95 protein-coding genes (1 of these 95 cut by a window edge) are annotated in these 51,426 nt (G+C 29.8%); 17 read left to right on the top strand and 78 right to left on the bottom strand.

What is annotated here, in order from left to right; all coding sequences use genetic code 11:
- Positions 1-196 precede the first annotated feature (196 nt).
- Positions 197-337, top strand: coding sequence for a hypothetical protein (locus FVE74_RS11565; RefSeq protein ID WP_172617459.1), 141 nt, complete (start codon positions 197-199; stop codon positions 335-337).
- A gap of 126 nt (positions 338-463) precedes the next feature.
- Here the strand turns inward: FVE74_RS11565 and FVE74_RS06905 are convergent, their stop codons facing one another.
- The 68 genes from FVE74_RS06905 to FVE74_RS06620 form a co-directional block, all read right to left on the bottom strand.
- Positions 464-1,234, bottom strand: coding sequence for a P-loop ATPase, Sll1717 family (locus FVE74_RS06905; RefSeq protein ID WP_420028889.1), 771 nt, complete (start codon positions 1,232-1,234; stop codon positions 464-466).
- 10 nt (positions 1,235-1,244) lie between these two features.
- Complete coding sequence (locus tag FVE74_RS06900) at positions 1,245-1,505, bottom strand: hypothetical protein (RefSeq protein WP_147003833.1); 261 nt, start codon at positions 1,503-1,505, stop codon at positions 1,245-1,247.
- A gap of 887 nt (positions 1,506-2,392) precedes the next feature.
- On the bottom strand, positions 2,393-2,605 hold the full coding sequence (locus FVE74_RS11950) for a hypothetical protein (protein WP_232053899.1): 213 nt from the start codon (positions 2,603-2,605) through the stop codon (positions 2,393-2,395).
- On the bottom strand, positions 2,580-2,873 hold the full coding sequence (locus FVE74_RS06890; RefSeq protein ID WP_232053898.1) for a hypothetical protein: 294 nt from the start codon (positions 2,871-2,873) through the stop codon (positions 2,580-2,582). The genes FVE74_RS11950 and FVE74_RS06890 overlap by 26 nt, the downstream gene beginning before the upstream one ends.
- 554 nt (positions 2,874-3,427) lie before the next feature.
- A complete protein-coding gene (locus FVE74_RS06885) occupies positions 3,428-3,802 on the bottom strand; it encodes a M15 family metallopeptidase (RefSeq protein WP_147003832.1) in 375 nt (124 codons plus the stop codon).
- 38 nt (positions 3,803-3,840) lie between these two features.
- Positions 3,841-4,347, bottom strand: a complete 507-nt coding sequence (locus tag FVE74_RS06880; protein WP_232054107.1) for a glycoside hydrolase family 108 protein — start codon at positions 4,345-4,347, stop codon at positions 3,841-3,843.
- A gap of 17 nt (positions 4,348-4,364) precedes the next feature.
- Positions 4,365-4,490 carry a hypothetical protein gene (locus FVE74_RS12140; protein WP_269447643.1) on the bottom strand — a complete coding sequence of 42 codons (126 nt, stop codon included), beginning with the start codon at positions 4,488-4,490 and terminating at the stop codon, positions 4,365-4,367.
- On the bottom strand, positions 4,444-5,241 hold the full coding sequence (locus FVE74_RS06875) for a hypothetical protein (RefSeq protein ID WP_232053897.1): 798 nt from the start codon (positions 5,239-5,241) through the stop codon (positions 4,444-4,446). Before FVE74_RS06875 ends, FVE74_RS12140 begins: the two co-directional genes overlap by 47 nt.
- Positions 5,242-5,292: 51 nt before the next feature.
- A complete protein-coding gene (locus tag FVE74_RS11945) occupies positions 5,293-6,267 on the bottom strand; it encodes a hypothetical protein (protein ID WP_232053896.1) in 975 nt (324 codons plus the stop codon).
- Positions 6,268-6,793: 526 nt separating this feature from the next.
- Positions 6,794-7,003, bottom strand: coding sequence for a hypothetical protein (locus FVE74_RS06865; protein WP_147003831.1), 210 nt, complete (start codon positions 7,001-7,003; stop codon positions 6,794-6,796).
- An 81-nt stretch (positions 7,004-7,084) separates the two neighbouring features.
- Positions 7,085-7,483, bottom strand: coding sequence for a hypothetical protein (locus tag FVE74_RS06860; protein WP_147003830.1), 399 nt, complete (start codon positions 7,481-7,483; stop codon positions 7,085-7,087).
- A 114-nt stretch (positions 7,484-7,597) separates the two neighbouring features.
- Positions 7,598-7,876: a baseplate J/gp47 family protein gene (locus FVE74_RS06855; RefSeq protein WP_147003829.1), complete on the bottom strand. Its 279-nt coding sequence runs from the start codon at positions 7,874-7,876 to the stop codon at positions 7,598-7,600.
- Between the two features lie 82 nt (positions 7,877-7,958).
- Positions 7,959-8,261: a hypothetical protein gene (locus tag FVE74_RS06850; RefSeq protein WP_147003828.1), complete on the bottom strand. Its 303-nt coding sequence runs from the start codon at positions 8,259-8,261 to the stop codon at positions 7,959-7,961.
- Positions 8,262-8,273: 12 nt separating this feature from the next.
- A complete protein-coding gene (locus tag FVE74_RS06845) occupies positions 8,274-8,651 on the bottom strand; it encodes a hypothetical protein (RefSeq protein WP_147003827.1) in 378 nt (125 codons plus the stop codon).
- Positions 8,652-8,660: 9 nt separating this feature from the next.
- Positions 8,661-9,209, bottom strand: a complete 549-nt coding sequence (locus FVE74_RS06840) for a hypothetical protein (RefSeq protein ID WP_147003826.1) — start codon at positions 9,207-9,209, stop codon at positions 8,661-8,663.
- Positions 9,210-9,455: 246 nt separating this feature from the next.
- Positions 9,456-9,689 carry a hypothetical protein gene (locus FVE74_RS06835; protein ID WP_147003825.1) on the bottom strand — a complete coding sequence of 78 codons (234 nt, stop codon included), beginning with the start codon at positions 9,687-9,689 and terminating at the stop codon, positions 9,456-9,458.
- A 107-nt stretch (positions 9,690-9,796) separates the two neighbouring features.
- Positions 9,797-10,072, bottom strand: a complete 276-nt coding sequence (locus FVE74_RS06830; protein ID WP_147003824.1) for a hypothetical protein — start codon at positions 10,070-10,072, stop codon at positions 9,797-9,799.
- Between the two features lie 157 nt (positions 10,073-10,229).
- Positions 10,230-10,403, bottom strand: coding sequence for a hypothetical protein (locus FVE74_RS11560; protein ID WP_172617458.1), 174 nt, complete (start codon positions 10,401-10,403; stop codon positions 10,230-10,232).
- A gap of 198 nt (positions 10,404-10,601) precedes the next feature.
- Positions 10,602-10,736, bottom strand: coding sequence for a hypothetical protein (locus FVE74_RS12135; protein WP_269473146.1), 135 nt, complete (start codon positions 10,734-10,736; stop codon positions 10,602-10,604).
- Complete coding sequence (locus tag FVE74_RS11555; protein WP_172617457.1) at positions 10,733-10,888, bottom strand: hypothetical protein; 156 nt, start codon at positions 10,886-10,888, stop codon at positions 10,733-10,735. Before FVE74_RS11555 ends, FVE74_RS12135 begins: the two co-directional genes overlap by 4 nt.
- A gap of 29 nt (positions 10,889-10,917) precedes the next feature.
- Entirely contained in the window at positions 10,918-11,256 is a 339-nt protein-coding gene (locus FVE74_RS06825) for a hypothetical protein (RefSeq protein WP_147003823.1), read from the bottom strand.
- 75 nt (positions 11,257-11,331) lie between these two features.
- Complete coding sequence (locus FVE74_RS06820) at positions 11,332-11,577, bottom strand: hypothetical protein (RefSeq protein ID WP_147003822.1); 246 nt, start codon at positions 11,575-11,577, stop codon at positions 11,332-11,334.
- Between the two features lie 105 nt (positions 11,578-11,682).
- Positions 11,683-11,829, bottom strand: a complete 147-nt coding sequence (locus FVE74_RS11550; protein WP_172617456.1) for a hypothetical protein — start codon at positions 11,827-11,829, stop codon at positions 11,683-11,685.
- Positions 11,830-11,988: 159 nt separating this feature from the next.
- The gene (locus FVE74_RS06815; protein ID WP_147003821.1) at positions 11,989-12,759 is read right to left on the bottom strand and encodes a hypothetical protein; all 771 of its coding nucleotides are present in this window, start codon (positions 12,757-12,759) and stop codon (positions 11,989-11,991) included.
- Positions 12,760-12,791: 32 nt separating this feature from the next.
- Entirely contained in the window at positions 12,792-12,965 is a 174-nt protein-coding gene (locus FVE74_RS11545) for a hypothetical protein (RefSeq protein WP_172617455.1), read from the bottom strand.
- A gap of 170 nt (positions 12,966-13,135) precedes the next feature.
- The gene (locus tag FVE74_RS11540) at positions 13,136-13,300 is read right to left on the bottom strand and encodes a hypothetical protein (protein ID WP_172617454.1); all 165 of its coding nucleotides are present in this window, start codon (positions 13,298-13,300) and stop codon (positions 13,136-13,138) included.
- Entirely contained in the window at positions 13,297-14,229 is a 933-nt protein-coding gene (locus FVE74_RS06810; protein WP_147003820.1) for a phage tail tape measure protein, read from the bottom strand. The genes FVE74_RS11540 and FVE74_RS06810 overlap by 4 nt, the downstream gene beginning before the upstream one ends.
- 263 nt (positions 14,230-14,492) lie before the next feature.
- A complete protein-coding gene (locus FVE74_RS06805) occupies positions 14,493-14,714 on the bottom strand; it encodes a hypothetical protein (RefSeq protein ID WP_172617453.1) in 222 nt (73 codons plus the stop codon).
- Positions 14,715-14,788: 74 nt separating this feature from the next.
- The gene (locus tag FVE74_RS06800; protein ID WP_147003818.1) at positions 14,789-15,007 is read right to left on the bottom strand and encodes a hypothetical protein; all 219 of its coding nucleotides are present in this window, start codon (positions 15,005-15,007) and stop codon (positions 14,789-14,791) included.
- An 85-nt stretch (positions 15,008-15,092) separates the two neighbouring features.
- Entirely contained in the window at positions 15,093-15,641 is a 549-nt protein-coding gene (locus FVE74_RS06795; RefSeq protein WP_232053895.1) for a Rha family transcriptional regulator, read from the bottom strand.
- A gap of 102 nt (positions 15,642-15,743) precedes the next feature.
- The gene (locus tag FVE74_RS11535) at positions 15,744-15,887 is read right to left on the bottom strand and encodes a hypothetical protein (RefSeq protein WP_172617452.1); all 144 of its coding nucleotides are present in this window, start codon (positions 15,885-15,887) and stop codon (positions 15,744-15,746) included.
- A gap of 68 nt (positions 15,888-15,955) precedes the next feature.
- Complete coding sequence (locus FVE74_RS06790) at positions 15,956-16,642, bottom strand: hypothetical protein (protein ID WP_147003817.1); 687 nt, start codon at positions 16,640-16,642, stop codon at positions 15,956-15,958.
- A gap of 179 nt (positions 16,643-16,821) precedes the next feature.
- Entirely contained in the window at positions 16,822-17,253 is a 432-nt protein-coding gene (locus FVE74_RS06785; RefSeq protein ID WP_147003816.1) for a phage protein, read from the bottom strand.
- A 15-nt stretch (positions 17,254-17,268) separates the two neighbouring features.
- The gene (locus FVE74_RS06780) at positions 17,269-18,417 is read right to left on the bottom strand and encodes a hypothetical protein (RefSeq protein WP_147003815.1); all 1,149 of its coding nucleotides are present in this window, start codon (positions 18,415-18,417) and stop codon (positions 17,269-17,271) included.
- Positions 18,417-18,881: a hypothetical protein gene (locus FVE74_RS06775; protein ID WP_147003814.1), complete on the bottom strand. Its 465-nt coding sequence runs from the start codon at positions 18,879-18,881 to the stop codon at positions 18,417-18,419. The genes FVE74_RS06780 and FVE74_RS06775 overlap by 1 nt, the downstream gene beginning before the upstream one ends.
- Positions 18,865-19,245, bottom strand: coding sequence for a hypothetical protein (locus tag FVE74_RS06770; RefSeq protein WP_147003813.1), 381 nt, complete (start codon positions 19,243-19,245; stop codon positions 18,865-18,867). Before FVE74_RS06770 ends, FVE74_RS06775 begins: the two co-directional genes overlap by 17 nt.
- Complete coding sequence (locus FVE74_RS06765) at positions 19,245-19,667, bottom strand: hypothetical protein (RefSeq protein ID WP_147003812.1); 423 nt, start codon at positions 19,665-19,667, stop codon at positions 19,245-19,247. Before FVE74_RS06765 ends, FVE74_RS06770 begins: the two co-directional genes overlap by 1 nt.
- On the bottom strand, positions 19,618-19,899 hold the full coding sequence (locus FVE74_RS06760) for a hypothetical protein (RefSeq protein ID WP_068157229.1): 282 nt from the start codon (positions 19,897-19,899) through the stop codon (positions 19,618-19,620). Before FVE74_RS06760 ends, FVE74_RS06765 begins: the two co-directional genes overlap by 50 nt.
- Before the next feature lie 10 nt (positions 19,900-19,909).
- Complete coding sequence (locus FVE74_RS06755) at positions 19,910-20,221, bottom strand: hypothetical protein (protein WP_147003811.1); 312 nt, start codon at positions 20,219-20,221, stop codon at positions 19,910-19,912.
- The gene (locus tag FVE74_RS11530; protein WP_172617451.1) at positions 20,221-20,394 is read right to left on the bottom strand and encodes a hypothetical protein; all 174 of its coding nucleotides are present in this window, start codon (positions 20,392-20,394) and stop codon (positions 20,221-20,223) included. Before FVE74_RS11530 ends, FVE74_RS06755 begins: the two co-directional genes overlap by 1 nt.
- Positions 20,395-20,403: 9 nt before the next feature.
- A complete protein-coding gene (locus FVE74_RS06750) occupies positions 20,404-21,459 on the bottom strand; it encodes a major capsid protein (RefSeq protein WP_147003810.1) in 1,056 nt (351 codons plus the stop codon).
- 9 nt (positions 21,460-21,468) lie between these two features.
- A complete protein-coding gene (locus FVE74_RS06745) occupies positions 21,469-21,861 on the bottom strand; it encodes a hypothetical protein (RefSeq protein ID WP_147003809.1) in 393 nt (130 codons plus the stop codon).
- Positions 21,862-21,870: 9 nt separating this feature from the next.
- Positions 21,871-22,491, bottom strand: a complete 621-nt coding sequence (locus FVE74_RS06740; RefSeq protein ID WP_147003808.1) for a hypothetical protein — start codon at positions 22,489-22,491, stop codon at positions 21,871-21,873.
- A gap of 118 nt (positions 22,492-22,609) precedes the next feature.
- Positions 22,610-23,185, bottom strand: a complete 576-nt coding sequence (locus FVE74_RS06735; RefSeq protein WP_147003807.1) for a minor capsid protein — start codon at positions 23,183-23,185, stop codon at positions 22,610-22,612.
- Positions 23,178-24,410: a hypothetical protein gene (locus tag FVE74_RS06730; RefSeq protein ID WP_147003806.1), complete on the bottom strand. Its 1,233-nt coding sequence runs from the start codon at positions 24,408-24,410 to the stop codon at positions 23,178-23,180. Before FVE74_RS06730 ends, FVE74_RS06735 begins: the two co-directional genes overlap by 8 nt.
- A 12-nt stretch (positions 24,411-24,422) precedes the next feature.
- A complete protein-coding gene (locus FVE74_RS06725; protein WP_147003805.1) occupies positions 24,423-25,625 on the bottom strand; it encodes a PBSX family phage terminase large subunit in 1,203 nt (400 codons plus the stop codon).
- Positions 25,618-26,340 carry a hypothetical protein gene (locus FVE74_RS06720; protein WP_147003804.1) on the bottom strand — a complete coding sequence of 241 codons (723 nt, stop codon included), beginning with the start codon at positions 26,338-26,340 and terminating at the stop codon, positions 25,618-25,620. Before FVE74_RS06720 ends, FVE74_RS06725 begins: the two co-directional genes overlap by 8 nt.
- A gap of 2 nt (positions 26,341-26,342) precedes the next feature.
- Positions 26,343-27,143, bottom strand: coding sequence for a hypothetical protein (locus tag FVE74_RS06715; RefSeq protein ID WP_147003803.1), 801 nt, complete (start codon positions 27,141-27,143; stop codon positions 26,343-26,345).
- Entirely contained in the window at positions 27,127-27,660 is a 534-nt protein-coding gene (locus tag FVE74_RS06710) for a ParB/Srx family N-terminal domain-containing protein (RefSeq protein ID WP_147003802.1), read from the bottom strand. Before FVE74_RS06710 ends, FVE74_RS06715 begins: the two co-directional genes overlap by 17 nt.
- Before the next feature lie 117 nt (positions 27,661-27,777).
- Complete coding sequence (locus FVE74_RS11525) at positions 27,778-27,945, bottom strand: hypothetical protein (protein WP_172617450.1); 168 nt, start codon at positions 27,943-27,945, stop codon at positions 27,778-27,780.
- A 44-nt stretch (positions 27,946-27,989) separates the two neighbouring features.
- Positions 27,990-28,310, bottom strand: coding sequence for a hypothetical protein (locus FVE74_RS06705; protein ID WP_147003801.1), 321 nt, complete (start codon positions 28,308-28,310; stop codon positions 27,990-27,992).
- Positions 28,311-28,349: 39 nt separating this feature from the next.
- On the bottom strand, positions 28,350-28,592 hold the full coding sequence (locus tag FVE74_RS06700) for a hypothetical protein (RefSeq protein ID WP_147003800.1): 243 nt from the start codon (positions 28,590-28,592) through the stop codon (positions 28,350-28,352).
- Positions 28,593-28,639: 47 nt separating this feature from the next.
- Entirely contained in the window at positions 28,640-28,861 is a 222-nt protein-coding gene (locus tag FVE74_RS06695; protein WP_147003799.1) for a hypothetical protein, read from the bottom strand.
- Positions 28,862-29,134 (bottom strand): DUF5052 domain-containing protein, encoded by a 273-nt coding sequence (locus tag FVE74_RS06690; RefSeq protein WP_147003798.1) that lies wholly within the window; start codon positions 29,132-29,134, stop codon positions 28,862-28,864.
- Positions 29,135-29,153: 19 nt separating this feature from the next.
- Positions 29,154-29,468 (bottom strand): hypothetical protein, encoded by a 315-nt coding sequence (locus FVE74_RS06685; RefSeq protein ID WP_147003797.1) that lies wholly within the window; start codon positions 29,466-29,468, stop codon positions 29,154-29,156.
- A 15-nt stretch (positions 29,469-29,483) separates the two neighbouring features.
- Complete coding sequence (locus FVE74_RS06680; RefSeq protein ID WP_147003796.1) at positions 29,484-29,864, bottom strand: hypothetical protein; 381 nt, start codon at positions 29,862-29,864, stop codon at positions 29,484-29,486.
- A 191-nt stretch (positions 29,865-30,055) separates the two neighbouring features.
- Entirely contained in the window at positions 30,056-30,274 is a 219-nt protein-coding gene (locus FVE74_RS06675; RefSeq protein WP_147003795.1) for a hypothetical protein, read from the bottom strand.
- Entirely contained in the window at positions 30,274-31,050 is a 777-nt protein-coding gene (locus tag FVE74_RS06670; protein WP_147003794.1) for a putative HNHc nuclease, read from the bottom strand. The genes FVE74_RS06675 and FVE74_RS06670 overlap by 1 nt, the downstream gene beginning before the upstream one ends.
- Complete coding sequence (locus FVE74_RS06665) at positions 31,011-31,199, bottom strand: hypothetical protein (protein ID WP_147003793.1); 189 nt, start codon at positions 31,197-31,199, stop codon at positions 31,011-31,013. The genes FVE74_RS06670 and FVE74_RS06665 overlap by 40 nt, the downstream gene beginning before the upstream one ends.
- 1 nt (position 31,200) lies before the next feature.
- Entirely contained in the window at positions 31,201-31,668 is a 468-nt protein-coding gene (locus tag FVE74_RS06660; RefSeq protein WP_147003792.1) for an ORF6C domain-containing protein, read from the bottom strand.
- Positions 31,614-31,814, bottom strand: a complete 201-nt coding sequence (locus FVE74_RS06655) for a Rha family transcriptional regulator (RefSeq protein WP_147003791.1) — start codon at positions 31,812-31,814, stop codon at positions 31,614-31,616. Before FVE74_RS06655 ends, FVE74_RS06660 begins: the two co-directional genes overlap by 55 nt.
- A gap of 18 nt (positions 31,815-31,832) precedes the next feature.
- Positions 31,833-32,312: a nucleoside triphosphate pyrophosphohydrolase family protein gene (locus FVE74_RS06650; protein WP_197735149.1), complete on the bottom strand. Its 480-nt coding sequence runs from the start codon at positions 32,310-32,312 to the stop codon at positions 31,833-31,835.
- Positions 32,309-32,701 (bottom strand): hypothetical protein, encoded by a 393-nt coding sequence (locus FVE74_RS06645; RefSeq protein WP_147003790.1) that lies wholly within the window; start codon positions 32,699-32,701, stop codon positions 32,309-32,311. The genes FVE74_RS06650 and FVE74_RS06645 overlap by 4 nt, the downstream gene beginning before the upstream one ends.
- Positions 32,691-32,942 (bottom strand): hypothetical protein, encoded by a 252-nt coding sequence (locus FVE74_RS06640; RefSeq protein WP_147003789.1) that lies wholly within the window; start codon positions 32,940-32,942, stop codon positions 32,691-32,693. The genes FVE74_RS06645 and FVE74_RS06640 overlap by 11 nt, the downstream gene beginning before the upstream one ends.
- Positions 32,943-33,406: 464 nt before the next feature.
- On the bottom strand, positions 33,407-33,700 hold the full coding sequence (locus FVE74_RS06635; protein ID WP_147003788.1) for a hypothetical protein: 294 nt from the start codon (positions 33,698-33,700) through the stop codon (positions 33,407-33,409).
- An 8-nt stretch (positions 33,701-33,708) separates the two neighbouring features.
- Positions 33,709-34,473: an ATP-binding protein gene (locus FVE74_RS06630; protein ID WP_232053894.1), complete on the bottom strand. Its 765-nt coding sequence runs from the start codon at positions 34,471-34,473 to the stop codon at positions 33,709-33,711.
- Positions 34,361-35,206 carry a conserved phage C-terminal domain-containing protein gene (locus FVE74_RS06625; RefSeq protein WP_197735148.1) on the bottom strand — a complete coding sequence of 282 codons (846 nt, stop codon included), beginning with the start codon at positions 35,204-35,206 and terminating at the stop codon, positions 34,361-34,363. Before FVE74_RS06625 ends, FVE74_RS06630 begins: the two co-directional genes overlap by 113 nt.
- A gap of 124 nt (positions 35,207-35,330) precedes the next feature.
- Positions 35,331-35,552 carry a hypothetical protein gene (locus FVE74_RS06620; RefSeq protein ID WP_147003787.1) on the bottom strand — a complete coding sequence of 74 codons (222 nt, stop codon included), beginning with the start codon at positions 35,550-35,552 and terminating at the stop codon, positions 35,331-35,333.
- 161 nt (positions 35,553-35,713) lie between these two features.
- Between FVE74_RS06620 and FVE74_RS06615 the strand changes: the two genes are divergently transcribed.
- The gene (locus tag FVE74_RS06615; RefSeq protein ID WP_147003786.1) at positions 35,714-36,286 is read left to right on the top strand and encodes a hypothetical protein; all 573 of its coding nucleotides are present in this window, start codon (positions 35,714-35,716) and stop codon (positions 36,284-36,286) included.
- Positions 36,287-36,754: 468 nt separating this feature from the next.
- On the opposite strand, the gene FVE74_RS11520 is transcribed toward FVE74_RS06615, so the two are convergent.
- From FVE74_RS11520 to FVE74_RS06595, 5 genes are all read right to left on the bottom strand, one after another.
- Positions 36,755-36,910, bottom strand: coding sequence for a hypothetical protein (locus FVE74_RS11520; RefSeq protein WP_172617448.1), 156 nt, complete (start codon positions 36,908-36,910; stop codon positions 36,755-36,757).
- Between the two features lie 197 nt (positions 36,911-37,107).
- Positions 37,108-37,695 carry a hypothetical protein gene (locus FVE74_RS06610; protein ID WP_147003785.1) on the bottom strand — a complete coding sequence of 196 codons (588 nt, stop codon included), beginning with the start codon at positions 37,693-37,695 and terminating at the stop codon, positions 37,108-37,110.
- 27 nt (positions 37,696-37,722) lie between these two features.
- Positions 37,723-37,908 (bottom strand): excalibur calcium-binding domain-containing protein, encoded by a 186-nt coding sequence (locus tag FVE74_RS06605; RefSeq protein ID WP_147003784.1) that lies wholly within the window; start codon positions 37,906-37,908, stop codon positions 37,723-37,725.
- Positions 37,909-37,961: 53 nt separating this feature from the next.
- Positions 37,962-38,384 carry an ImmA/IrrE family metallo-endopeptidase gene (locus tag FVE74_RS06600; protein ID WP_147003783.1) on the bottom strand — a complete coding sequence of 141 codons (423 nt, stop codon included), beginning with the start codon at positions 38,382-38,384 and terminating at the stop codon, positions 37,962-37,964.
- A 9-nt stretch (positions 38,385-38,393) separates the two neighbouring features.
- Positions 38,394-38,813 (bottom strand): hypothetical protein, encoded by a 420-nt coding sequence (locus tag FVE74_RS06595; RefSeq protein WP_147003782.1) that lies wholly within the window; start codon positions 38,811-38,813, stop codon positions 38,394-38,396.
- Between the two features lie 205 nt (positions 38,814-39,018).
- Here FVE74_RS06595 and FVE74_RS06590 point away from each other — a divergent pair, with 205 nt between their 5' ends.
- From FVE74_RS06590 to FVE74_RS11935, 14 genes are all read left to right on the top strand, one after another.
- Complete coding sequence (locus tag FVE74_RS06590) at positions 39,019-39,366, top strand: hypothetical protein (protein ID WP_147003781.1); 348 nt, start codon at positions 39,019-39,021, stop codon at positions 39,364-39,366.
- On the top strand, positions 39,366-39,569 hold the full coding sequence (locus FVE74_RS06585; protein ID WP_147003780.1) for a hypothetical protein: 204 nt from the start codon (positions 39,366-39,368) through the stop codon (positions 39,567-39,569). The genes FVE74_RS06590 and FVE74_RS06585 overlap by 1 nt, the downstream gene beginning before the upstream one ends.
- Before the next feature lie 163 nt (positions 39,570-39,732).
- Entirely contained in the window at positions 39,733-39,879 is a 147-nt protein-coding gene (locus FVE74_RS11515) for a hypothetical protein (RefSeq protein ID WP_172617447.1), read from the top strand.
- Between the two features lie 41 nt (positions 39,880-39,920).
- Complete coding sequence (locus FVE74_RS06580) at positions 39,921-40,229, top strand: hypothetical protein (RefSeq protein WP_147003779.1); 309 nt, start codon at positions 39,921-39,923, stop codon at positions 40,227-40,229.
- A gap of 318 nt (positions 40,230-40,547) precedes the next feature.
- A complete protein-coding gene (locus tag FVE74_RS06575; protein ID WP_147003778.1) occupies positions 40,548-40,745 on the top strand; it encodes a hypothetical protein in 198 nt (65 codons plus the stop codon).
- Between the two features lie 9 nt (positions 40,746-40,754).
- Positions 40,755-40,943: a hypothetical protein gene (locus tag FVE74_RS06570; protein WP_147003777.1), complete on the top strand. Its 189-nt coding sequence runs from the start codon at positions 40,755-40,757 to the stop codon at positions 40,941-40,943.
- A gap of 30 nt (positions 40,944-40,973) precedes the next feature.
- A complete protein-coding gene (locus FVE74_RS06565) occupies positions 40,974-41,720 on the top strand; it encodes a hypothetical protein (protein ID WP_147003776.1) in 747 nt (248 codons plus the stop codon).
- A gap of 21 nt (positions 41,721-41,741) precedes the next feature.
- Entirely contained in the window at positions 41,742-42,410 is a 669-nt protein-coding gene (locus FVE74_RS06560; protein WP_172617446.1) for a YqaJ viral recombinase family protein, read from the top strand.
- Positions 42,411-42,412: 2 nt separating this feature from the next.
- On the top strand, positions 42,413-43,153 hold the full coding sequence (locus FVE74_RS06555; protein WP_147003774.1) for a hypothetical protein: 741 nt from the start codon (positions 42,413-42,415) through the stop codon (positions 43,151-43,153).
- A 179-nt stretch (positions 43,154-43,332) separates the two neighbouring features.
- Positions 43,333-44,214: a recombinase RecT gene (locus tag FVE74_RS06550; RefSeq protein WP_147003773.1), complete on the top strand. Its 882-nt coding sequence runs from the start codon at positions 43,333-43,335 to the stop codon at positions 44,212-44,214.
- Between the two features lie 156 nt (positions 44,215-44,370).
- Entirely contained in the window at positions 44,371-44,565 is a 195-nt protein-coding gene (locus FVE74_RS06545; protein WP_147003772.1) for a hypothetical protein, read from the top strand.
- Between the two features lie 7 nt (positions 44,566-44,572).
- The gene (locus FVE74_RS06540) at positions 44,573-44,788 is read left to right on the top strand and encodes a hypothetical protein (protein ID WP_147003771.1); all 216 of its coding nucleotides are present in this window, start codon (positions 44,573-44,575) and stop codon (positions 44,786-44,788) included.
- A gap of 4 nt (positions 44,789-44,792) precedes the next feature.
- Positions 44,793-45,209: a hypothetical protein gene (locus FVE74_RS11940; protein ID WP_232053893.1), complete on the top strand. Its 417-nt coding sequence runs from the start codon at positions 44,793-44,795 to the stop codon at positions 45,207-45,209.
- A gap of 19 nt (positions 45,210-45,228) precedes the next feature.
- A complete protein-coding gene (locus tag FVE74_RS11935; RefSeq protein ID WP_232053892.1) occupies positions 45,229-45,819 on the top strand; it encodes a tyrosine-type recombinase/integrase in 591 nt (196 codons plus the stop codon).
- 125 nt (positions 45,820-45,944) lie between these two features.
- Here the strand turns inward: FVE74_RS11935 and rpsI are convergent, their stop codons facing one another.
- Together rpsI and rplM are read right to left on the bottom strand one after the other, a co-directional pair.
- Complete coding sequence (gene rpsI, locus FVE74_RS06530; RefSeq protein WP_060917545.1) at positions 45,945-46,343, bottom strand: 30S ribosomal protein S9; 399 nt, start codon at positions 46,341-46,343, stop codon at positions 45,945-45,947.
- Positions 46,344-46,356: 13 nt separating this feature from the next.
- Entirely contained in the window at positions 46,357-46,791 is a 435-nt protein-coding gene (rplM, locus tag FVE74_RS06525; RefSeq protein WP_021746802.1) for a 50S ribosomal protein L13, read from the bottom strand.
- A gap of 417 nt (positions 46,792-47,208) precedes the next feature.
- On the opposite strand from rplM, the gene FVE74_RS06520 reads away from it, so the two are divergent.
- Positions 47,209-48,984, top strand: coding sequence for a 1-deoxy-D-xylulose-5-phosphate synthase (locus FVE74_RS06520; RefSeq protein ID WP_147003770.1), 1,776 nt, complete (start codon positions 47,209-47,211; stop codon positions 48,982-48,984).
- A gap of 76 nt (positions 48,985-49,060) precedes the next feature.
- Here the strand turns inward: FVE74_RS06520 and FVE74_RS06515 are convergent, their stop codons facing one another.
- From FVE74_RS06515 to FVE74_RS06505, 3 genes are all read right to left on the bottom strand, one after another.
- Complete coding sequence (locus FVE74_RS06515) at positions 49,061-49,387, bottom strand: DUF7677 family protein (RefSeq protein ID WP_147003769.1); 327 nt, start codon at positions 49,385-49,387, stop codon at positions 49,061-49,063.
- 24 nt (positions 49,388-49,411) lie between these two features.
- On the bottom strand, positions 49,412-50,611 hold the full coding sequence (locus tag FVE74_RS06510; protein ID WP_060917548.1) for a homoserine dehydrogenase: 1,200 nt from the start codon (positions 50,609-50,611) through the stop codon (positions 49,412-49,414).
- Between the two features lie 255 nt (positions 50,612-50,866).
- Positions 50,867-51,426 carry the final stretch of an aspartate kinase gene (locus FVE74_RS06505; protein WP_147003768.1) on the bottom strand. Its footprint extends 703 nt past the window's final position, so 560 of the gene's 1,263 nt are visible here — the last part of the coding sequence; its start codon lies off the right edge, out of view; the stop codon is at positions 50,867-50,869.

Below are 51,426 nucleotides of genomic sequence, written 5' to 3'. Positions count from 1 at the left end.
ATTATCTTTTTGAGAATTTTTAACAGTATTCAAATACCTATAAAATCAATATTTCTTGTTTAATTTGTATATTGTGCGTATATTGTAATTTTGCACTAAAAAACTCTAACAATATTCGCAGTATTGCTAGAGTTATAAACATATTTACTACACTTTCATTTTATCACAGATAAATTGAAAAGGCAATGGAGTTAAAATGAAAAAAATCAAAGAAAAAGAAATTAAAAATTTAAATGAACTTAAAATAAAAGTTCTAAAAGAAATGGATCTTAAAGAGTTAAAAGAATTAAAAATTGAAATTGAAAATATAATAAAAGAAATTGAAGAAGAGCCTTAATTGGCTCTTGTTTTTTGGTTGACATTTTAAGAAAATATGCTATAATTAAAACATAAATAAAACTGATAAATACTTTTAGTATATCGCCTTGTGATTCAGCAGCCGCTTAGAATTGCAAGGCATTTTTTAATTATTGCTATCTGGATTATATAATTTTAGATGATTTCTTAATCCGTAGTTTATTGCTACAAAACATTTTTCATCTAATAAATATGAACCATCAATATTATAATTTAAAATATTTTCCTTATGTCCATTTTGTATTTGCACAATATTTATAATACCTAAATCGTATAATTTCTTAAAAAAATTCAAATAAAACTCTTTTTGCTTCTTATCTATTCTATTTTCTTTTAAAAAATCTTTAATGATAAAAGCACTCTTATTGAATTTTTTTATTTTATTGAATATATCCTCTATTTTTCTATTATCATAAAATCCGGATAATTCATTTTTGATTTCTTGATACAAATAATTGGAATAACCATATTCTTTATCCAACGTTTCATTAATTATAGGGATTTCTGGATTATTTTCAAAAACATATTTAAAGAATGCAACTACATCTCTTGGTCTGTATCTCGTTTTGTTTAATATATATTTAAAAATTTCTATTTTCTTTTTATTGTTTTTTAAATTTATTCTTTTTTTGTTACTTTCAAAATATTTTTTTATAAACTCAGAGTCAGATTCATTGTCTTCTCCAAGTCTCTTTTTTATTACTTTTAATAAGGTCCGTCTATCCCATTTAAAGGTAATTGATTTATCTTCTTTTATTTTGTTTAAATCAGGAGAATTTAACAATTCAAATATTTCTGTTCTCAAACATACAAAAATATCGAGATTTTCATATTCATAATTTAATCTTTTGGTTTCTTCTAATAACGAAAGTAATATTCTTTCATTTTCAGTACCTTTTCAAACTTAGAATCCAATTCATCAAAAAAATTCCTATTCCAAATGTACATTCACTCAAAATTGATGATGTTTTTTCTTCAAAATCTTCCAAAAAATCATAGTATTCTGCTTTTACAGAACTTTTCTGTTCTTTTAAATTAAATCTATTTTTTATAGTAGAAAATAATTTTTCAAGTAAATTGGTTTCAATTTGTGTTTCGATTTCTCTTTCTATAATTTTACTTATTATCTTATCAGAAGATAGGTTCAAAAGAAAACTATTTTTTTGCAAAAATTTATTTATTAACTTAAGATTTTTCTATTTTCTCCATTCATTTTTCATCTTTTATTCTCTTAAAGATTTCAATAAAAATCATAAATTTCCAAATCATATCTAATTCTTTTCTTATATTTTCTATCTTAGTTTTATCTAATTTATTCAAAATAAGATAAAACTTTTCCATATTGCAATTAATAATTTTAAAATTATTTTCTTCTTTAATTTCTCTTACTTTTTTTTAAAAATATGTTTTTCCTGTGCCTTTATATCCTAAAATTAAAATTTTTCTTGTTTAATAAAATCATTCACATTGAAAACGTCCTCATAATATTTTAAATCTTCATTTTTCCCATCTATTTTAAAATCTTTTACAATATCCTCACTTATCTTATTGATACAAATTTTGACCAACTCCTTTATTTCATTTTCTTTATTATTTTACATCATTCTTTTACTTTTACAACTACAAAAAGACAGTCAATCAACTGTCTAATATATATTAAAATTCTTATTTACTGGTGAGGGATTAATGGTGCTGTCAACTTTTCTACCTGAAACTCCCTCATACCGCACCATTCCCTAAATTAAAAATCATCTTCATAAAAGTACTTCCTTTTTCATATGCATCGATAAAAATGCAGAGTATACTACTACATTTATGATTATTTTCAATAGAGATCCTCCAGATAGGTTGATAACTAATTATATCACTACTTTCTTAGTTAGTCAATAAAAGACAGGGCAATCTTTACGACTGCCCTATATAAATATTCCTATTCTTTTTTTTTATTTTTTTCTTATTAGCTTTTACAGTCTCATCTGTTTCTTCAAAAACTCCGAAACGATCAAATCCCACTATCATGATTAAGACTATTGCATTAGTCCCAATCAAAAGATACAAATCCTCTCTTTTGATTTTCTTCTATGTAACTAAAAAGCTGCTCAGGATATTTATTCCTTAATTCTGTTTTTATCATTGTCAAATTTTCTTTTCTTTGATATCCTCTTAATTTTAATGTCAGAACTGAGTTTAAAAAAACTAACCCTAACATTACTATAAGAAATTTACGACTTCTGTGATATGTTTTCATTTTTATCACTCCGTTTCTTCACAAATCCAAACTTTTCCAGTAAAAGTTCCAAAAATCCAGTGCTTATACCATATCTTTTCTGATTTACTGTTTCTAGCAGAGCTTCTCCGAAAAATCCCAAGACAGGACTCCACGGATACAGAAACCCAGCGTTGAAATGACCCACCACTTTATTAAGGGATAGAGCAATCGCCATTGTCATTCCAGCGACGGCTATACGCTTAACATATGGTTTTACTGGCTGATTGTCTACCATCTTCTGTGCCACTACTCCAAACAGCACTCCTGAAAAGAAAAGTATAAGAAAAGTCCGTGATTGTCTATTATTACTTTTAAGTCCTCTATCATTAATTATGCTCCTTATATTCCTATTGCTGTTTTTTCTTCTCCAAGTATTTTGTGTATTATTTCATCCACATTTACAGTTTTTTCAAGTGCTTCAGCACCTTTCAGTAATAAATCTTCAGTAAAGCTCTCAATATCATCAGGAATGTATGGGTTGTTTATCTCCTGTGCCTTTTTTACAAATTCCTTAAACTTTCCAAAAGTTATTTTTAACAGCTTCTAGTTTTCTATTCCTTTTTTAGCCCCAAAGATTATCTCCTTTTCTAGTATTTCTTTTCTAGTGAAATCCACTAACATCCCTATTAAAATTACTTGTAACTGTTTATCCATTTTTATCTCTCCCTTTTCTTATTTTAATTAACATCAATTTTAAGCTATCCAGCAAGCTATACAACAAACTTTATCTTGCTAGCCAACCTATTTATCCAAAATTATTTTTAACGTTCAAATTCAGCTTGTATTCAAGCCATTTGCACATTATTTTAGTTCAAAATGTGGCGTATCTTTCTTTTTCCAGTTTCCACCCCATCCGATGTTAATGTTTTTGGATTTTGCAACTGCCAAGATATGATCTGCAACATCTTTCAATCTTTTAACATCGTAACCTTCCTGTTCTGAAAATTTTCGATAACTTCCGTTTTCATAAACTCCTGTTAAAAATATATCAACTGCATGTCCAAATCCATCACTTTTAATTTGATGATTAGATTTTGAAGTAACACCATTGGCATATGTTACAATTTTCCCTGGTTTAGTTCTTCCTAACGCAAATAATGCTTTTTGTTCTTCTGTTGTTCTTGCTCCACTCGTAATTCTAAAATCATACGGACTGTTTTCAATTGCAGCTTTCATTACTTCAATATTTCTTATTTTCAGTCCCTACATTTTCCTTATCCCAATCTTTCAAATACTCCTCCTTTCTCTGAACTCTGTTTAACCAACCTGTCAAAAAATCTTTCTTGTGTTCTGTCAGCTTCAACTTTTCCTTTGTAATAAATTCTTTGTAAATTATGATAAACTTCCAAAAATTTTTCAGGATCTGCCGAATTTAATGCTTCCAATGTTTTGTTTCCGATTATTCCGTCCACATCAAGATTTGCATTTGTCAATTGGTTTATAGCAATCTGTGCGTTTTTTGTTCCATTTCTGCCGCTGTTTACAGCCCAGTCGCATATAGATAAAGCCACTTTGTCATTTACAACTTTATCTAGCATGTTTCCTAAGTAATATTTTTTTAGATATATATTTTTTGCAAAATCTATTGTTAAATCTTGCATATCTCCCTTATATCCAAAGTCTCTTGCATCTTCTTCAGTTATTCCGTATTTTGTTTTTCCTCCAGCATCATATTTATCATTTGAGTATCCACCTTCAACTTTTAGTAAATAATCAAATATTTTTCAAATCTATTCATCTACATCACTTCCTTTATTTCTTCAACATTCAATATTATGTTGTCTTCTTCAAATTTTACTCCAACAACTTTATATTTTTTACCATCCAATTCTATTTCTGTGCATATCAATTTTTCTATATTCATTCAAATCACTCCTCTTAATTTTGAAAAAATCTTTTACGTTTAAATCCAACATTTGTTCAATAGTGTATCTGCTGATTCCAACTACTGCCATTTGCTCTGCCATGTCAGCAATTTCTAAAATATCCTGAATTTTTTTAGCCAAAACTTTTAATTCGGGGGCTGTCCAATTCAATAAACTCAACCATTTTTTATCATTTTGCACTTTTACTTTCTCGATTTTATCTTGTTCCAAAGTCCACATTAGCGACATTTTTAACGATAAGCTGTTTCTATTTCTTTCGTTATTTTCAAATGTGTATTTTTTACCATCTTTTTCGATTTCGAGAGATTGATTTAAAAAATTTAATTTAGCTTCTGCTAAGTCTTTTAATGCTTTTTCCCTTAACTCTTTTAATTTTTTATTCAGTAAATCATTATCGACTTTCCAAGTATTGCCATTTTTATCCCAGATACTCCAGTCATTTGGTTTTGCGATTGTAACTATTGTTTCACTAACCTCATCCAAATAATTTCCATCGCTTAAAACTGTTTTACCAGCTTTTATTTTCTCCACTTCTGTCATTTCTCTCAACTCTCCAGTTTTTTTGTCCAAAGTTGGATTTGAAAGTAAAGATGTTGAGAATTTCATAGTTTCTTCATTCCAGTCAGGATAAAACAAGTTCGGATTTTTTTTAAATTCCTCTGCTGTTGTAACTGTCGGTCGTGCTATACACTCCATTGTTGCGATTAAATAAATGTAAATTACTGCCATTTTATCACTCCTATTTTATTATTTTTTTTTTTGATTTTATTCTGTGCTAACTTATGAATTTATACAGAATTTTGAAAAATATTTATTGATTTTATTGACTTTATTAAACAATATAGCTAACCGAAAAATAATACTAGCAGAATTAACCGTTGCGCCTTTCCATTTACCAATCCCATTAGGTTCAATGTAAACCGCTCCGTTGGAGACGTTGTACTGTGATGCATTAACCGAAAGAAATGTCTTGGGCTTAAATCCGTCTGGAACTTGGAAAATGACAGTACCATCATTAATCCCACTTAATGCATTACCACTGTCAAAGATGATGGTTACAATATTCCCAACTTTTTCTACAATATTACATGTAGTTCTTCCAGCACCAATTGCTTCTGCATGAACGTAAAGTCTCGCTTGCTGAACTTTGGATAAATTTTCCACTTTATCGGAAATTGGTTTATTACTTATCGCCCTGAATTTCCCTGAATCGTTGTATGTCAGACTGTTGTCTTCAATACATTCGTAATAGAATTTCATAACATTATCATAATAAAACTTACCTTTCGTTTTATTGCCAATGTCCTGTATGTTTCCGCCGAATTGTAATCCTAGAATTTCAGCTAACCGATTTCCTTCCAATGCCGTTCCTTTTTGTGATCCGTACAAAGTGCTATCTGATAAAACAAAAGAATTGTTTTTGAAGTTGAGCAAATATTCCTTTTTGTCTTTCAAAATCCCTTTGTCAATCTTATCTAACATATTATTTTTTAATTGATAGATCTGATATTCTGCACCACCTAATTTTAAAAATACATCCTCAAACTGATTTTCTCCATCAATTCTAATTAACAATTTTAATCCGTCAAATACACCAAATTCTTCGATTCCAGTCAATGCAACTTCGTAGATATCTTTGTTAGTTCCAACAGTTCTAATTGTATCTAGAGTATGCACCAACCCTTTTTGTAAATCATTCATGACTTGTGCTGACAATGTTGTCCCAACTTGAGTTGCTGTTTCTTCACCTTTCAAATATGCCTAACCAATCCAGCACCAACATCGTTTGCACTTTCAACTTTGTAAACATCTAAATTCGTTCCTATCCAATCCTTTATTTTTTTTAACATCTATCTTACTCCTTCTTGTGTAATTACATTTATTCTTGCTAAATTACTCTCATAACTTTTTTGTTGCAAAATCTCATCATAAAAGCTATCCTCTATTTTAAAATTCTTTTCGCTCCAACAAAGGCCCCATTTGAAATATAATTAGCTGTTTGCACCTTATATTTAAAATCAACAGTTATTTCCACCTTTCGCTCTTATTTCGAGCAAGATATTTAAGATACTCTTTTATATATGCAGACAGTCTTTTATTCAATATAATGTAAATGCTTCCTGCTTTTCTTTATAAAATTGTGTTTCAAAATTTCCGTTAAAACTTCCATTTTAACTTTAAAATCTATGTTTTTAACTTTATCTTTTATAATCCCTTCTTTAAAATAAAAATATTTTGCTCATAATTTTCAATTATAATCTTGAGCACGTTTAAGATTGTTTCAAAAGTTGCATTTTACTTTTCCTTGAAATTTCAGCAAGTATTCTTTTCTATAATTTTCATCTTTTTCGTTCGTGTCCCTTTTCAAATTAAAAGATGTTCCAAATTTGTCCAATACGTAACCTTCCGCCTCCATAATGTTTAAAGATTTCAAAAGTTCATATATTCCTTTACTTGCTTGTCTTACTTCTTCTAAATATAAATTTAACAAAAATAATTATTGCTTCCCCTGTCTCTTCTGTACATATGTGGAAATCTACTTATTATTTCATCTGTATACTCTTCGCTACTCTTAAACATAAATTACCTCGATATTATTTTCGTTTATTTGAAATTTTTGACCAACTGGGACTGTAAATGTTTTGTCGAAATTTTGTATTTCAACATCGGATTCTGTTAATCCCATTTTCAAATTTATTTTTCTTATATCGTCAATTCCTAACACTTCTGAATATGTCTTTAAATAACTAATAGATTCTCCTGTTTTTAGATTATTAATATAATTTAAAATTTCCTGTTGTATTTGTTTTGTCCAACGACTATCTTTTTCATCTAAATTTTTTGTTTCCAAAACTTCAACTTTTATTAATAACGTACTATATTTTATGATGTTATATATTATTTTTCTTTCAAATACACCTCTTTTTATTTTTTTTTCAAAAGTTTGTGCATTAGAATCTGCGAGAGTCAATATGCCATCTGCTTTCAAATCTAAAATAGTTTCAAAATTTTGTCATCCGGTGTTCCTTCTAAAATATTTTAACTGTTCCAGCTTCAGTAGCTGGCTCAGTTTCAGGATCTAATATCAACACATTTTAATATTTTCCAAAGCCATTAATCCGTTATATAATGCTGCATGTGTAGCGGTTTGTTCAACTGTTTCCTTTCTTTTAAGTCTTTCCCTATAAAGACTATCACTCTCATTATTTGCACCACCAGTTACATCCGCATCATTTGTAATTTTAGCAACTCCTTCATATTCAGTCGTAAAAGTAACATCACTTGTGATATTGCTTTCTTCTCCGATTTCAAGAGCCTGAATAAATCCTATTCCGTAATACTCATTATTATCTAATTTATCCAACGCAACGTTTGATAATAGTCTATATTCTTTTCAGCATATTTAATAATTGTTTGTGCTGGTATAACTCTATTCTTTTCTCCTATTATTTTAACCTGTCCGGTTGCATAAGCCCTGCTTCCCGTGGAGTTCTCAGTAAAGTTCCAAAGAAATCTAAATATATTCCTGTTGCTGTATTTAGATTCATTTGATTATTAAATTCTAACAATTCTTCCCATATTTGTGATAATTCATAGCCTATCGCTTCAGAATGAATCCCTTCAGGAGTATTAAAATCTAAAATATAATTATTATCTTGTAATCTTGCTTTGTACCTATTTTCTATATCTTTCATAATATCTGTAAAACTTTTTAACACAAATCCCTTTTCTGTTACTCCGAAATCCATCGTTCCTCCTTTCTAAAACGCTAAAGTCTTTCCATTTTTCAATAACATTTCCACTTTAAAATTATAGTTTCCATTTCTATTTTCAAAATCACTTTCAAACTTTGTTATTTCTGCCACATCTTCATCCGACAAAATCGTTTCTTTGACCTGGGCCTCTATATTAAATTTTTCTAATAAATTTCCTATTTGTCCATTATTTTCATTTCTTTTAAGCCAATAAATACCTTCATTCTTATGCAAAAACCATTCGTTAAAAAATAACCTTAATTTATTTTCCAAACGTAATCTTATTTTTTCTAATTCTGAACTTAATATAATATTTTTACCGATTGCAACATCTATTTCTTTATCATCATTTTTTTCTGTTAGCCAACTTTCTACACTCTCCATGATATCCTCCTAATCCAATGGTAATCCACCATTTGTATGAGTTAAAAATGACTTTCCACCAATTGTAGCGTCTCCACTAACTTCTAAACTTCCGTCAACTTTAACAGGCCCACTTATACTGATTGAACCACCTTTTATATTGACACCGCTATCATTTATTGTTACAAGCGTTCCACCATAAGTGATATAGAAGTCGTTAGATATGTTCTTTTCTGCATCACTTGTTATTTGTCCAACTACAACGGCATTATTTATATCAAATTTTGCACTAGAGTTCGGCTCGCAAGGTTCAGAAGCGTTTCTTGCATTAAATGTATCATGTTGGCAAAAAGCTACTAAAACCTTATCATTCGCAGCCAATGGAGCATTTACTTTGCATTTACACCCCCAAAAAATCGGAGCAATTGGAACATTTTCAATTATTTCAACTTCATCACGTGTGCCAAAAAGTTCAGGAATATCTAACATTTGTATACTACAGCTCATGTTAGAGTTATCTACTTCAACAATTTTAGCTATTGCAAAAGTATTCAAATTATCAAATCTTCCACTTATCATTGATTCTATATGATCTCCTGTTTTTTTCTCACTTTTTACCTCCTACTCCATATGTTCTCACTATTCTATCCCAGTCTTTTTTTCTTTTTATTTCCGCTACTTTTTGTAGTAGTTTTTTTAGTTTCTGTGTTATTAGATTTTTAACCTCGTTTTCTTTTTGCTTGTTTTTTTAGTATTTTTTCATTTTTCTTACTCTTTTATCGTCTTTTTTTTTTTGCTTTTTTTCTTTTATTTTTAGATGCTTTCTCATTTTCCCTTTTTTTCCAGAAACAATTTCGATTTCATTAGCTTTCTTAGCTTCTTCATCATCAAATTTAGTTTTATTTCCAACTCTGTATATGCATCGCTTTTAAAATTAATAACGTGCTTACCTTTTGTGATAAGATACTCTCCTTTAATTTCAAGTTGCTCAAATTCCTTTTTTAAATCTAAATTAATCTTAAAACCTTCTTGAAATCTATGATCAAATATACTTTTCAATGTATAAGTACCGTCATTTTCTTTTACATCTTGAAATCGATTCGGATCAAATTCTAAAATACCTCTATTTATCTTATCTCGTGGTTGAAAAGTGACAACTCCATTTGTTATAAAAAAACACTTTTAGTATCTTTTGCTATTTCTTTAAAGATGTGTTTTACGTTGTTATGCATTGTTTTTCCGTCTTTATAATCAATATCCTTACCAAGCTCTATTGTCCCAGCTTTTAATTTATCCAATTTTGATAAAATTAATTTTATTATTGTGCTAGCTTTTGTCCCTTTTCCAGTTTTAAGATTTATTTTTGTATCCTTGTATTCATCATTATAAGTATTACAAGTTATCTCAAATTTCTTATCAGCGTTGCTCCAACTTCCTTTCAAACTCTCGATAATCCCTTTATAGATAACACCAATATCTTTATTTACTCCATCATTCCAATACCCAGCTTCAATAACTACTTCAACACCTTTTTTTAATTTTTAATCATTTCATCTGTTAAATTATAAATAACTATTTTAGCAATATTAGTGCTTTCTGTTATATCAAATTCAGTTTGTATCTCGAAATCTGGCGAATAATCAACTCCATTTTCAATTTGAAATCTTTCAAATTCAATTTCCTCTGTTTCATCTCCATTTTTACTTTAAAAGTTACTTTTGCATATCTGTCCCACAAAATATAGTAATTATCATTTCCTGTGTTCTCAGCCATTAAACCACCACCATAATATCCTGTAATATTCCAGCTGTCTCTGTTGTAAACTCAACATCAAAGCCATTCAAATTAATTGGCAAAGCTATCATTTTAACATTTGGGATTCTTTATATCGTCTTCTGCACAATAAGAACAAATCTTCGTATGCATTAATTCTTTGACCCATATGTAAATTTTCGTTATCAGTATTTACATCTAAATACCAAAGTTCTTTATATTGTAAATTTCCAATATAACTAACAACGTTTCTTCTCCATCGTCTAATAAAATTCTGTAACTACTTTTTTTATTTTTCTTATATAAAATATCAAAACTATATAATTTTCTCATGCTTTAATATCTCCTGTTCTAGGATCATCTCCAAGTCCACCTTTCATTGATTCACTCATCGAAACTTCAGACATTTCTCGATTTTGGGTATTAGTCTCTGGATCATAAGCACTCGTTGTAGTCTTTCCGTCAGTTGTAGTAAATTTTAACAAGTTTACTTCTTTTAAATTTATCGAAACTTTTATACTAGTATAATTTTGATAATTTTCGAGTAACTGACACTAGTTATTGCAAGTGGAGCATAAACCTTATCAAATTTAGTATACATAAATGTTGTATAATTTCTTTTTTTTGATTCTTTAACTAATTTCTCGAGTTCATCTTTCCATTCTTTACCGTGTAAAATTACCTCAATTTTTAATGTATATGGATTCACAAACATATTTTCATTAAAATTATCTTTTAAATACGATTTGTAGCCTGTTATTTCATTATCTTGACTATAATCGGTCGAAATTACTAAAAGAGGTATAGTACCTAAAAATCCATTAGGTTTTATGCCAAAATATTTTAAATACATTTTTCAAGTCTATCTTTTGTGCTTCAAATCCTGCAATTGCTTTTTTAAAAATCTAATACTTGCATTCTATACCTCCTAAACTATTCCTAATTTTTCAAGTTCATTTTTTAATTCGTTTAGTGTTTCATCATTTCCATTAACATTAAATACAAAATGATTATTATTTGTAACAACTGTTCCACTGTCTTTCAGTCCACCACGAGTATTAGCTTTAATAGATTTTAAATTGTTTAACATATCGTTAGTTGTTGTGTTTCTTGCAACCATTGAGCCGTTTGGCAACCAAATAGCTTCATCTCCATGCTCATCGATAGTAGTCATTCCCCACCACCTTGTGCTGGAAATTATTAGTTCCCACCGCTTTATGTCCTAAATTACCTAAACTTGCACTTTGATATGTTAAAGGCTGCGGAGTGAACGCTACTCCTATTGCTTTTGCTGTGAAGCAGTTTTAGATTTTGCAAGAAATTCTGCCATTCTCGATATTGCAGTTCCTAAAATACTAATAACTCCTCCAATCGCTCCTGCAATTACTGAACAAGCCTCTGAAATAATTTTTTGGCAGCATTCCAAACTGTATTAACCGCATTTCTAAAAGTTTCGTTTTATTATAAAGCTCAACAAGCCAGCCAATAAAAGCCCGATCGCAGCCCGATTGGACCTCCTAATAAAAGACCGGCGATTGCTCCTACCGCCATTTCCCAATGTTCTTTTATCTGATCCCAAATTGCATTAACACTCTCTAAACCAACTCACGTTGTTATATAACCAAACAAGTGCTATACCGATTGGTCCGCCTATTAAAAAACCTCCTAAATAAGACAATATCATTATCCAGTGTTCTTTTATAAAATCCCAAGCCATATTAACACCATCTCTAAACCAAGATACGTTATTATATAGCCAAGTAAGTCCCGTCCAAATTAGCATTATAGCACCTATTATTGCCATTGCTATTAAAACGTATGGATTTAAAGCTGCAACTGCATTAAATGCTGATTGTGCCGCAGTTAAAGCCCATAATATACCTATTCCAACAGCTAATCCTAAAAATACAGTTCCCCAGAATTTAACAGTCTCTTTGTTTTCTTCGACCCATTTGGTCATTTCGCGGACTCTTTCTGAAAATTTATCTACTTTTTCTTTAAAAGATTCTAATTTTTGTTTAACTTCATCAGCTGTCATTCCCCAAATTTGCGTTTTATCTTTTGCATCTTCTGATTTTGTACTAAATCCAAATAACGCACCTACAACAGCCATTATCAAGTCGCTGATTGCTCCTAATGCACTTCCTAAACTTTGCAATGTAGCCGTCCACACTTTGTTTACGTCAGCATTTTGTTGCAAATAATCTTGCCATTGCTTAAACATATTAAATATAACTACTAAACCAATCGCCAATAGTCCGTAAAGAACTATTTTTAATAAGCTAACACTTGCAATAGCTTCTTTTATCCCAGAAATGAAAGGCCCAATGCTTGACTTCATTTTATTAAATACCATTTCTCCAATTACTAAAGCTCCCAAAATAGAAACTAATTGCAACAGCCAAGGCGCTTTTCTGCTACCTGTCCAATTGCTTCAGCTATTCCCATAAATAACCCTGCAACCGGAACTAATAAAGGCTCTAATGAATCAAATACCGCTGCAAACGTGCTTGACATTGTTCCCATTAAAGTTTCAACCGCTCCTGCACTTCCTTGCATCATAAAGTCACTCAATTGCTTAGCTACTACTATTTTTTATTTCGTTTTGAAGTTTTTTTAAGTCTTCTATACTTCCATTCAATAGCGTATTGGCGGCTCTACCTCCTTGTACTCGAATATAGCTTTTAATACTCCAGCTTTATCCGCGTTACCCATTTTGTCAGTTACACCTTTTAATCTTTCAATAATTGAAACCATATCTTGTAAATTACCTTTTCATCTGTAACCTTACCAATTAAATCTTCAAGTTTCCCACGTTTTTTAAAATCTTTTAAACTTTCAAACATTTGATTTAATCCAGTACCTGCTGTTGACCCTGTTAATCCGTTGTCATTCATTTTCCTAACATCGCATAAACTGTTTCAAGTGGCACTCCTAATGCTTTCCCAGACGCTCCAACATACTTAAATCCTTCTGCCAATCTAGGTAAATCAGCAGCTGTATTTTTAGATGTAACAGCTATCATATCAGTAACTTTTTGAGCCTCTTTCGCAGATAATTGATAAGAGTTCATGTGCATTTTAACCATTTCAAGAGCTGGTGTTATATCCGAATTAAACGCTTGTGCCAAATTAGCAGCTGCTGGTATGATTTGTTTCATTTCGTCTTTTTTAATTCCTAACGTTGCTCCAGCATTAATAGCCTGTGCAACATCTAAGTTATTAAATTTTGTATCTCCACCAACTTTTTTTGGTAGTCGCCTATACTCTTTTAAATCAACACCATATCCACCTGTTTTGGCAGAAGCGCCACGTAATTCATAATCAGTTTGTCCATATTCCTGCAACGCTTCCATTCCAGCCTGTGTAATAAAACTTCCTGCCTTATACAATGCTCCATCCCGAACTTTATTTAAAAGCCCTTTAACTTTTTTTATTGCACTGTCAGCACCTTTAGCCACGTTTCCAAGAGGATTCTTAACCGACTTTCCAACTGCTTCTTTGACTTTGTTCAAATCATCCATTTTCTTTTTAGCTTCTTGTGTTTCTTTTTTTACGTTATCCAATCCACTTTTTACAGTTTTGCCAGTTCCAAGAGTTTTCATCATATCCTGAGCCATTTTCATTTGAGATTTGAGTTTATCCCCTTGTGCCTGCAAGTGCTTTTGCATATGTTGCATCTGCTTATTAAAATTATTTAAACTAACCTTATCTAATGTTTTAGCTAGTTTTTCAGCTTCTTTTTGCATTGATTGTATCCATTGCTTTGCATTTTTATCTTTAATAACAAACTCTAATTCATAAGTAACTCCTACTCCACTAGCCATTTATTTCCCTTTCTTAATCTTTTTTAGTTCTTTTTCTTTTGCTTTTTGGATTTCTGTATCATAAAAACACATTTTCAAAAAAGTTTCAAACTCTTTTTCAGAGATTTTATTTTCATTATATTTTTTAAAAAACAAAAGAATTAAAACTTTTAAAATTGTCATTTATTTCCAATTGAAATGCTAAATTTTCAATTTCTGTTATATCTTTTAACATTTCGTCTTTATTAAAATATATTTTCCCTTCATGAAAAAATGCCGGATTCCTATTTAAGGAAGGGATTTCTTACCACTTCCAATAAAAATACACCTAATCCAATGATTTCGCTTGATGGAAAATCCTCAATGTTAAATCGTGGTAACAAGTCATCATTATAAAAACAATCAACTATATCGCCAAAATCAAGTACTCCTTTTCCAGTTACTGGATCAAAATCCATTTTTGAATATTTTGACGCTTGCTTTGTAGTGGGATATGTACAAATCACATCCTTTGGTTTTCCGTCCCAGTCAACCAAAGTGTGCTTAAATATTTGTCTAGGTCTTAAGCCACCTTGCTGTTTTATTCTTCTTCTTTCGGCTTCATTTCTTCTTTTTTTAACTTCCCTTTAGCCGTTTCCTCTGTTGCAATAGCTTCAATCGTTGCTGCTTCATTCTTAACTTCTTTATTTTCAACTGTTATATTTTCATTATCTTGTGTAATAGGTGGCAATCCAGCCATTTCTCTTGACATATTAATTGCTTTTTCTTCTTCTTCATTATATTTTCTTTCTAAATTCATTTTATTTCTCCTTATATATTTTAATTTTATTTTTTGTAATAAAAAAATCACAATCAAATTAATGACTGTGATTTAGTGTTTCTATTTAATTTTCAATTTGGTCTAGTAAATTTTCAACTTCAAATGTCATTCCAGAAAGCTCGTCAATCTGATTTGTTATCATTGCCAAGTCCTGAGAAAGTTTACATATTTTTCTATAAGTATCACTTCTTACTTCATTAGCCTTGTTTGCGATTTCTTTTATCTTAGCCCAATGAACTGCTTTATCAAGTGGTATTGAAACTTTGTCACTTTTTGGCATTGGTAACAATCTTTGCTGATTTAACAATCTTTCCATTCTGTTAAATTCGTTTATGTAAGCCAGTTTGAATTTGTTGTGTCCTTGTATATTGAACATATAAAGGATAAATCCGTCCTTGGTTAAAAGATATTCACGATAGTTTCTATTTCTGCTATCCTTGTAATTACTTGTGAAAATCAATCTACCCAAATCTGGGTTGATTAAAATTTTATCAATGTCTCTTAAAACTTTTTCGTGCCTTTTATCCAATGCTCTTGCAATAACTCTACTACTTACAACTAATCCGTAATTTTCATGTCTTTCTACTTTTACTAAATCCATAATGTTTTCCATTAAATTTCCTCCTAAAATATTGTTTTTTAGAAGTCAATATGGTATAATTCTATTGATGAGGTAGAAATACCATAAGACTTCTTTGCAAAGAGGTCTTATTTTTTATTTCTCCTCACTTTCCAAATCTTTTTTTATCAAATTTAAAATATATTCTTTTATCCCTATTCCCATATTTGTAGCTTTCAATTTAATATTTTTGTGTAATTCCGAATCTACTTTAAATGATATATTTTTCTTATTTTCCATCTTTAACCTCCTGACTTTTATATTTTACACGTTTACACGTAAAAAGTCAAGAACTTTTTTAAAAATTTTTATTTAAAATTTTGTTTCACTTCTTCAGCGATTGTAGGCATTACAAATCCAACTTCAATCATATCATTATCAACATCCAATTGTAGTATTTTCATATTTCCACTTGTTTCACCATCACTCATAGGATAAAAAAATTGTAGTGCCATACTTTCATATTTTAAGTTTCTCATTTTATACTGTTTGTTAATTTCATTTATATATTTTCTGGCATCTCTAAACATTTCTTTAACCATCATATTTTTGGTAAAACCACCCTTTGCTTGAATTTCTAATACAACACCTACATCAGTAGCTACTATCTTTCTAGTTTTTGGAAACTTTCTTTTTATATTATCTTCAATTTCTTTGTAAGGGTCTGTTTCGACTTCAGTTGCTTTTGCTTCAGCCTTTGGCTCTTCTTTCTTAACCTCTTCCTTTTTGGCTTCGACTTTCTTAACTTCTTTTTTCTCTGCTGTTTCAGTTTTATTCCCTGAATTTGGAGAACTAACCATCGCTAAAAACAAAAATACAACTGCTAATACGGAATCCAGTTTATCCCTTTTAGTTCTTTCGCTTTTAATTTTCTTTTTTGCCTCTTTCTTGCTCATAGTTTTTCTGTATTCTTTAATTTTAGGAATTTCTTTCAAGCTGAATCTAATTACCCTAACATAGAAATATATACAGGCTATCCAAAATATTAAAAACATTTAATATCATTCCTCCTTAAAAATAATTTACTATATTATACACTATTTCTAAGAGAAATTAAAGAATAATTTTAATTATACCATTATCCCAAACTTAAAAAACAAATATTTTAGTTTTCACAGTCATTATTCAATTGCCATTGTCCTTATGATTTTATTTCCTTTGTTAAATAATTTTTCTACATTACAAGTTCTCTGCTTTCTGCTTCAAACTCCCATGCTCTTGCTTCAGTTCCACTTTCGTTTGCATATTTTAACGCAGCTTTTTTCTTAAATGAAACACCATTATATATATAAGTTTCATTTGTATTTGTATCAGTTATTACCATAAACATTGGAAACGGTCCTTTATTTGCTTTCCAAAGTTTGTGCAATCTTTCCATTGTTCTGTGCTCGCTGCTTCCGTAAAGTAAACTTAATGTGATAGATACACTCTCGTCGACTGATACATTAACAACCTTTTGCCCACAACTCGCAATTGTTGAGCTCGAACTTTCTGTGTTTGGATCATCCTCAAAACCATCTTCATGTCTGCAAGTAATTGCGTAAGGAATACCTGCAGCAGTTAACACAATTTTAACGTTATCCACATTATATTGTTTTGTTGACATTTAATTTACCCCCTTTTATTTATCGAATACAATTTCTCCATCTGTTGTGATTGTTCCTGTTAATGCTAAATTTCTCACACCATTTAGAAAAGTTACTCTTAAATCAAATTTGAACTTACCTTCTCTAATTGATTCTTGTGTTAATTCACTAACTGTTAAATGACCTAATTTTATACTAAACTCATTACCGTTTTTATCTTTTTGCATTATTGTTCCAAAATAACTTCCAGCATTATCAACCATAAACATTCCAGCACTTGCCCCTTGTCTACAACGTTCTCTAATGATTGATTCAATCATTAATCTTCCAATATCATTCAAAGGTATTTTGTCTTTTCTCACCTGGAATATTGTTAAATCTTTTTTTAAACCATCTCTCAACCAAATTTCAATTAATTTCAATTCGATAAATGTTTTATTATCAGAATTAAGTCCATTTACAATATGAAAATAACCTTGAGTTGGTTTAGATAAGTAATTTAATCCAGCGTCCCAAAAAGATTTTTGCTCAGTTTTTGTAAAATTTTCTTGGACAAAACCAGTTATTTGAGTCGAATGAACAATATAACTTCCTAAATCTTTATATCCTATTGTTCCACCAACCAAGGCTCCTGTAAGCCAATTTCCTTTAGCTAAATTTTTAGTTCCTTCAATTACAAACGCAACGTTGTTCACATTATTTTCTGTTTGTAATTTTACAGCTTCAGCTGCACTTCCTACTTTTTCATAATCAACAGCTATAAAAAATTGTTTATCCTTATCAGTTTTTGCATAAGATACTATACTGTTAATATACGTTTTTTCAGAAACAATATCCATGTTAGTAATCCAGTTAGTGACTTCAAAAGCGTCCTCATGATTTATATATGTATTCATAAGTTCTGTAAATGTTGCTGCTGTATTATTCCCATAAACAACTACATTTAACGGTGTATACGCTTGCGAATATGCACTAGCTATTAATTTATAAAAATTATGATTTTCATTTAATCCACTGATGTTTAATTCCAATAAATCGCCAGGTTCTGTAATAAATGTCGGCGATATTGCAAAATCTTTTGTAAAAAACATCAAACTTCTGACATCAGCATAAAAAGCTCTGTTATTTTCTGATTTAATTTGTACATTATTCAAAGTATTTAAATCATTTCTCTGTATTGCCATTATTCCTCCTTAAAATTTTTATTTATATAATGTTCTGCGAAATAACTAAACTGCAAAACTTCCTTGTAATATCTTCTACCCATAAAATTAAAAGTTGTTTCCTGGATTTTGTATACTTTTCTAACTTTCCTTTTATGTTTTCTTTCACCAAAGTAATCATTTGTTGCTTTTGTATTAGCTAAAAATAAATAAAGCACATCGAAATCATTATGTTTTTCTCTTGATTCTAACGTCAAGATAACTTGTATTTCTTCGTCATAACAATATTCATCATTGCCGAAAGGAATTGGATTCCCTGCGTCTTCAATGTATATATTATAAAAAACAATTGGAAATTTGAGTTTTTCATATTGCTCAGCAAGTATCTCGTCTCTTTTATCTTCATTTATGATTTGATTTATACCAAACTTTTTGCAGAACTCTTTTATATCGGTCACAAGTTCTTTTTTAATTTCGCTTGTCATCTATATTCAGCTCCATTCTCAAAAATTCCCCATAATTTTCCTCAATATTTAAAACCCTGTAAATCACATCTTTATGCTTTATTTTTATACCTTCCGATACTTTAAAATCTTGATTATCATCCAAAATATAATATCCCTCTTTTTTATTCGATAAAAAACTCCCGTCCATACTTTGTGGAAACGATGAATTGTGTTTAGGTGTCAGTATAGCCATTTTTACTGTCTTTTCTATTTTGTTTTGAATAGGATTGCCCATTTCGTCAAATTCAATCTCAGAATTTTCTGAATACACAATCACATCATCTGACAGCTTTTCTATAACTTTCAAAGTTTTTTTAATAGCTGATTTTGTTTTCCTATCCATTATCCACCACCTCTACCGACAATTCTCCCCCCGTTAATTTTAGCTGCAATATTGCTCTTAAAATGCCCAGTTTCAATCATTGGATTATTAAATCCTTTTCTTGCGATCGTCACAGGACTATTTGGAGGACTTTTTATCCTTTCAATCATTGATTTATATCTTGTACTAGCTTCGGTTCCAATTTTATTCGTCATTGCTGCAACATCAAAACTTCCGTTTATAATCCTAGCAACTCCTTCTTTAAAGTATCTAGCAGCCATTGGATTAAATTGTTCAAAAGCTTTTTGGTTATAATTCCACCCAGGAACTCCACGACTTGAACCACTATCCAATACATTTGATAATCCAAAAGCATCAAATCCACCTTTGACACTATAATTCGTTACCGTTCCCACTTCTATCTTTTGAGGATTCATTGCCAACAACTTCTCCAAATTTTTGTTTTTTGGTTTCTGTTTCACTGTTAGTTTGCAAGGCATCTTTATCACCTAAATTTATAATCTCTATTTTTAATTTTCTTTTTTCTATCTCCTGTTTTGCAATATTTACTCTTCGTTGAGTCAAATCTAATTCATTGTCACCAACATTTAAAAGTATATGATTCAACTCAACAAGTAATATTTCTTCTTTTTCTTTGTTTTTAAAATTAAACATTTCAACTCCTTTAAAATATTGATATAGTTACACTTTCATTTTCTTCAACATCAAGAGTTTTTAATAATTGCTGATACATCCTAAGATAAGGATTATTTCCATTTGCTTCTTCGACAACAATATTTGAAATTTGGACTTTCGTAAAATCAAAATCATTTAACGAAGTTAATAAATAACCAAACAAAAATATTTTGAGCAGCTTTTCTCTCTCTGTACTGTGCTTTTCTTCAGCAACTTCATAAAATTGCTCAACCACTTGTAAATCAAAATCAGAAGTTTCAGGAATATATTTTTTCAGTTCCTCCAAAGTTTCATCCGTCATTACTCATCAACTCTTTCGCCGACAAGTTTATTTTTTGACAAAATTTCAAATTCTGCCTCAGTTAATTCCAACTTATCACCAATTTCATATCTAACATCGTTGTATCTCAAAGGTGTTAAAGCTACTGCTTCAACAATAGCTTTTACCTCTTCCTTTTTATTCTCTTTCGCCATTTAATTCACCTACCCTACTGTTGCTATAAACATGCCATCCATAATAGATGGATTTGGAGCTACCAAGTCCTCAATGACTACATTCACATTATTTACAACTCCAGCTGATTTTGATTCTGCTACAACCTCAACAGTCGAAAATGTTCCAGCAATATCAACCACGTCTCTATCTCCTAACATTCCAAGTAATTCATCGGTTTTTGTCGGAGTAGGCCCATATTCCATTACTCCTAATTGACCATTTGGAATTAATGTTACTACATTATCAGGAAATACATTTTTTGTTGTTTTACCAACTTTTATTTTTTCATTCCAAACTAATATAGTCATTCCAATCACTTCTTCAATTGTTGCTTTAACTAACGCTGGAGTAACTGTAACAGTTGTATTTTTAAATAATTCCTTTACTGTATCGTGTTTTTTCAACATATTAAAAGTAGCTTTTGACATCAAAGCAATTTCAACTGTTCCGCCGTCTTCTTCAGCAATTTCTTTCCATCTCTCTAAATCTTCAAGCGGTTTAGCAGTTGCTGCACTCCAAATATTAGTCCCAGCTAATGTTTCTTTATATTTATCAGCTAACTTATAATTAATCGTTTGACCGCCACCATTTTCATTTGGAAATATAACTTTTGCTGTTGATAAAAATTGAGCTGCTGCATAAGATGCGATTGCTCGAGGACTTGCCAAAAATCCTTTTGCTCCTGCAAACTTATCAAAAATTTGTTTTGAATAATTATCAATTACCGTTTGATTCCCGGTGTTTAAAATTTCCAGCAACTCTTTTCTACGCTTTTCATCTAATGTCATGGCTTCTCTGAAAAATTGTTTATCCCCTTTAGTTGCTGTTTTCAAATCCCAATCTCTAAACATTACATCTGCATCTAGCTGACTGCTTTGCAATACTTCAACTGTTCCACCGTCTAAACTCACAAAAACATTTATATCAAAATTATTTGAGAACCCAGCTGGAAACATTGCTTCTACTAAAGTAGTGCCCTTCACTCCTGCATAATACTTATTTAAACTTTTCGCATTTAATAAATCCGTTAAACTTATTGCCATTTCAACCTCCTATTTTCTATCCTTATAAATATAAGTCACACCTTCTGGTAATTCCGCTTTTGTTATTGTGACTGGTGCAGTGTATTCTTTCCCTACCTCGATTAATTTATCCAAATAAGCCACACCTTCGATTGCAACTGTCGCTTGTTCATTGTCGTTGTAGTATTTAAATTCAACATCATGAACTAACACACCATCGGCTCTAGTACCAGTTCCACTCGGTATTACAAAGGCCCCTGTTTCTCTTAAATCTTCGCCATTTTTTGCTTTAATCAAAGCTCCAGCTAACAAATATTCTTTGTTTGTATTTTTATCTTTGTAAATATAGTTAGCAAAATCAGATTTTAATATTTTAATTTGCACATTTAACTTTTCCTTGTGCATAACTGTTCTTTTTAACATCCCAACCTCCTAAAATTTTGTAAGATCTGTTTCGTTATTTTTGTTTTTTTCAATCATTCTATCAACAAAATCTTTTTCATCTCTTTTCTTATCTTTCGAATTAAAACCTCCGTTTGTTATAGAGTTTTTTTTCAAAAATTCTGTTGTAAACTCTTTTTCTTTCGCTGCTACATCTTTAACAGCTGTTTCTAATCTCTCAAGTGTCATATCTGGTGTAATTTGTACTAAATCAGCAAACTGCGGACTAATTTTTAATTGCGCAACTAACTCACTTTTTTTAGTTAACAACGCTGTTAAATTCAACTGTTTTTTAGCTTCAGCGAGTTCTTGTTCTAATTTTTCTTTTTCCATTTTTGCTAATTCCTCAGCGCTTTTCCCATTTTTTTGATAATCTTCAATTTGCTTATTTGCATGACCTAATTGTGATTTCAAAGAATTGATTTCTTTATTAGTATCATTTGTTATCTTTTCAATTTGGGCCTTTAAGTTTTCTATTGTTTCATTAGCTTCACTATTTGATTGTGTCCCATTATTTTCACCAGTATTACTTGCTCCTGCACCACCTGTTGTTTCCGTTGTAGTGTCATAATTTAATTTCATTCTTTCTAATAAATCTTGTCCTAAAAACATTTTTCACTCCTTTAGATTATTTGTTCTAACTCATAAATGATTTAGAATATTGATACTCTATAAAATTTTTGAGATTCGACATCAAATAACTCATAAATGATTTATAATACTTCAACTCTCAAGAATTTTGATTTATGTCATTAATTTCTTCCTGCGAATTAGGAAAATAAACAGTAGCCCAACATCTGCAACCCGGCTCTTCTCCAGGGACTATTTCGGCATTATCCCAGTTATAAATTTTTCCATCTCTTGCTTCGTGCGTGGGTCTAACTCTTTCATCTCCCATTGTATTCCATTCGAAATATTCACTTTCTCCAGCAATTATTTCTTTTAAAAAATCTTTATAGTAATTTCCAAGCATGTTTCTTGCTCTGAATTTTGCATTATTTTTTAATATATCCTTTAAATTTGATTTTTGTTTATTATTTTCAACATAATTGTTTAAATTATTCTGCCATTCTTTAATTTCTTTTATTTGTTTTTTTGCTAATTCTAAATGCTTTTCAACATCAATATTCTTTTTGCTTTTATACTCTTTTTCAAAATTCACACTATAATTAATAAATGTCTTCAGCAAATTTGAGTAATTAACATTTATTTTTTTATCATTAAAAATCGAAAAAGCTATCTTTTTTAAAAAAATAAATAATCTTTTTTCGACTCTATGATTCCATTCAAAATTTATCTTAATCATACAAACCACTCAAATCTTGTAAAGTATCGTCCGTTATTTTATTTATTAAATTTTTAAGTTTATACTCCTCATCAATATCTTTTGCTTTGTTTATTATATCAAGAGCTAATGATAAAGTTGTTAATTTAGCGCTCTTTTCATTTTCCAAAAAAGTATCAAAATATGTGTAACTTGTTTCAGTTAATTCCTCAGAACTTCCTGATAATTCCAACGCTATTTTGTCTAATTCCAGCAAACTTTTTATAAAATCTTCTCTGAAGCTTGCGACTTTAGTCTTAAGCCCGTTATTTTTTAACAAATAAGTTTCTTCGCTGACATTTTGTGTCGCTGTATCTACCAAAAGATACTCCGGAAACAAATTAGATAATCTCTTTTCTAACCTCGCTATATCGTTTTGCATTTCACTAATAAGTGGATTTGTCAACTCGATATATTTAAAATTAGCTTGTAAGTCTTTCGTGTTATAAGTGTTTATGATTCTCTTTCTCTTATATCTTGCTTCTTCTAAAAGCTGCGCATTTTTCTTAATTTTAGAATTACTTGTATTTACATCTGCAAATTGCTTAATGTTATCTGCATGCAGTAACGGATCACCATGTATCCCAAAGATTTTTCCAATATAACATTCTGTTTCATTGATTTTATCTATAATGTTCAAGGCTTCAATAATATTACTGTCATTCTTAAATCTTGAAACAGGTATTTTTTCTAAAATAAAAGGCGTTTCAATAACATCCCCTTCTATTTTTTCAACTCTTTTAACAGTTCCATTATCGAGTTTTATATACTCTCTTGAATACTCTCTACTCTGCTCTTCTCCATTTTCATCATAATAGACTTGCTCGCCTTCGACCTTAAACCTTTTTATCTCCCCAAACACTTCCACATATTCGATGTCATCTACACTATGCAAAAGATACCTAATCTGCTCATCAGGTGTTAATATAACCTCGACGAATACTTCTTCATTTAAGTACATCTCTTTAGCTATCTTTTTACTAAATGTTGTCATTTGATTAATTTCCCAAATTTTTTTCAATTTATCATTGTCTATGTTCAAATCTTTTAAAGCTGTGTTCGAAAGGGCCTTAACAATATCTCTAATCGGATTAAAAATTTCAACCGTTCCTTCAAACAATCCCGGCATATTCTTACTCAAATTAGATTTGCTATATTGTTCTCTGTCGTAATAAGTTTTTACTCTTGTTCTCTCTTCTTTATTCATTAGCCCTCCTTTCTAATATAAATAAGCAATTCCACCTTCATCTTTTTTCAAGCTATACAAAACATATCTTATCGCATCCATTACATCGTCATTTTCTTTAAGCGGTTCATCATTTTTACCCCAAACATACGAGTATATCTCACTCTCAAACTTTCCTTTGAATGCTTTCTTTGTAATTTTTAGCTTATTCCTTTTATACATAGCCCCAACCAAATCAATACCTTCTTTTACATCTTTTTTAGCGTTTTCTGCGTTTATCCCAAAATCTAAAAGTCCTTGTACATACTCAGCTCTAGCACTATCACAAAATACTCTTGAGGCCCTATATTCTTTATATTTCTGTAAAATTAGCATTTTCCAATAATCAAAATATTTATGTTGTTTTGCTATTACTTCGACAATATAATAACTTTCCTCAAAATCCACTCCGATAACTATCAAAGTTCCGTAATGTTCGAATCCCCAGTCGACTCCAATGTAATATTCCTTTATCTCAACATTATCTATACTTTCAATTACATTTTCTTTTTCTGAAAAATCTGCAAATACAACTCCTTCTTGAGCTACCCATAATCCTAAAATATCTCTGTCATAAGTTGCTCCTCGTGGAGTTGTCTTTTTAATAGAATCCACATATTCCTTATTAAGAAAAACATTATCGTCTAGCTTAAAATTACTAACTAGAATATTCAATCTGCCGTTTTCCAATCTATCTCCAGCATTGTCGATATAATCTTTTTTAACAAAGTGAGCTGGATTATCTGGATTTGTATCAATAAATATCTTAGCTCCTTCCCCAGATGTTCTTGAAAATGCTTCAGTTATAAAAGTTTGATGTAATGCTGTTGCCTCATTTATATAAGTGCCGTGAGAAGTCATCCCTCTCATTTTCTTCCAGCTATCCGCCTTTTCTCCGCCAAATAAATAAACATTGTTTCCGAATAGCTTAAAACTTCCATCTTTTTTTGGCTTAAATTGCTTTCCTAACATAACTTCCCAATCGTTTAGAACATTCCGCCAAATACTTCCACTTGTTGCTCCAATTACAATAAAATTAAGATTTTGATTAGCCAATGTTGCTATGTGTGATAACATAAGAAAATTATTTAAAAATGTTTTTCCACTTCTTTTTGCTCCTGTCAAAATTGTGATTCTTGGCTGTTCTTTATTAAATACTTCTAACACTTCATACTGTTTTGGTGTTAAATCATTCATTTTTTTCAACCTTCTTTGTTATATTTTTTAACAATTCAATCATTTCATTTTCTTTTTCAATTTCCTTTTCGTCATCTTTTTTAATTTTAGATTTTTCAATTTCTAATTTCTCTTGTTGCAACGCTTCTTCTGCAAGTTGCTTGTCGACTTCTAATAATTCATACGCAGTCAACATTTTACCAGTCCTCATTAAATCGTTTCCCATTTTTTTAATAGTTACGTAAGCCTTGTCAATTATTTGGAGTCTTTTGGCATCTAGCGTTTCATCTTTTGAGATTTCCTTAGCCATCCTTATTACTAAGTTACGTTTTGAAATTTCCACATTCTTTAGTACATCCCCTAAATCAGAATAAACTTTTAAAAGAATATCATCCAACTGCTCTTCTGTTTTTTCTAACCTAAGTTGTCTTATATTTTTTTCTTTTCTGTAATAAGTTGCGTTTGAAATCTCATTTTTTCTCATAACTTCCTCTTTTGGAATACCATTTAAAATATCTTTTTTTACTTGAATGTCACGTTCGTTTGAACGTTCGCTGTTCGTTCGCTTTTTATTCCGAACATTCGCCGCCTTATTCTTCTTTAAATATTCACTCTTCCAGCGCCTCACAGTCCCCCCGGGGACACCATATTTGTCAGCCAGTTTCTTTAAAGTTCCTTTTGCAGCATTTTCTCCTCCAAGTTCTTCCCATTCGTTCAGTAATAATTTTTTAGTCATGTTTATTCCCTCAATTGTGGAAAATTATCATATATTAACTCAACGATTTCTTTTTTGCTTACATTCGGAGTTGATACTGCAACTTTAGCCCTATTCTTCAAATACTTTTCCAAAACTGGTTTTAAATTAACCTTTTTCTTCAAGATTATTTTTATTTCTTTCGCTCGTACTCTTTTATCTGTGCTTTTTAGCAATCTTATTGTTCCAAATGCTATGAATCTGAAATCAGACTTTATATTTAACCAATACAATTCCTGCTGTTTTGTAGTACTCTTAGTTTTAGAAAATGTTAAAATTTCAGCATCTTTGATATTCTTTTCTTTTAATTTGCCTTTTCTCTTGCGATAAATATTGAAACAGCATTTTAACTTAACTCCGCTGTATTTGACCGCTGGCAACATATACGACTTATATAATTCAATATTTTCAAATTTATCTTTCTTATACATATCACCTGGAAGCACAAATGCCACATAGTCAGAATGTTCCATACTTTTCTTTATAAACTCTGTATGCAAATTTCCACTACTTCCAAAAGGCGGATTTCCAATTACAAGGCTGTTTTTCATATATGGAACATTCTGTTTAAGATAATCGCCTTTTATGATATTTTCACCTTGTGGCTCTATATCGTATCCAACCGCAATTTTAGGAAGTCTTTTAAGAAACGCTCCGGCACCTGCACTTGGCTCAATAATTCTTGAAAACTTATTGATTGGCATCACATCTTTTTCAAGAACTTCAATCACTTTTCTTACAACTGGATCAGGAGTATAATATTTGTCATTATGTATCTTCGCCATCCATTACCTCCTTAAATTCGCTCTTTTCAGCAATATGATTACAGCAGGGACAAATTAATTTAGTACGTTTGACTTCTGTGTTATCTGTATCTTCATCTTCAATTTCTAGCTCTTCCATTTCCTCTTGCAAAATCTCATCAAGTTCAGACTGTTCAAAACCAAGCACACTTAAATCAAAATCATTTACCTCCAGCTTATTCAACTCGTACTGCAATTTTTCAATATCGAACTCTGTATTCATAGTTAATTTATTGTGAGCAATAGCATAAGCTGTTTTCTGCTCCTCTGTTAAATGATTTAATCTGATTACTTCAACTTCTGTATATCCAAGTTCTTTTAATGCCAAATATCTTCCGTGTCCTTCGATAATAATATTTTTTTCATCAATCGCAATCGGATCATTGAATCCGAATTTTTGAATACTGTTTTTAATCTGTTCAATTTGCCATTCAGGATGTTCTTTAGCATTTCCTGAATACTCAATTATTTCATTGATATTTATTTTCTCAATCTTCATCTTGCCCCCTTTCTTTGATTTTTAGACAAAAAAAGAGCCATTAAATAAATAGACTCATTTTAAAATCTATCTATCTAATGGCTCATATATCTATAGTCTTGCCTATTCAATTGTAATTTAACGATATAAACTTCTCACTATATATCTTTTTTTATTAAGTTTACCTTTGTTGAAAACAATTCGTATTTCACATTCTTTCTTTGTTTTTTTTAAAGCCAAAATATCGTCAAGTAAATATTTAACTTCAACATCATCTTCAATTAAGGTTTCATATTTTTTATCCATTTTACCTCCTTATTATACCTTATTTTATCAATATTTTCAAGTATTTATAAGTAATATTCTAAAAAATCTAAATATTGTTTCAACACTCTTTTTAGTTCTATTTCGTAATCCTCATGTTTACAATCTAAAAAAATATTTTCGTATTCTCCTCTTGCGTTTAAAACTTTTAAAATATTTGATACTTTCTTTATTTCAACATCTCTTAACTGCTCCTTTACTTCTATTCTTTCCCTTATTTCCTCTTCTCTTTGTATCTTTTGATTTATTTCTCTTAATTCAAATTTTAAACTTTCTCTTTTATTTTTTAATTTTAAAAATTCCCATTCATTCATTTTTTTAAAAATAAACTCTTGCATTTTCAACATCCTTTTCTCTATAAATTTCCATTTTCTTCGTTCTACACTTTAATCGCTATGTTTCCAAACTACTATCTTAATTTGACCAGGACCGAATATTCTTTCAATTTCTGCTAAAGTTGTACTTAAACGATTTCTTTTTTTATATAAATCATTTAATTCAGAATTAATTATTACCACCGAGTTTGGATATTTTATTTCAAAATCTCTTTCTATTTCTTCTATTTCACTATTAACTCGGTTCAAATTTTTTCTTAAAATAAACACTTCATCTGCTATTAAATTATTCATTCTTTATCCTCCTTAAATACCTTTTTATTATAATTAATTATACCTCTTTATACTCTAATCGAAAAAAAACTTATAATCCAAATCAATCCATAAATCACGAATAAATTTATTATTGTAGCAACTAAAAATATTATTACATTGCTTATATTGAATCTGAATCTCTTTGCCTTGTTTTTATATACAATAACTAATCCATAGATGTATCTTACCAGCGCTAATACAGCCGTTAATGTAATTAGTCCACTTATCATTCTCATTATTATTTCCATTTATTCCTCCTCTGTTATCACGATTGCATTGTCAATTGTAACTCTACGATTGTTTTCGTTTATTAAATTTAACGATATTCTTCCACTCTTATTTGAATCTCTTACCCTTATCATTCCTTTATATTCTTTTAAGACTTTCCCATCAAGAGTATAAACCCTTACAATTCTTTTTAATCCACTTGTATCGCTTTTCCAATCTTTTCGACTGTCTTCCCATCTTGCACAACTTCCTAACGATCCTAAAATTACAATTCCTAATAATAATTTCTTCATTTTAATTTCCTTTCTTTTTTTATTCATACCAAACTCTTGTTTCTGTGACTTGTTCAGATTTTCTTTGAACTCTTTTAATATCAAAATATCCATCTACAACCCATTCACTTTTAGCGTGATAAAACCAAAAATAACCTTTTTCTGAATTTCCTACCACATAGTATTCTTTTTTAACATTTCTATAATTTATTGTTCCACTATGCCAATCTCCAACACTTTCTTCCTTTTTTATGATAGGAAGTTTTTCAAGAAGTGTTTTGTATTCAACTTGCAACAACGGATAACCGTTGTCTATTTTCAAAATTATTCCGTCTAATATTGTTTTTTCTGCCATTTATTCCTCCTAACTTTATAAGTTCTCACCATAATCGTTTATTTTATCATATTGCTCTTTTGCCTTTTTAAGTTCTGCTTCATACTCAGATATTTTATTCTCTAGTTCTTTAAGCTCACCTTTATTTTTGCTTTCTAAGTATTCTTTTAATTTTGTAAATTTTTTATCAAATTGAGAACTTATTTCTTCTATTGATAAATCCCAACTTTGATAATCTTTCATATCACTTAAACGTATATCAAACTGTATTTTCTTTTCATAATTTAACTCAAACGATATAATGAAATAATCTATGTAATTTGTGTGTTCTTTTATTTCAAATTTTCTTACTCTTTCATCTTTCAATATTTCAGTTAATTCTTTTATCTTTATTCCATATAATTCAATAAGTTTCATTTTATTTCCTCATTTCTTTTTATACTTGTCTTTATTTAATATCTTCTCAAAAGTTGCTCTTTTATCATTTTACTCCAAAGATTTCCAAAGAAACCACGTTTTTCCCAGTTTTTTAAATTAAACTGCATTCTATCCTTATTTTTCATACTTTCTCCTTTTTTTATTTTTCTTCCTAACCTTTTTCTACTGAACTACGCTAACACTATTACTTTTATTCCTACTGCTGCTAAAAATATTAAAGTACCTGAAATTAAAAGTGTAATATATAGTGAAAGCAAGTAACTTGTTTTGTTTTTTGCCTCCTTGTATTCATAAATAGCACTATTAAAGCAAGCTGTCATAAACAATATCGAAAATGCCATAATAGAAACTGAAAAGATCACTCCTGTTATTTTATATAATATTTCCATTATTTTTCCTCCTTAATAATCCCTCTATAATACCCATCTTTAAGCCTCTTTCTAAATAACTTAAAGTGATTGGGATAAACTTCTAAAAGCTCATAAACCAATCTTTCGTTCAAGTAAACAGGCTCTAGATGGTATTTCTCCAAAAATTCCTGCTTAGGAATGTTATGTATCTCCGTATGGTGATGTCTACATAAGCTCAAAAATCTTGTTTCTAATCCTGTATCGAACTCATAGCCACCAATTTCATTTACATTATCGTAATGCTCCAAGTCGACTGTATTGTATTCATTATGAGGTCTTCCGCATACACAGCATATTCTTTTTCTCAAACAACTTATAACGTATCTCTGTATATCTGGCACTATTTCCCTTATGTGCCTTGCTCTTTTATCCTTTGAATCTAATATATACAAATTTACATCTTGCTCTATTGCAAACTCAATTATAAACTGTATAAAGTTTGTCGCCTGTTCCAAAGTCAAGGCATTCTTTTTCATCGGTGACAGGCTGAAGTTACTTATTTCGTATACTGTTCCGAACAGGGCTTTGAAATAGTTTTTTGTATAATCCAAACCCCAGCCTTTTGAATTTGCGAACTGGTCAAATAGGACATAGCAAAGTTTCATCTGGTCATCTGTTATAGTGTTCTGTGGTATTATCTCTATATCATATCCTTTCAGTTCTTCCTGCCACTCTTTTATCCTCTTTGCTGGCTTGTTAGTTGGATAAAAAAGCCTTATTTTCTTATTTTCTCTGTCGATTTCTGTGTAAGCCATTTATTTTTAGCCTTCCTTTTTTTAATAAATTTAATACCCTTAAATAAATTGGCATTAAGTTTTGCAAATTCAATATCACGGTTGTTCATTTCTGTATTGCATAATATCTTTTCTTTTATTCTTTTAAATGTTTTCTCTTTTTCATCCATCTCAATTCCTCAATTCTGCTTTTTCTATCCAGTTCTGAACATACAGTAAGGCATTTTTCAAATCTTTTCTCTTCACATCACGGTAACTCGCAACTCCAAATCTGTCTTTCAAATCTCTGTATATTGCTGAAAACATTAATTTTCTTTCTGCATCTACTACGTCAAGTCTTTGAAATACTCTTATAGATACTGCTTTTTGTAACTTTCTTTGTTCTGTATGATCTATTCTTATCTCGTTATCAACTTTGTTTTCCACGATGTCAATTCTATGCTTAACGCTCTTCATTTCATTTGCCTGCAATATGATCATATCTTCTACTGTCATTGGTTTTTGAAGCTGTTCGATTTTTTCGATAAGCTTAAACCTTGTTTCAGCATTATATCTTGCTCCAAGCTGCAAGACACCTTTGTAATTTAATAAAAAGGCAGGCTGTTTTCTGTTAAAATTATCCGTATATTCAGTCGGCACAAAATGAGCCGACCTCTTTCTTCTCCCAATTTATCTATTTCATCCCTGATATCTCTTAAAATACTTTTGTGATCTTTTCCTGTTATTTCCGCCACTTCTAAACTTGTCAATGTATTTTTAGCTTCTATGTTTATTAATTCGTTCATTAATATTCCTCCTATTTTTTATTCAATAAATTGTTTCAAATTAGGTCTAAAATAATTTTTACCTTTTATTATCTTTCCATCTTCCCTGAAAACAGCTTCTCCATTTTCAAGTTTTGACATATTGCTTCTGTGGACTTCCTCGAATGCTTCCAAAATTAGTTCATCGTTAAACCAAGTTCTTTGTTTGTAATAATCAATTACAAAAAACTGGTTGCCGTATGCCCCTAGTTCAAGTGTTGTGCCTATCGCTATATAATACATATCACAAATAGCATCTAATTTCTCTACATCTGTCTCAGCTTCTAAAAATTCCTTTAGTTCTTCATCAAACAATCTATTTCTTAATTTCATCCGCTCAATGCTTGTTGCTCTATATACTTCCTTGTTCAGATATTTCTCTTGTCCAAAAGCCACATAGAACTCCTTGACAAGTTTTTTCATTTTCTCCAAATATCTTATATCCATTTTTTTTAAATCTAATATTTCTGCATTTATCATTTTTTTATTTCCTCCACTTCTATTTCAACTCTCGGATTTTTCTTATCCATTCCACCAACTCGGTCAATTGATTCTTTAAAATATTTTACATTGTCATTTTTAACAATCCCAAGTTCCTGCAAGGCATCGTTAAAAAATTTATCAATAACAGATGTTACGTTTTTTAAATCAGAATTATCATTTTTATAAAAATATTTATACCTTACTTGATAGCTTCCTTTTATTTTTTCTTTGTTGCTGAGTAGCTTCAATCTGATTAATTCGTGATACGCTTTCTTGACTTCATTAATTTGAAATCCGTTTGCTCTTTGATACCAGTTCATACCGATAAGTGTCTGCTGTTTTTTATTTACGTTCCAGTAAACTGGTAATTCCAACCTAATCACCATAAATCACCTCATGTACCTTCAGAATTTTTAAAGGCTCTTCAATTTTCCAGGGGCATTTAATATCAGCAATTAAAGTTGTCCCCTTGCTGAACTTGTAATACCCCTCCTGCACATCGTTCCAGAATCTGTCATCTGCAATCTCTGTGTTTCCATATAAGTCCTCGTTGTGATACAATTTCCACCCTTTGCGGTCATTAAAATCTATCACTATTACTTTTGCTTTTACATTTTCTTTTAGCATTTTTTATTTCCTCCTTATTTTATTTCATCTTGACTTTCATCATTTTCTCCACCATTCTATATATTCTCCCTTTGTGATATAATATTAGCGACAATAATTTTATACAGAAAGGGGTGTTTTTCATAGACAATATTGATATAAAGATTTTAAAATTTATTAATAAATATGAAGTTGTTCCACGACATAAAATTTTCAAGAAATTTCCAGAATATAAATTTGATACATCTTTTCGATTGGAAAATCTCGAAAAATTTGATAGTATTCAAATTAATGATATTTCAATTTTTGGTGTCCCATATATTTGTAGATTATATAAAAAACACAAAAATTCTTTTGGTAAAATCTCCTATGTCGAAACAGAATTCTATTTTTTATCAAATTTATCAAAAAAAATTTTAAAAAAATCTCGTTTCAGCATTTTTAATAACAAACTTAAAGATTTTATTTTTGATTTAATAAAAATATTAAAGAATAAGTAATTTTCTTACTAACAATATAGTGATTGTTGTAATAATAGCAATCACTATTGATAAAAAAATTAAAAATAAAATTTCTTTATAAATCAAAGATCTTTGTTCAACACTTTTTTCTGCTTTTATTTCTTGCAATTCCAATGTTTCTAAAATAAAAACCAATTCTTCTTTTTTCATATTTTTTTCTTCAAATATTTTTTTTAGTTTTTCTGTCTGTTCAAAAAAATCTTCTGGAAGACCTTTAAAACATATTACTTTACCTTCCAATTGATTTATTTTATCCATTATTCCTCCTAATATAATTCCTCAAAGTCTTTTTTGTATAAATCTTTTCTTCGGCTTTCCCAGCTAAAAATATATGTTTTACATTTACTGCGGATTCTGTCTAATAATTTATCGCTGCCGTTTATGTTAAAAAAACTTGATAATTGCTTAGCATCTAAATTTGTGTTTATTATTAGAGGCTTATTGTTCTCATAAATGAAATTCAGGATCATAAACATTTTTTCTTTTCCCCAGTCGCTTAAAAATTCATTTCCCAGGTCATCAAAAATTATCAATTCCGCTTTGGATAATCTGCTGAATAAAAAATCATCATTCTCATTTTCAAAACTTTTATAGCTTTTTCTGATTTCTTCTAGCAAATCAGATAAAGTTGTCTTGTAAACAAGATATTTTTGATTCAAAACATTCATTATGCAAGTTGTATAATAAGTTTTGCCAGTTCCAGGATTACCGCTCATTAATATCCCAAGCCCTTTTTGTTTGATTATTTCAAAGTTTTTGCAATACTTCTCAAATGACTTTTTAAATTCCATTTCCTTGGTTGATTTGACTTCTGCATTTTCAAATCTCTTATGCCAATCCTGTTCCATTAATTTTGATAAGCCCATATATTTTTCAATTTCTTTCTCTTTAAAAATACTAGCTGATACACTTGGAGCACTAATTCCAGTCATCGAATCCCTTTGAGTAGTCTGGCTTATAATCATTGTGCTTGTCAAACCCTTTTTTCTCAGCATTTCCTGTATAGCTTCTCTTATTCCTTGTGTTTCCATTGTTATTTCCTCCTGTTTTTTGTTTTAAATAACTCTCAAACTTGTTTCCAAAAAGCGTTTCTGGACGCAAATATTTCTCCATATCTGTGCCTAGCCATTCTTTGCACTTCTTGTCTATAACGGTTTTAAAGTCTTCCAGCTCATATTTTTCTCTTAGCCTTGCTTTTATTAGTTTTTGTGTTTTAGGTGATGTTGAACTATATTTTTCTTTTCCTGTACGTTCTGTTTTTCTGTTCAAATAATCTATCACCGAACTATATATATTATTTAATATATTAGTATTATTATAATTATATATAGTATTATTATTTGTCGGATTTTTTTCCGAGTTTTTTGACTCTTTTTCGGATTTTTTTCCGAGATTATTCGGATTTTTTTCCGAGTTTTCTTCAAAAGACGGATTTTTTTCCGAATTATTTTCTTTAAATTCATTCCAAGTTTTACCTTTTGCAGTAATTCTTATTAAATCCTTTTTACCTTGTTTAATATATTCAATAAGTCCTTTTTCTTGTAGTGCTTTCAAATTTCTGTAAACAGTATCAGACTTTTCAAAAAACATTGGCAGTTCATCTAATATCAAATTTCTTGATACAAAATAATATGTTTTATTCTCAATAATTTCTTCTTTTGCCCAAGCAGGTGCCTCGTAAAGCAAAGAAAATAAAATTCCTTGAGTAGCTTTTATTTGCCACTCCATACATTTCGCATTGTTTAAATATGTTGAAAATCTCATCTTTTCCCTCTCCCTATATATTGTGTTTTTAAACATACTATGTTATAATAAACACAATATATAGTATCTTTTATTTTCTAGCACTCTTCGGAGTGCTTTTTTTGTTAATTAAATTTTCCCAGTCTCAATCTTTTTCTGATCCCCTTATTATGAAATATCCCTGACTGTTAAAGTATATTTCGTTTACTGTCGTTCTTTTTGTCCTGGAATCAAATAATAATATACTTGCTCCTGTTACTTTTCCGTGCCTCTTGCTAACCCTCTTAATCTTTTCCCTATTCCCTGTTTCTTCTAAGATATACAAATTTTCATATCTCAGACATTTCTCTAAAAATTCTTTAAACATTTATCCTCCTTGAAATTTATAATTTACTATGATATACTTTCTGTGTTAGCAATATCTTAAATTGAGTGCTAACATCCTAAAAGAAAGGGGGTACTTTTTATGCCTTTACCTGAAAGCCTTCAAAATTGCTGAATAATCCTAATATCCAAAAAATGCAATTAATGATGAATTACCCAAGCGTCCAAAGAATGCAGCAAATATTTGACAACTATCCAAAAATAAACGAGTTCAGGGAAAAAGTTTATTATAGTAATTTGAATATTCAAATGCCGATTCAAATAATGGATTCCCAATTGCAAATTATAAAAAATTATTCTGAAGTTTATTCAAAAACGTATAATTGGAACAATATTATAAGTTCAGCTATCGGTGCTTACAATTCTACTCAAGAAGAGGAATTTGAAGTTGTTATCGAAAATTTTCCAGTTATTTTTTTGAAACCTCGATTAAATGAATATATCAGGATATTTCAAAACTTGGAAATTCCTGAAAATATTTCTGTTTATTTAGGATTTGCAAGTTATATTTTTCTTTGGCTTGCACCATATGCGACATTTGTTCCTGCTTTAGAGCCTGTTTTATTAGAAGTTCTCAAATGGATTGTTGAAGTTTTAAAATCTTTTGGTGTTATCGTTTTGGAATATAAAACTCCAAAGAAATTTGCTGAGCTTACTTTTTCTATTGGAACTCCTGCTTTTATTTCTTTTATTTTTAGAAAGCTTTCTAAAAAGTAACGTACAAAATTGATTTAATCAATAAATACAACATTGCAAAAGGTAGTGAATACATCACTATCTTTTTAATTTTTTCCTGAAAAAAATGATAAATTATCATAGAAATTATCAATGCTATTATATCTTTCATTTCTCTCCTTTCTTAACTCTTATTTTCATCTCAATACGCTAAATCTCCTTCACTTCTTAGATTTATAAATTTATATTAAGAATTTTAAAATAAAATACGTTATAATTCCTAAAACGATTAATATACTCGCCATCACTATTTTGTAAATATTTACAAAGAAAAACCTCTTAAATCTTACAGGTATATGAAACAGCAGTATATTAATCCAAAATTCAGCCACTATGGATATAATCTTTATCCATAGTTTTTTATTTTCATCTCACACCTCCTCCCTCGATTCCTGAATTTTTTCTTGCATTAACGCAATGAAATTTTCAAAAAAAATTAAAAGTCATCTATTATTTTTCAACTTTTTTAATTATTTCAGAATTATTATTTTTTATTGCCAGCCTTAATCCCCAGTTAGAATACCCAATTTTATCCATTATATCTTTCCAGTAAATTTTTTTTTCTATCATTTTCATTCTGATTTGTGTATATTTATCAATTTTCATTTTTCACCACCTCTGTATTATGATACCACAATTCTTGCGTTAATGCAAGAATTTTTTGAATAAAAAGAGTTATTCCAATTTTGAAATAACTCTATAAAAATCAATTTTACTGACACTATTTGCTTGGAACTAATTTAATAGTGACACCTGAAACTGTTAATTGGACATCATCATTAAAATAGGCATTTTAAATTCTTTTACATAGAATCCGTCCCCGCTCGTACCAAAACTTCGTTGATACCACCCTCAAACATATTATCTGATGAAATATTCCCATTTCCTTTTACTGCGATAACATCGTAAATTCCACGTTCAATATCCTTTCCAACAACATAGTTACCACTACTGAAAGTATATTCTTTTTTGGCTGGATTTTCTTTGGGTTTTAAATTTTTGGTTTGTGCAGCCTTACTTGAAAGTTTTATAACTGCAGTGCCATTTACTGTAATAGAAATATCTTTTTTATCTAATTTTAAATTTTTAAATTCTTTAACACTTACACCATCATCTTGTGTTCCCATCACCTGATTGATTCCCCCATCATACATGTTACTACTTGAAACATTTCCAGTACCCTTAATAGCAGTTATATCGTAAATCCCAGCAGGAATATCTACTCCTACAACATAATGTCCTGCAGATAATTCAACTTCATAGGCTTCTGTTTGAGTGTTTTCTTTTTCTACTTTTTTATTTGCTTTAGTTTCTTTGAGTTCTACCCCTTTTCCATCTCCGCATGATGCGATTAAAACACCTAAACACAAAATCAACAGCATTTTTTTCATAAATTTCCTCCATTTATATTTTATAAATTATTTACTTTCACAAGCGATCCCATCTCTATCCCTGTCTAAATGTCTTGCATATCCAGGCTCACCCTTTTTGATATTTTTATAGCCTTTTGATCTAGCTTCCTTACAATTTTTAAAATATAATGTTTCCGTAAATGCATTAGTACTGATAAATGCTAATGTCAAAATTACAAATAATTTTTTCATTTTGATTCCTCCATCTTTTTATATTCCGAAACCAAAATTAACCCCAAATTTTATTATTTTATATATCTTTTCATTTCTTCCAACACTTGCAATCCTAAATCACAATTTCTAGCAACTTCATAACTAACTTCTTCTTGATATTTCATTAATTCTGCTGCAAATTCATTTGCTTCGTTTTCCAACTCTGGATTATAATTAAAAAAATTAATTTTCATAAGAAGTTTATTTTTTGAACTGTGATAAATCGCATGTCCTAATTCGTGGCACAGCACAACTAACTTTGAATATTCGTCCAGTTTTTCATTTATAACAATGTATTTTCTTTTTAATATTCGCCTAAAGAAGCCTTTTATACCTTCGTAATAAAAGTATCTTATTTCAATGTTTAATTTTTCACACAATATATACGGATTACTAGTATTATATTTCTCTACCAAATTTTTTACTCTGAGTTTCATATTTCTACGTTTTCTCATATAAAACCTCTATTTTCTTTTGTTTTTCATTTTAGCGTCAAAAAAAAGTTCTTGCAAACTATCATGCAATCTTTTCTTATCTTCATCACTTATGCTATTATCGTTAAAAAAGTAGGCTGCCCCTTTTTCAATTTCACTATACTGATCACGTTCTCTTTTATTTAATTTAGCAAATCTTATATCTTCGTTTTCATTTAGCAATCCTGCCAATTTATACATTTCAATTACATCAAGCCCTAATATCTCTGAAATCCCTTTCAATACTTCTGCCTTTATGCTTTCTGTTATACCGTTTTCATAACGTGATAATGAAGATTCGGCATATTTTATCCCTCTTTTTTTCAGTAATTCAGATATTTTATCCCTAGCTATATTTTTTTGCAACCTAGTTTCTTTTATAATCTTTCTCAATTTTTCCTTGTCTTCCATATCTGTTACTCCTAATCTGAATTTTATAGTATATTATACCTTAAAAAATTGCATAGTTGCAACTTTTTTTAAAAAAATATCTTGCATTATTGCAAGTTATGTGGTATAATAGTTTTGTAGATGGAAAAAAGCCAATAAACATCTATATTTTTTTAAAAATTATCTTGCATTATTGCAAGAAAAAATATAGCAGGAGATGATAAAAATGAGTTTTAGCGAAGGATTAAAATATGAAGAAGGAGCAAGAAAAAAAATAATAAGAGAATGGGCAGAAGAAAATTGCTTTGGTTATCCACAGCAAGGCATAGCAAAAATGGAATACTATGAAAGCGGTTTTAAAGAACTGAAAAAGAGAATTCCTGATGTAACAGAAGATGAAATAAAAGGTTTTGAATACGACGGAATATATGATGAATACGAATTAAGCCCATCAGAGTACGGAAACGAAGATTTGATAAAGATTATGAAAAAATCCGATATGATTCACAATGTATCGAATATAAAATGTGTAATTGTAGGAAGAAAACGAAAATTTAGTTTAGGAGAAATGTAATGGACAAGATGTGTGAACTTGCAAAAACTATAAGTGATTTAAAGCTCACAAAGTGTGAGATAAGGAAAGGGCTAAGCGGATTTGAGGTTTTAACAATTTCTAAAAGATGCAAGTTAACGGTAAATGAAACTTGTGAACTTATAGAACGTCTTTTAGAGAACAATACAAATATAAAATTTTTAAAAAACGAGGTTACAAAATGAAATACACTTTATACAAAGACGACAAGTTTATTATGCAGAGAAAACATTTTTATCCCATAAAAATGTATCTTATAAAATCTTTGTGAATAAAAAATATTTATATATCATATACTGATTTAATGGATATGGCTAAGAAAAATAATTACAAAATGGAGGTAGAGAGATGAAATTTGGAGCATTGAAAATAGTAAACGAAAACAGTCAAAAAGCAAGAGAAGAAATTGAAGCAAAGAAATTTAAAAACAGAATCAAAAAGCTATTTAACAAAAAACAGCCAAAGCGACTAATTTTAAATCCAGACTGGAAATAAATTGATGTTTTATCAAGCTCATTGTAAATATTGCAGTGGGTTTGGATAAGATATTAATAAAAAAAAATAGGAGGAAACAGAATGAGAAAAGAATTAAAAAAATAGAAAAATTTGTAAAACAAAATTGCGGAAATTTCGCATACGATGAAGAAATAGGAACAAAAGAAATAAAGGAGTTAAAAGGGCTGACAATAATCTCAGAATATCGTGGATGGGATCAGAAATATGGAGAACCTGCATTTGAAACAAAAATTTTTAATAAAGCAGGAATAGAGTTAGCGTATAAAGAATTCTTGCCAGTATTCTCCTATGAGGAGTTTGTTGGAAACGATGATTGGTACATATTTTAAAACAGAAGACAGGTGCTAAAGTCTATAAAACACAAATAAAATCAACAATGTTGATTTAATCGCGCCATCTATGTCACTGCATATTTTTGCACAAGGCATAGCTACTAGAATATGCAGAAATGTCATAATGAGTCTTCTTTTCTAATATTTATTTAATTTTTAACTGTATAGATGGCACGATTAAATTAATACAATATTCTTAATCAGTATCAAAAAAAGCATTTCTGAGCAACAAAAGAGCTTATCTAAGAGCATTTAAAGCAGATCGAATATTACTGATTAGGACATTGTAAATATAAAAAATAAGGAGATAATAAAATGCAAAATTTTAGAAAATTGCCTGCGATGAAAAGAAAAATTGCAGGTGCAAGTAACAAATTAGGAAAAATGAATGAAATGATAGAGAAAATTAAAAACGACAGCGAAATTGATGAAAATATAAAAAAATTGATGGAGCAAAACTTAAGATACTACGTTCAAAAAGAATACGGTATCGATGCAGGGTTTAAAAAGTAGGAGGTGGAAATGACGTCAGAAAAAAATTTGATAAAATCAATAATTTTAATTGTAGCAACTGCTCTAATGCAGATCGCAACAATTGAAGCCAAAGGGCATTGGATAATTGGAGGCAATGTGGCTTTTCCATTTTTAGTGGTCATGCTGCTGTGGTGGTGTCCTAGAGCAGTAAAGGAATTTATGGGGTCTTGTAAATAGGGGCAATTTAAGAGAACAGGAGGATGTGTTTTGGGAGTACTAAAAAAAGCAAAAAAGAAAAAAATTAGAAAGGAAATTATAGAGAAAGCTGTCACTACAAAGGAAATTTTTAAAGATGAAAACAGGAAATCAAAAATAATGATTATGATGTCTCTGTCGAACTTATGCAAAAGTTACAGAAATTATTTCAAGATTCCAAAAATAACTGACAAAAATCTTGAAAGTGGTGACACCAAAATAGAAAAGATAACAGAGGAACAAACACTTTGGTGCACTTTCAGTCTTGAAGATATTATACAAAGAAGCTTCAGAGCTTTGACAAGACTGATTAATGAATTTGAATTTGAAGATTTACATAATCCTGAGCAGACTGTTATCAAAGATTTTAAGAACGAATTTATCATTGTACATTTCAGAAAGATGTTTGAGCAAGAACTCATGGAAATAAAATCTAAGTTTAAGATATATTCAAAAACTAGATACAATACGACTGAAACTGCTTTACATCAAATGTTTATAATCTTTGCTTATTACAAGATCTTTAAAAGAGAAGTCGAACAAAGAAAGTTTAGCAAGATAACTGGAATGTACTTAAAAACATTAATCACAAAAACGAACAGAAAATTTAAGGAAATAGAGGAAGTTATCAAAGAAAATGAAAAAACAGACTTTGAAAAAGATATGCTGGAACTTCTAAAGTTTGAGGAAGCGGGATTCAAGATAAAATGGGCTGGTTATAGCAGGAAACAGGCATTGAAACTTAGGAGCAGGGCATAGATAAAAGAAATGGAGAAGAAAGTGAACTATAAAGCAATAAGTTATAAAAACGAAGAAGAATGGCTAAGCATAAGAAAAAAAGGGATTGGTGGAAGCGATGCAGGAGCGATAATGGGAAAGAATAAATATAGAAATATTATTGATGTTTGGAAAGATAAAACTGGAAGAATACAAAATAATTTCGCAAGCCCTGCAGCTCAAAGAGGTAAGAACCTTGAAAAAAATATATTTAATTCCTACAAAGAAGACAATCTCGATAAAAAAATATTAGAAGTCAATAAAATGTACATCCATCCAAAATATGACTTCATACGGGCTAATTTAGATGGAGAAATTGTTTATCAGGATAAAAAAGGGATACTTGAAATAAAGACAACTACAATAAATAAGTGGAATAAATATGTTGAGGAATGGCAGAACAATATTCCTGAAACCTATTTATATCAAATTTTACATTACTTTTTGGTGACTGGCTATGAATACGCCGTATTAGTTGCTGAAATAAAATTTGAATGTTTTAAAAACGAAGATACAACACCGTTTGATCTGGATAAAAGGTTGCAGACAATTGTAATCAATAGGTCAGATTGGGAAGATGAGATACAGGAACTTTTAAATAAAGAAATTGAATTTTGGGAATGTGTCAAAAACGATACAGAACCAAGAATGATAAAAAGTTATGGAGGTTAAAAATGGAAAAAATAATTGAAACATCATTAGTTGCATTACCTAAAATGGAGTTTGTTTTTGACAGTGAAAAAATAACCCCAGCCAAAATTGATAAAGATATGATTGATTTTGAAAAGGCTGAACAAAAAGTTGAAGAAATAGAAAAACTTTATAATATTGTATTTACGGATGTAAAAGACATCAAGAAATATAGAGAAGAAGTAGCGAGCACAAAATCAAGTGCTGAAAAATTTAAAAAGGATTTGATGGATTATTTAACAGCTGACACAAAAGAAATCAATCAAAAACTTATTAATTTAATCAAGAGAGTTGATGCAGTCAGAAAATATTTACATGACAAAGAAAAAGAATTAGATAACGCTAAAAGAGAAAAAATAAAATCAATAAAAGAATTTGTATTTAAATATAGACCAGAGTACTTAGTTTATTTAGTAGAAAATAAAAAATGGGAAAACAAAACATTTAAAGAGGATGATATTGAAACTGAAATGCAGCGACAATACGATGAATTAATCAGAAAAGAAGATTTTATAAAACAGGAAATTGAAAAAGCAAATAAAGAAATTAAATTCAAAATTGTATTTGAAAGCATGAAATATTTAATTCAAGAAGACTATACAGTCATTTCTAAAGCGATAAATGATAAAATGAATGAAATTAAGCAAACTGAAGAAAATTTAAGAATAAGAGCAGAAGAAGAAAACAAAGAGAAATCGCTGAACTTGAAAGAAAAGAGAAATTGAAAAGCAAGAAGCAATTGCTAGAGCTCTTCAAGAAAAAGAGCAAAAAGAAACAGATAATACTCAAAAAAAGGATACTTACATTTGCATAAAAGTTAACGGGCTTTCTAAAGAGATAGCGTTAGAATTAAAACGATTTTTAGATAAAAATAACATAAAATATTTTAAGGAGATGAAATAAAATGGCAGGAACTTTAACAAATCCTAAAAAACAAACAAAAGGGATAGTAGGTGCAGCTACACTAAAATCAATGATAAATGATGAAAGAACAAAAAATAAATTCAAAGAATTACTAGGAAACAAGGCAGCTGGATTCTTAACTTCACTGCTGAATACTACAAATGGAAATAAACAATTACAGGAAGCAGAGCCACAAAGCGTTTTGAAGGCTGGAGCAATAGCTGCAACATTGGATTTACCAATTGATCCAAATTTAGGTTTCGCCTATGTTGTGCCTTACAAAAGAAAATACAAAGATAATCGCGGCAACTGGCAAGAAAAGAACGAGGCACAATTTCAATTGGGCTACAAAGGATTTATACAGCTTGCAATTAGAACTGGACAATATAAAAAAATTAATGTTACAGAACTTTACGAAGGACAGTTTGAAAGCTATGATCCAATTACTGATGAGCTTAAATATAATCTTGATGGAAAAATAAGCGATGAAGTAACTCATTATATTGCATATTTTCAAACCACAAATGGATTCGAGAAATACAATGTAATGAGCAAGGAAGAAGTAAGAGAACATGCTAAGAAATTCAGTAAAACATTTCTTAAAAGTTCTTCAAGTTGGCAAACAAATTTTGACAGTATGGCAAAGAAAACTGTATTAAAATTATTGTTGAGTAAATTTGGAATTCTAAGCATTGAAATGCAGACAGCACAGAAAGTAGATCAGGCTGTTATAAAAGAAGTCGAGCCAAACGGAAACGTGGAAGTTGAATATGTAGACAGTCCTGACAATGCAAGCGATATTGTCGAAGAGGAAACAGCAGATAACGATACTCAAAGTGATAATGAAATAGTTGAGAATTTTAATTCAGAAGATTTGTTTTAAAAAAAGCAAGGGTTAATTGAGGGCACTTTATAACAAAACAGGAGGAAAACAAGTGAGTAAATACAAGGTAGGATTTTATGTAAACAGCAGAGCAAATATCTATTCTACGAATGCCGAAGTTATTGATTTAGTTGAAGACTGGAAAAGGATGGATCAATGATAAAATATGCTGAGATACACAAAATCAAAATTGAAAATGAAACAAGATATGTAGCAAAAATGTATGTCACTTATAGAGACGAAATGATAGATAGTTTTAGCAGCAGTTATTTAGAAAAAGTTGTTGAATATTTAATAAGCAAAGAATACGTTATATCAAATTACTTTGATATGACAGAAATGGAGGGATAACAAAAAAATGAAATTACTGTTAAATGTGGAAGAAGCTTGCTCTTTTCTTCAAATGAACGAAAGAACTTTGAAAAGTGGATTGATTAGCGGAACTTTAGATATAGGAAGTGCAATAATTACAAAAGTTATAAATAATAAACCTAGATATAAGTACCACATCCCTATAAAAAGAGCTGAAAAATATATGGGAATAAGCTATGAGGATTTTTTAAAAATGAGGTAGCGGTATGAAAATGAGAAATCCGAACGGTTATGGTTCTGTAATTAGATTAAGAGGCAAAAGAAGAAAACCTTTTGCTGTAAGGGTTACAACTCATTGGGATAAGACTGGTAAACAACAATATAAATATATAGGTTATTATAAAACTCAAAAAGAAGCTAATCAACAATTATTTTATTATAATGAACATCCGTATAATGTAGATGTTCAAAGTCTCACATTTTCGGAAGTTTACGAAAAATGGAAAACAGAAAAATTTGATACAATTGGTCGTTCATCACAATTAGGATATATTGCTGCATTTAAGAACTCTAAAATTTTACACCAATTACGATTTGTAAATTTAAAATCTTCTGATTTGCAAGAAGTTTTTTCCAGCACTAAAATCAAATATGGTTCGAAGAAAAAATTAAGATTCTTTTAATCAGCTATACGCTTATGCTATGAAAAATGATATCATCTCAAAAGATTATAGCAAATATATAGATATCGGAAAAAATACGGAAGAAAACACAAGAAAGCCTTTTACAAATAAAGAGATTGAAAGATTGTGGGATTTGCTGGATGAAAATGACTGGATTGACACTATTCTAATTCTTATTTATACAGGATTTAGAATTGGAGAATTGCTGGAAATTAAAAATAGTGATATTGATTTGAAAGATAGAATCATTAAAGGTGGACTGAAAACAGAAGCTGGTAAAGATAGACTAGTTCCTATCCATTCTAAAATACTAAAACTTGTTGAAAATAGGATGAATACCAAAAACGAATACTTGATTGTAAACTTCAAAGGCAAACAAATGAAATATGATAATTATTACAAAGAAAAATTTAAACCTATTATGGAAGAACTTGGAATGAATCATAAGCCACACGATACTAGACATACATTTGCAACATTACTAAGTAATGCAGACGCAAATAAAACATCAGTTAAGAAATTAATAGGACACAACAGTTATACAACAACTGAAAAATTTTATACTCACAAGGACATTGAAGAGCTGAGAAAAGCGGTGGAAAAGATATAGTATTTTGTATATTGCTTGTATATTGTGTGTATATTGTAAGCATACATTTCTATACTTTTCCATACTTTTTCCAAAATAAAAACCCCTGAAAACCAATGTTTCCAAGGGTATATAAAATAATACAATTATCTTTTTGAGAATTGTGGGCTTCTTCTTGCTTTCTTTTTCCCGTATTTCTTTCTTTCAACCATTCTTGAATCTCTTGTTAAGAATCCTGCTTCTTTTAAAGCTCCTCTTAATTCAGCGTCAGCTTCTAATAATGCTCTTGAAACACCGTGTCTGATAGCTCCTGCTTGACCTGTATTTCCACCACCGTTTACATTAACTTTTACTCCAAATTTGTTTAAAGTTTCTGTTAATTCTAATGGTTGTTCTACGATTTTAGCTAAGATTTCTCTTCCACCAAAATATTCTCTCATATCTTTTCCATTAATTGTCACTCCAGTTTCACCTGGTACTAATCTTACTCTTGCTACTGAAGTTTTTCTTCTTCCAGTTCCTAAATATTGAATTTTTTCTGCCACGAAAATTTACCTCCTATAACTCTATTCTTTCTGGTTTTTGTGCTGTATGTGCATGTTCAGATCCTGTGAATAATCTCAATCTGTTAATCATTTGGCTTCCTAATTTGTTTTTAGGCAACATTCTTTCTACAGCTTTTCTGATTACTTCAGTAGGTTGTTTTTGTAACATTTCTTCTAAACTTCTTACTTTCAATCCACCTGGATATCCACTATGTCTGTAATATTTCTTGTCTAATAATTTATTTCCAGTTACAGCGATTTTATCAGCGTTTAATACGATAACAAAATCTCCTCCGTCAACGTGCGGTGTGTAGCTTGGTTTATGTTTACCCATTAATCTTACTGCGATTTCAGTAGCTAATTTTCCAAGTACTTTTCCTTCTGCATCTATCTCATACCAGTTTCTTACAACTTCTTCTTTTTTTTGCATTACAGTGTATTTACTCACTTTGTTTCCTCCTGTTTTTATTCTCTAATATTTATAGAATAACGGTCCTTTGTGGGAAAGGCTCATATTAGTTAATTATATATTATTTTATCACACTTGTCAAGTGAATTTCCTTGATTTTTTACATAATTTTTCCTGCAATAAAGTAATTTATGTTATTTTTTATTTATAATAAAACTAAACTTATAAACAAAACTTAAAGGCTATGGCTGGTTTACTAAAATCCTGAATTTATATAATTTTTTTATATTTTTTTTAAATAGGTTCGAGTATTAAGTAATAAATTTATTATAATAATTATAACTAAAACACATAGTGAGTTATGAGAAAAAAGCATTTGAAATTATAAAAGAGATTTGCTACAATTCTATCAGAAAGTTTTAAAAAAAATTAATTGAATAAATGTAGGAGGGAAAAATGGCATTAGAGAAAGTAAATTCACCTAAAGATTTAAAAAAATTAAAAAGAGAAGAGTTGGTTGAATTAGCGGCTGATATAAGAAAAGCGTTATTAAATAGATTGACGAATTATCCTAAAGGAGGACATGTAGGTCCTAATTTTGGTGTGGTTGAAATGACGATTGCTTTGCATTATGTGTTTAATTCGCCAATTGATAAAATTGTGTTTGATGTGTCGCATCAGGCTTATCCGCATAAAATTTTAACAGGGAGAAAAGCTGGATTTCTTTATGAGGATAAATTTAAAACTGTTAACGGATATACTGATCAAGATGAAAGTGAGCATGATTTCTTTAGGGTTGGACATACTTCAACATCAGTTAGTTTGGCGACAGGACTTGCAAAAGCTAGAGATTTGAGAGGTGCTAAAGAAAATATAATTGCATTGATTGGAGATGGTTCGTTAAGTGGAGGACTTGCTTATGAAGGATTGAGTAATGCTGCTGAACAAGGAGGAAATCTGATAATTATTGCGAATGATAATGATCAGTCAATTGCGGAAAATCATGGTGGATTGTATAAAAATTTAAGGGAATTGAGAGAAAGTAATGGTGAGGCACCAAACAATTTCTTTAAATCACTTGGTTTGGATTATAGATATGTGGCCGATGGACATGATATTAATAAATTGATTGAAGTATTTGAAGAAGTGAGAGATATTGATCATCCAATAGTTTTACATATTCATACAATAAAAGGAAAAGGATTGCCATATGCTGAAAAAGATAGAGAACCTTGGCATTATAATGCAAACTTTGATCCAAAAACAGGTGAACCAAAAACTAAACCTGAACCAAAAGAGGACTTTGGAACAATAACATTTGATTTCTTGACAGATAAAATGGAAAAAGATCCTACCGTTACATTTATTAATGCTGGTGTTCCTATGGGATTTGGATTTACAAAAGACAGAAGAGAAAAATTGGATAAACTGAGAAAACAATATGTTGATGTTGGAATTGCTGAAGAACATGCGACAACCTTTTCATCAGGAATGGCAACAAATGGTGCAAAACCAGTATTTGGTGTAATTAGTACTTTTGTTCAAAGAACTTACGACCAAATATCTAATGATATTGCAATAAATAAAGCACCAACAGTTACTTTAGTATTTGGTGGAACATTAAAAGGTATGAACGATGTAACACATTTGGGATACTTTGACATACCAATGATTTCAAATATACCGAATATCGTGTATTTGGCACCAACTACAAAAGAAGAATACTTAGCAATGCTTGACTGGGCGATTGATCAAAATGAAAATCCAGTATTTATAAAAGTGCCTGGTGGAGCAGTTCAACATTCTGAAACTGATGTGGATAAAGATTATTCTAACTTGAATAGTTACAAAGTTGTGGAAAAAGGAAAAGATGTGGCGATTGTTGGATTGGGAGAATTTTTTGCGTTAGGTAAAGAAGTGAAGGAATTGTTGAAAGAAAAAGATGGAATTGACGCAACATTAATAAATCCTAGATTTATAAGTGGTCTTGATGAAAATTTATTAAATGAATTAAAACAAAATCATAAATTGGTAGTTACATTGGAAAGTGGTCAAAAAGAAGGTGGATTTGGAACGAAAATTTCTAGTTTCTACGGTACTTCTGACATGAAAGTGCTTAATGTAGGTGCTAAAAAAGAATTTACTGATGAAGTTCCTTATGATGTATTTTTTGAGGAAAATAGACTTACGAAAGAACAGATTGTTGAGGATATTTTAATGGCTATTAAATAATTTGAAATTTAAATAAGATAAAATAAAATCAGGAGTACATTTGATAATATTCCTGATTTTTTTGACTTTATTTTATTTAATAAGTGTAACTTTCTTCGCTAACTGGATAAAGATATGTTTCCCATTCTTCAAGTTTAGGATTCATAATAAAGTTAGGATCATGATACCTTTTAATGTATTCTGCAGCACGATTTTCACAATATTTATAATTTAATACTCTTCCTTCTGAATCAATTTCTAAATTATTCATAAAGATAGCAAAAGCTAATTCTCCACAGCTAGGTTCTTCCCTCACAGTTGATAAATAATCAATATTTTCAAGTATATCATAACCTAAAGTTCCATTAAAAAACCAATAGGAAAATTGTCTTACTGCTCCCTGTACATATTTGCTAATTTTCATAAGATTTTTCCTTTTCAATTATTTTTATTTCATAATTCTCAATACAAGTTTTTCTTTAGCATCTTTCAAAATTTCGTTAATTTCATTTTTTGAAAGATTATCTGCCAAGATAATGTAGTAATTTTCAATTTGATTTATTAGTTCAAATGGTGAATTTTCTATGTCAAAATCATCTGAAACTCTTACATAGTAAGAATCTTTTACTGTGTTTGAATCTACAATTTCAAATACTTTTGTAGAATTGAAGAAGTAATCTGATTCAATATGGTTTCTTGTTACAATTTTTACAATATCAGCTACTACTGCTGAAGCAGTTGGATCCATTCCAGCACCTTTTCCATAAAATAAAGTCTTATCTGTATAAGAACCTGTTGTTTCAATTGCATTGTAGACATCGTCAACCTTTGCTAAGATTTCACTGCTTGGAATTAATGTCGGTTCAACTGAAATTTGTGCTGATTTTTCAGATAATAATTTTGAACTTGCGATTAACTTTATAGTCAAATTTAGTTTGTTTGCAGAGAAAATGTCAACTGTGCTAATATCTCTAATTCCTGATAACTGCATATCTTTGAATTTAATTGAACCTCCATAGGCAAGTGAAGCCAAAATGTTAATTTTATGTCCTGCATCAATTCCATCTACGTCAAATGTAGGATCAGCTTCTGCATATCCTTTTTCAGAGGCAATTTTTAATGCTTCGTCAAACGATAAGTTGTCTTCTTTCATTTTTGTCAAAATGTAATTTGAAGTTCCGTTCATAATTCCACGGATTTCAGTAATTGTATTTGCAACTAAACTTTCCATTAAAGGCGTAACAATAGGAATTCCTCCACCTACAGCCGCTTCAAATAAGAATGATACGCCATTTTCTTTTGCAATTTGAAATAATTCAACTCCAAATTTTGCAATTAGTGCCTTGTTTGCTGTAACGACACTTTTTTTAGCTTGAAATGCTTCAATGATTATTTTTTTTGCGATAGTTTCTCCGCCGATAAGTTCCACAACGATTTTGATTTCAGGATCGTTTAACACCTTTTTATAGTCATTTGTAAGAATAGATTTATCAAAATCAAATGAAAATTCACGATCTATATTTAAATCACATGCATATTTTACTTCAATATCAGCTCTTGATTTTTCAAAAATGCTTTCTTTTTCTTTTGTTAGCACTTTGAGAACTCCTTCACCAACAGTTCCCAATCCAATAATTCCTATTTTCATATTTTCTAAAGTCCTTTCTTTCAATAAATATTATTAATTTGTTTTTAGTTTAGTTATTTAAATAATATATTTGACAATCTTTTTTACTTTAACAAATAGTCTGAACCTCCCACGACTAAAATTGCGAGTGTTCTTGCACTATTTCATAAATTTATGTATTTTGATTATCTTTAATAAAACTGATAAAAACAACGCTTTCTAATTTTTAAAAATATAAAATATTTATCTATCAAATTCTAAATTATAATTTTTTAATTAATCTTCATTTTCAATAAATCTTTTATGTAACGCATTTACTGCTTTATTTACATCATCTTCGTGAATAATGCAAGAAACATTAATTTCTGAGCAGGAAATCATATCAATGTTTATTCCATTTTCAGCAAGTGTATCAAAAATTTCGGCAGTAGTTTCGTAATGACTCTTAAGACCGATTCCAACAACGGAAACTTTTGCAATTTTTTCTTTGTAAGAAACTCCTTCAGCTCCGATTTTTTCCTTAATTTGCTCTGAAATAGCCACAGCTTCCTTTAAATCATCAATTTTTACAGTAAATGAAATGTTATTTAATTCTTTGTTAATACTTGAACTTTGTAAAATTATATCAGTGCTTATTTTTTCTTTTGCAAGTCTAGAAAATACCTTTGCGGCAATTCCTGGCTTGTCAGGCACTCCAAAAAGCGTGATTTTTCCTTCATTTTTAGAAGATGTGATACCTGCGATTTTTACTTTTTCCATAGCTTCTCCTTCTGTGTCAACATTTTGATTTTTCAATTTTTCAAATTCCTCATCCTTTTGAACAATTGTTCCGGTAG

This window comes from Leptotrichia wadei (assembly GCF_007990445.1).
In the GTDB taxonomy this organism is placed as follows: domain Bacteria; phylum Fusobacteriota; class Fusobacteriia; order Fusobacteriales; family Leptotrichiaceae; genus Leptotrichia; species Leptotrichia wadei_A.
This window is presented reverse-complemented; position numbering and strand designations above follow the sequence as displayed.

Coding starts and splice junctions, on each gene's coding strand:
- FVE74_RS06550 (WP_147003773.1), top strand. CDS start 43,333: ATGGCAGGAACTTTAACAAATCCTAAAAAACAAACAAAAGGGATAGTA.
- FVE74_RS06575 (WP_147003778.1), top strand. CDS start 40,548: ATGCAAAATTTTAGAAAATTGCCTGCGATGAAAAGAAAAATTGCAGGT.
- FVE74_RS06625 (WP_197735148.1), bottom strand. CDS start 35,206: ATGAGATTTTCAACATATTTAAACAATGCGAAATGTATGGAGTGGCAA.
- FVE74_RS06600 (WP_147003783.1), bottom strand. CDS start 38,384: ATGAGAAAACGTAGAAATATGAAACTCAGAGTAAAAAATTTGGTAGAG.
- FVE74_RS06690 (WP_147003798.1), bottom strand. CDS start 29,134: ATGAAGAAATTATTATTAGGAATTGTAATTTTAGGATCGTTAGGAAGT.
- FVE74_RS11935 (WP_232053892.1), top strand. CDS start 45,229: ATGAAAAATGATATCATCTCAAAAGATTATAGCAAATATATAGATATC.
- FVE74_RS06640 (WP_147003789.1), bottom strand. CDS start 32,942: ATGCTAAAAGAAAATGTAAAAGCAAAAGTAATAGTGATAGATTTTAAT.
- FVE74_RS06740 (WP_147003808.1), bottom strand. CDS start 22,491: ATGTTTTTAGGACAAGATTTATTAGAAAGAATGAAATTAAATTATGAC.
- FVE74_RS06700 (WP_147003800.1), bottom strand. CDS start 28,592: ATGAATAATTTAATAGCAGATGAAGTGTTTATTTTAAGAAAAAATTTG.
- FVE74_RS11940 (WP_232053893.1), top strand. CDS start 44,793: ATGAAAATGAGAAATCCGAACGGTTATGGTTCTGTAATTAGATTAAGA.
- FVE74_RS11515 (WP_172617447.1), top strand. CDS start 39,733: ATGAAATTTGGAGCATTGAAAATAGTAAACGAAAACAGTCAAAAAGCA.
- FVE74_RS06735 (WP_147003807.1), bottom strand. CDS start 23,185: ATGATTAAGATAAATTTTGAATGGAATCATAGAGTCGAAAAAAGATTA.
- FVE74_RS06630 (WP_232053894.1), bottom strand. CDS start 34,473: ATGGAAACACAAGGAATAAGAGAAGCTATACAGGAAATGCTGAGAAAA.
- FVE74_RS06845 (WP_147003827.1), bottom strand. CDS start 8,651: ATGGAGAGTGTAGAAAGTTGGCTAACAGAAAAAAATGATGATAAAGAA.
- FVE74_RS06585 (WP_147003780.1), top strand. CDS start 39,366: ATGGACAAGATGTGTGAACTTGCAAAAACTATAAGTGATTTAAAGCTC.
- FVE74_RS06730 (WP_147003806.1), bottom strand. CDS start 24,410: ATGAATAAAGAAGAGAGAACAAGAGTAAAAACTTATTACGACAGAGAA.
- FVE74_RS06520 (WP_147003770.1), top strand. CDS start 47,209: ATGGCATTAGAGAAAGTAAATTCACCTAAAGATTTAAAAAAATTAAAA.
- FVE74_RS12140 (WP_269447643.1), bottom strand. CDS start 4,490: ATGAATATAGAAAAATTGATATGCACAGAAATAGAATTGGATGGTAAA.
- FVE74_RS06820 (WP_147003822.1), bottom strand. CDS start 11,577: ATGACTACTATCGATGAGCATGGAGATGAAGCTATTTGGTTGCCAAAC.
- FVE74_RS06825 (WP_147003823.1), bottom strand. CDS start 11,256: ATGTATTTAAAATATTTTGGCATAAAACCTAATGGATTTTTAGGTACT.
- FVE74_RS06645 (WP_147003790.1), bottom strand. CDS start 32,701: ATGGTGATTAGGTTGGAATTACCAGTTTACTGGAACGTAAATAAAAAA.
- FVE74_RS11535 (WP_172617452.1), bottom strand. CDS start 15,887: ATGGAAAATAAGAAAAATATATCATTTAAAGTAGATTCGGAATTACAC.
- FVE74_RS06615 (WP_147003786.1), top strand. CDS start 35,714: ATGATGAATTACCCAAGCGTCCAAAGAATGCAGCAAATATTTGACAAC.
- FVE74_RS06540 (WP_147003771.1), top strand. CDS start 44,573: ATGAAATTACTGTTAAATGTGGAAGAAGCTTGCTCTTTTCTTCAAATG.
- FVE74_RS06850 (WP_147003828.1), bottom strand. CDS start 8,261: ATGGATTTCGGAGTAACAGAAAAGGGATTTGTGTTAAAAAGTTTTACA.
- FVE74_RS06715 (WP_147003803.1), bottom strand. CDS start 27,143: ATGGCGAAGATACATAATGACAAATATTATACTCCTGATCCAGTTGTA.
- FVE74_RS06725 (WP_147003805.1), bottom strand. CDS start 25,625: ATGAATGATTTAACACCAAAACAGTATGAAGTGTTAGAAGTATTTAAT.
- FVE74_RS06675 (WP_147003795.1), bottom strand. CDS start 30,274: ATGGAAATATTATATAAAATAACAGGAGTGATCTTTTCAGTTTCTATT.
- FVE74_RS06510 (WP_060917548.1), bottom strand. CDS start 50,611: ATGAAAATAGGAATTATTGGATTGGGAACTGTTGGTGAAGGAGTTCTC.
- FVE74_RS06775 (WP_147003814.1), bottom strand. CDS start 18,881: ATGACAAGCGAAATTAAAAAAGAACTTGTGACCGATATAAAAGAGTTC.
- FVE74_RS06545 (WP_147003772.1), top strand. CDS start 44,371: ATGATAAAATATGCTGAGATACACAAAATCAAAATTGAAAATGAAACA.
- FVE74_RS06590 (WP_147003781.1), top strand. CDS start 39,019: ATGAGTTTTAGCGAAGGATTAAAATATGAAGAAGGAGCAAGAAAAAAA.
- FVE74_RS06840 (WP_147003826.1), bottom strand. CDS start 9,209: ATGATAAGTGGAAGATTTGATAATTTGAATACTTTTGCAATAGCTAAA.
- FVE74_RS06745 (WP_147003809.1), bottom strand. CDS start 21,861: ATGTTAAAAAGAACAGTTATGCACAAGGAAAAGTTAAATGTGCAAATT.
- FVE74_RS06770 (WP_147003813.1), bottom strand. CDS start 19,245: ATGGATAGGAAAACAAAATCAGCTATTAAAAAAACTTTGAAAGTTATA.
- FVE74_RS06800 (WP_147003818.1), bottom strand. CDS start 15,007: ATGAATTTAGAAAGAAAATATAATGAAGAAGAAGAAAAAGCAATTAAT.
- FVE74_RS12135 (WP_269473146.1), bottom strand. CDS start 10,736: ATGAGAAAATTATATAGTTTTGATATTTTATATAAGAAAAATAAAAAA.
- FVE74_RS06635 (WP_147003788.1), bottom strand. CDS start 33,700: ATGGATAAAATAAATCAATTGGAAGGTAAAGTAATATGTTTTAAAGGT.
- FVE74_RS06650 (WP_197735149.1), bottom strand. CDS start 32,312: ATGATAAATGCAGAAATATTAGATTTAAAAAAAATGGATATAAGATAT.
- FVE74_RS06620 (WP_147003787.1), bottom strand. CDS start 35,552: ATGTTTAAAGAATTTTTAGAGAAATGTCTGAGATATGAAAATTTGTAT.
- FVE74_RS06515 (WP_147003769.1), bottom strand. CDS start 49,387: ATGAAAATTAGCAAATATGTACAGGGAGCAGTAAGACAATTTTCCTAT.
- FVE74_RS11525 (WP_172617450.1), bottom strand. CDS start 27,945: ATGGATAAAAAATATGAAACCTTAATTGAAGATGATGTTGAAGTTAAA.
- FVE74_RS06670 (WP_147003794.1), bottom strand. CDS start 31,050: ATGGCTTACACAGAAATCGACAGAGAAAATAAGAAAATAAGGCTTTTT.
- FVE74_RS06795 (WP_232053895.1), bottom strand. CDS start 15,641: ATGGAAAACATTATGGATTTAGTAAAAGTAGAAAGACATGAAAATTAC.
- FVE74_RS11530 (WP_172617451.1), bottom strand. CDS start 20,394: ATGGCGAAAGAGAATAAAAAGGAAGAGGTAAAAGCTATTGTTGAAGCA.
- FVE74_RS06755 (WP_147003811.1), bottom strand. CDS start 20,221: ATGACGGATGAAACTTTGGAGGAACTGAAAAAATATATTCCTGAAACT.
- FVE74_RS06570 (WP_147003777.1), top strand. CDS start 40,755: ATGACGTCAGAAAAAAATTTGATAAAATCAATAATTTTAATTGTAGCA.
- FVE74_RS06875 (WP_232053897.1), bottom strand. CDS start 5,241: ATGGCAGTAATTTACATTTATTTAATCGCAACAATGGAGTGTATAGCA.
- FVE74_RS06810 (WP_147003820.1), bottom strand. CDS start 14,229: ATGGCTAGTGGAGTAGGAGTTACTTATGAATTAGAGTTTGTTATTAAA.
- FVE74_RS06790 (WP_147003817.1), bottom strand. CDS start 16,642: ATGTTTTTAATATTTTGGATAGCCTGTATATATTTCTATGTTAGGGTA.
- FVE74_RS06720 (WP_147003804.1), bottom strand. CDS start 26,340: ATGACTAAAAAATTATTACTGAACGAATGGGAAGAACTTGGAGGAGAA.
- FVE74_RS06610 (WP_147003785.1), bottom strand. CDS start 37,695: ATGAAAAAAATGCTGTTGATTTTGTGTTTAGGTGTTTTAATCGCATCA.
- FVE74_RS06695 (WP_147003799.1), bottom strand. CDS start 28,861: ATGGAAATAATAATGAGAATGATAAGTGGACTAATTACATTAACGGCT.
- FVE74_RS06680 (WP_147003796.1), bottom strand. CDS start 29,864: ATGAAACTTATTGAATTATATGGAATAAAGATAAAAGAATTAACTGAA.
- FVE74_RS06885 (WP_147003832.1), bottom strand. CDS start 3,802: ATGAAAGCTGCAATTGAAAACAGTCCGTATGATTTTAGAATTACGAGT.
- FVE74_RS06785 (WP_147003816.1), bottom strand. CDS start 17,253: ATGTCAACAAAACAATATAATGTGGATAACGTTAAAATTGTGTTAACT.
- FVE74_RS06780 (WP_147003815.1), bottom strand. CDS start 18,417: ATGGCAATACAGAGAAATGATTTAAATACTTTGAATAATGTACAAATT.
- FVE74_RS11540 (WP_172617454.1), bottom strand. CDS start 13,300: ATGAATGACAACGGATTAACAGGGTCAACAGCAGGTACTGGATTAAAT.
- FVE74_RS06595 (WP_147003782.1), bottom strand. CDS start 38,813: ATGGAAGACAAGGAAAAATTGAGAAAGATTATAAAAGAAACTAGGTTG.
- FVE74_RS11950 (WP_232053899.1), bottom strand. CDS start 2,605: ATGAAAACATATCACAGAAGTCGTAAATTTCTTATAGTAATGTTAGGG.
- FVE74_RS11560 (WP_172617458.1), bottom strand. CDS start 10,403: ATGGCTGAGAACACAGGAAATGATAATTACTATATTTTGTGGGACAGA.
- FVE74_RS06665 (WP_147003793.1), bottom strand. CDS start 31,199: ATGGATGAAAAAGAGAAAACATTTAAAAGAATAAAAGAAAAGATATTA.
- FVE74_RS06750 (WP_147003810.1), bottom strand. CDS start 21,459: ATGGCAATAAGTTTAACGGATTTATTAAATGCGAAAAGTTTAAATAAG.
- FVE74_RS06705 (WP_147003801.1), bottom strand. CDS start 28,310: ATGTTGAAAATGCAAGAGTTTATTTTTAAAAAAATGAATGAATGGGAA.
- FVE74_RS11565 (WP_172617459.1), top strand. CDS start 197: ATGAAAAAAATCAAAGAAAAAGAAATTAAAAATTTAAATGAACTTAAA.
- FVE74_RS06555 (WP_147003774.1), top strand. CDS start 42,413: ATGGAAAAAATAATTGAAACATCATTAGTTGCATTACCTAAAATGGAG.
- FVE74_RS06760 (WP_068157229.1), bottom strand. CDS start 19,899: ATGTTTAATTTTAAAAACAAAGAAAAAGAAGAAATATTACTTGTTGAG.
- FVE74_RS06655 (WP_147003791.1), bottom strand. CDS start 31,814: ATGAACGAATTAATAAACATAGAAGCTAAAAATACATTGACAAGTTTA.
- FVE74_RS06710 (WP_147003802.1), bottom strand. CDS start 27,660: ATGAAGATTGAGAAAATAAATATCAATGAAATAATTGAGTATTCAGGA.
- FVE74_RS06605 (WP_147003784.1), bottom strand. CDS start 37,908: ATGAAAAAATTATTTGTAATTTTGACATTAGCATTTATCAGTACTAAT.
- FVE74_RS11545 (WP_172617455.1), bottom strand. CDS start 12,965: ATGATGCAAGGAAGTGCAGGAGCGGTTGAAACTTTAATGGGAACAATG.
- FVE74_RS06685 (WP_147003797.1), bottom strand. CDS start 29,468: ATGGCAGAAAAAACAATATTAGACGGAATAATTTTGAAAATAGACAAC.
- FVE74_RS06815 (WP_147003821.1), bottom strand. CDS start 12,759: ATGGTATTTAATAAAATGAAGTCAAGCATTGGGCCTTTCATTTCTGGG.
- FVE74_RS11520 (WP_172617448.1), bottom strand. CDS start 36,910: ATGAAAATTGATAAATATACACAAATCAGAATGAAAATGATAGAAAAA.